Raw genomic sequence first — 57,671 nt, 5'->3', positions numbered from 1 at the left:
TTTCGCTGCGACCGAGCTGCTCGAACAGTTCGCCGTTAACCGGGCCGAGCTGCTCGTGCTGTCCGAGGACGCTCGCACCCGCCTGCTTAAGGCGGCCGGCGAGGTCTCGCGCCCTGATGCGATCCTGCGCCGCCAGATGGTGAAGGCGACCAAGCGCAAGAAGCGGGTCGAAAAGACGATGCGCGTGCACGAAGCGGAGTCGCAGTTGCAGGAAACCGGCATTCGCCGCCTGCGTCGTCAGACGGTGTTCACCACGCCCAACTATCTGCTGCCGGCGACGGACGAGCAGACCACGGTCGAGATCGAGCCCGACTTCCGCGAAGCGCTGGAGGCGCAGCACTGCTACGTGTGCAAGCGCAACTTCACCGTGCTGCACCACTTCTACGATCAGCTCTGCCCCCCGTGCGCCGAGTTCAACTACCGCAAGCGCGGCGAGTTGGCCGACCTCACCGGACGCACGGCGCTCCTCACCGGCGGCCGCGTGAAGATCGGCTATCAGGCCGGTATCAAGCTGCTCCGCGCGGGCGCGCATCTCATCGTGACCACGCGCTTCCCGCGTGACTCCGCAGCGCGCTACGCCGCCGAGCCCGACTTCGATCAGTGGGCGCATCGTCTCGAGATCTTCGGGCTCGACCTTCGCCACACGCCGAGCGTCGAAGCGTTCTGTCATCACCTGATGGAAACGCACAACCGCCTCGACTTCATCGTGAACAATGCCTGTCAGACGGTGCGTCGTCCGCCCGACTTTTACAGGCACATGATGGAGGGCGAGACGGCCGCGCTCAGCAGCATGCCCGAGCAGGTGCGAAAGCTGCTCGGCGCGTATGAAGGCGTGCGTGGCTATCACATGCTGCCCGGCTCCACCGATGCGGAAGACGGTGAGATGCTCACGCCGAAAACGTTGCCGCGGGCCTTGGCCGAGGTGGCAGGTATCACGCACGCCGCCGAGCTGTCGCAGGTCGCGCTGTTGCCCGAAGAGCACACCGATCGCGAGCACCTCTTCCCCGAGGGCAAGCTCGATCAGGACATGCAACAGGTCGACTTGCGTGACCGCAATTCGTGGCGGTTGCTGATGCATGAAGTGCCGAGCGTGGAACTGCTGGAGGTGCAGCTGGTGAACGCGATCGCGCCGTTCCTGCTCAATGCGCGACTCAAGCCGCTCATGTTGCGCACGCCGGAACGTGACAAGCACATCGTGAACGTGTCGGCGGTGGAAGGACAGTTCTATCGCAAATTCAAGACAACGCGGCACCCGCATACGAACATGGCCAAGGCCGCGCTCAACATGATGACGCGCACCTCGGCCGCCGACTACGAACACGACGGCATCCACATGAACGCGGTCGATACCGGATGGGTGACGGACGAGGATCCGGTGCACATCGCGGAGAAGAAGGTGGCCGAGCATCGCTTCCATCCGCCGCTCGACATCGTGGACGGTGCGGCGCGCATCGTCGATCCGATCATCGACGGCATCAACACCGGCGAACACGTGTGGGGCAAGTTCCTCAAGGACTACGCGCCCACGGACTGGTAGCCAAACCGGGCTCGCCGTGGACCGCATCAAGGCGAGGGTCGCGCGGCTCGGAGGACCAGCAGAAGAAACAACAGAAACAAAAACAAACTGGGTCGCGCGAAGCTCGCGAACGCAGTGGCTTTTGTTGTTGCTGTTTACAAGGAAAGCCCGCGCAGATACTCGAAGTTCGCCTTGGCACTCGCCAGCTCATCGGCGGCGCCTTCCTGCTCCACAAAACACGGCTTCTTGGCCAAGTCTGGCACAGCCGCAAGGAACGCCCGCAGATCGAACGTGCCGGTACTGAGCTCCGTGTCTTTGGTGTGGTCGGCCACGACGTTCTTCAGGTGGAACGACCCGATGCGGTCCTTGTAGCGACTCAGGTAGTCCATGGGATCGCCGCCGCCCATCAACATGTTGCCGACATCGAGCTGGAAGCGCACGAACTTGGGCTCGGTGCGCTTGAGGAACAGCTCAAGCGGAAACTCGCCCTCGATCTTGCGCTGGTGTTCCGGCTCGTTGTGGAACGCGAGCCAGATGCCGGCACGGCGCGCCTCTTCGCCAGCCACGTTGAACCGGTCGGCCCAGATCTTCCATGCATTGATGGATCGCTTCGTTTCACTGGGAAGGCTGGGCACCACCAAGTACTGGTGTCCAAGCAGCTTCGCGGTGCGCAGACTCTCCGACCACTCACTGAGGATCGTTTCGGGGGCGATGTGGGCCGAGGTGGCGGTGAGCCCCTCGGCCTTGAGTGTCGCCTTCACTTGGCTTGGCGAGCGATCGAAATTCTTGAAGCTCCACAGCAGCTCCACATCGGTGTAGCCGATGGCGCGGATCGCGGCCAGCGTCTTCTCCGGGTTTTCCTTCATCGCCTTCCGCACCGCGTACAGCTCGAGACCAATGCGATCCAGACGGCTGGCGGACGGCACACGGGCACTGGCCCCGGCGGCACAGGAAGACAGCAGCGCGCCACCGCCGAGGGCACCAGTGCCTAGCGCGGCGAGAAACGAGCGACGGGGGATCGGGTTCGTCATCTCTTGAGGTTACCGGTGAAATGCTGAACGCGCGACCGTGGGGGCGCGTAAACTTTGCGAGAGTCTCTCCCACCTCCGGAGTCGAGCATGTTTGTGATGTCCCCCCGCCGGGTTGCGTTTCATCTGGCAACCGTCCTGGTCGTATCGGCGCCGGCGATTGTACAGGCGCAGAATTCCAACGCCGGTTGGGATGCGCAGCAGATCCTGCGCACCGAATCGTTCGTGAAGCCCCCCGACAATCTCGTGCGGATGATCACGACCCCCCGCGTCGATATCTCGTTCACGAATGCGAGCCCTGATCGTCGCTGGTTCCTGCGCGCCTCCGGCAGTGACCGCGGCGACATCAAGGCCTACGGCGCGCCGCACATCTGGCTTGGTGGCGTCCAGGTCGACACGCGGGCCAATCGCGCGCGGTCGCTGACCACCAGCAATCGCACCGGCCTCACACTCGTGGACCCGAAGACCGGTACCGCACACGCCATCAGCGTGCCCGCCGGAGCGTCGATGTCGTCGCCGGTGTGGTCGCCGCGCGGAACACAGGTGGCGTACATCGCCAACTTCCCAACCGGTTCGTACGCGTACCTGGCCGATGTCGCGAACGGCAAGTCAGTGCCGCTGTCGCGTCGCGCACTGCTGGCCACGCTGGTGACCACCATCGAGTTCACGGCCGACGGCCGCTTTATCGTGGCCGTGCTGGTGCCAGAGAATCGCGGCTCGGTTCCGGAGCACGGCGCAGGCGGCATCGAAGACGGACCGCAGGTGCGGCTCACCGACGCGCGCGCGGTTCCGCAGCCGGTACATTTCAGCCTGCTGCAAGATCCGCATGACAAAGCACTGCTGACATTCTACACCAAGGGGCAGCTGGCGCTCATCGATGTGAACAGCAAAGCCGTGCGTACGATTGGCGCACCGGCCACGATTCGCGAGATCGATGTGGCCCCCGACGGTGCCCTCGTGCGCGTGACGCGCATGACGGAGCCGTACTCGTATCTCGTGCCCGCGTCGAGCTTCGGTTCGGTTGACGAGTTGTGGGATGCGAGCGGCCGTGTGATCACGACGCTCGCCACGACGGCGCTGCGCGAAGGGGCACCGGCCGACAACGGTGATCCCACCGCCACCCCGGCCGCCGCCGGTGCAGCACGTCGCGGACCTGGCGCGGACAGTGCCAAGCGCAACATCCAGTGGAACCCCATCGGCACGGGACTGCTGTATGTGCAGACGGGTAAAGTCGTGCAGTGGCGCGCGCCCTTCGGCGTGAACGACACCACGGTAGTGCACCGCGGTAGCACACAGCTGTCGACGGTGCTGTACAGCAGCGACAGCAGCACTATGTTCGTCACCGACAGCGGGTCGACGATCGCGATACGCGTCAAGGACACGTCTAAGCGCTACAACCTCGGTCGTACGGTGTCTTTACCGGCTGCGATTGCGCGCGTCGGTGGTGGTGGCGGAGCCGGCCGCAGTGCCGTGGACTCCACGCAGGGCACGGTGCTGCTCCGCACCGGTGCCGGCGGACGCCGCTACGTGCTGCTGGCCAACGACGGCAAGTCGATCGCGATCTCCGGGACCCGCGCGTATGGGGCCAAGTGGTCCACGCAGGCGCCGCGTCCTTGGGTCGACAAGCTCGATATCGAATCGAAGACCCGCACGCGCGTCATGGATAGCCCAGCGAACATGTACGAAGAGTTCGTCGCGCCGCTCGACGACGACCTGTCGCAATTCATCGTGACGCGCGAGTCGAACACGACCATCGCCGACGCTTGGCTGCGCACCGCCGGCAGCAACGATGCCAAGAAACTCACCAAAAATCTCGACGTGGCCCCCGAAGTTACCGGCGCGCCGTTCAAGCGACTCGAAGTCACACGCCCGCGCGACGGCACGAAGTTCTGGGTCGAAGTCACGGTGCCGCGCGACTGGAAGCCGGGCACGAAGCTTCCCGGGGTGATCTGGTTCTATCCGCGCGAGTTCAGCAGCGAGCAAGATTACGAGCGGTCACGCTATAGCACCAACATCAACAAGTTCCCTGAAGTCCCGTCAGCCCGTCCGGCCACCGCCACCAAACTGTGGGTCAGTCAGGGCTACGCGTTCATCGAACCCGATATCCCGATCTTCGGTGACGTGGGCAAGATGAACGACAACTACACGCGCGACTTGAAGGAAAACCTCGATGCCGTGCTCGACGCGGTCGTCGAAGCCGGCTTCGTGGATCGCGACAAGATGGGCATCGGCGGTCACAGCTACGGCGCGTTCAGCACGGTCAACGCCCTCACGCTCATGCCAAACTTCAAAGCGGGTATCGCCGGCGACGGCATGTACAACCGCACGCTCACGCCCTTCGGCTTCCAGGGCGAGCGTCGTAATTTCTATCAGGCACAGGACACTTACCTCGATATGTCGCCGTTCCTGCGGGCCGACAAGATCTCCGGCGCGCTCCTCATGTATCACGCGATCGAAGATCAGAATCAGGGCACCGATCCGATCAGCTCTCGTCGGATGTTCATGGCACTGCAGGGGCTCGGCAAGCAGGCCGCGTTGTACATGTATCCGTACGAAGATCACAGTGTGGCCACATACGCCAGCGACCTCGACCTGTGGGCGCGTTGGGTGGCGTGGATGGACACCTATGTGAAGAATCCGAAGCCAACGCAGGCCAAAGCGGCGCTCGTTCCGTAAGTTTCGGTGGTGACGCCGCCACCGACTCCGCCCTACTTCGCCAGCGCCGACGACTTCCGGCGCTGGCTCGAAACCCACCACGACTCGCATCGCGAGCTCGTGGTGGGTTTTCATAAGGTGGGCACCGACTCGCCCTCGATGACGTGGACGGAATCGGTGCGGGAAGCGCTCTGCTTTGGCTGGATAGACGGCGTGCGTCGTCGCGTGGACGAGGCGCGCTATTCCATTCGCTTCACACCGCGCAAAACGGGCAGTATCTGGAGCGCCGTGAACCTGAAGCACGTAGAGTCGCTGCTCGCCGACGGCCGGATGCACGCCGCTGGACAGGCGGCCTACGAGGCCCGTACGGATGCCAAATCGAAGGTGTACGCGTTCGAGCAGGCCGAGGTCACGTTTTCGAGCCAAGACCGCGCACAGTTCGCCGCCACGCCACACGCGCTCGCGTTTTTCGAACGACAACCGCCCTCATATCGAAAGACGGCCACGTGGTGGGTGATCAGCGCCAAGCAGCCTGCCACACGCGCTCGACGCCTGTCGCAGCTGATCGCCTGCTCGGGAAATCAGGAGCGGCTACCGCAGTACACGCGCTAACGTCAGGCTCTTGAGAAGCCCCGCTTGCGCAATTGTTTAGTCTTGCCTAATTTTTTGTTATGCCAAGGCAATATCTAAATATTCGTGTACTCGTGACCTCCGCCCTCTCGACGACGGCCCTTTCAGCATCGGCGCTGGTCGCGCAGCGCGCCCCCGCCGACAGCGCGAAGCGCGATACCACCGCCCGCGCGCTCCCCACCCTGCAGGTTACCGCGACGGCCGTCGCCACCGAGGCCCGCCGTATCGCCCAGCCCACGGCCCTGTTGAGCGGTGCCGATCTCCGACGCGCGAATTCCGCCTCGCTCGGCGAAACGCTCCAGCAGATTCCCGGCATTCGGTCGCTCTCCATGACCACGGGCATCGGCAAACCCGTGATCCGCGGGCTCACCAACAATCGCGTGGTCACGCTCGCCAACGGCCAGCGCACGGAAACTCAGCAATGGGGACACGACCATTCCCCCAACGTCGAATCAGCCGACGCCGAACGCCTCGAGGTCGTGAAAGGACCGGCCAGCGTGTTATACGGCTCCGACGCGCTGGGCGGCGTCGTGAACGTGGTGCGCCGCCCGCTTCCGATCGCCCAACACGGTGAGCGCGTGGCGCGCGGCCGCCTCGCCACCGCCTGGAACAGCGCCGCGCATTCGCCGTCGCTCACGCTGGTGGGTGAGGGCGCGAGCCAGGTAGGTGCCGGCTCGCTCGGCTGGCGACTCAGCGGCACCGGTCGTCGCGCCCTCGACCTGCGCACGCCGGGCGGCATCGTGTCAAACACCGGCAACATCACCGGCTACACCGAAGGCGCACTGGGCTGGCAGGGTGCGCGCGTCGATGTCACCGGCACCGGCTCGCTGCGCGATGAGCGCATTCAGGTGGCCGATAATCCGATCACCTCACCCAACTACACCGGCCGCCAGCAAATCCGCACGCTGCGCGGCACGATAGACGCCAACGTGCGTCGCGGCGGACAGCGCGTGCAGTTACAGGCCGGTATCGAGCAAAACCGGCGAGCGGAATTCGGCGATGAGCGCACGCAGGATGTTGCCCTCGGCCTACTGTCGCGCACTGCCTCGGGGTTCGCGCACTGGCACCACAGGCCGATTTTCGGTGCTACCGGTGTGTTTGGCCTCGCCGCACAACACACGCGCTTCACCACCTTCGGTAACGAAACGCTGATCCCCGACAACAGCGCGCGCTCGTTGGGCGTGTACGCGCTCGAGCAGCGCACCGTCGGCGACTTCGCCCTGTCGGCTGGTGCGCGCCATGATTGGCGCACCCTATCCACGCCTGGCAACCGCGTGCTCGGCCTCCAGTCAACCGCGCGTGCGTTCACCGCCACTACGGGCACGCTCGGCGCGGTGTATCGACCCACCGCGCCGTTATCCGTGGCCGTGAACGTGGCGCGCGGATTCCGCTCGCCGAGCGCGTCCGACTTGTTCGCCAACGGCTTTCATGAAGGAACGCGTGCCTTCGAAATCGGTCGCGCCGATTTGCGCGTAGAGTCGAGCGTGAACGTCGACGCCGCTCTCCGACTACGGACCGCACGCGTAACCGGTGAACTTACCGGCTACGTGAATCGCATTCGCGATTACATCTACCTCACACCCGTCGGCATGCCCGGTCGCGCGCTCGATTCGTTGCAGATCGAACAGGGCAACGCCCGACTGGTCGGCGCGGAATTGGGAGCCACGGTATCGCTCACACGCACGCTGTCGCTGCAGACCACCGCCGACATGGTCCACGCCACGAACACCAGCGACGACACCGCCCTGCCCTTCGTGCCGCCGCCACGCGCCGTGCTCACCATGCGCTGGGACGAGCGAGCACCGGGCCGACATGCTTCGCTCTCGAGCGAGTGGAATGCCAAACAGCTGCGCACGTTTCGCGACGACTTCGCACCGGCGGCATGGCACGTGGTGTCGGCGTCGGCCGGCTTGAGCCGTCTCACACCGCGTGGTCTCGTCCATGTCGACCTGAGCGTGCGGAATCTGTTCGACACGCGCTACCGGGACTTCATGTCGCGCTACAAGCACTTCGCGGACGCGGCGGGACGCGCCTTCGTGTTGCGCGTCTCGGCTGATTTGTAAGGAGCCCGACGTGGATCGTGGTGCGGATTCGCTGCGTTCGGTGATACGGCGCTTGGATCGGTGACGAACATGCGGGGTGGGCGCGCAGGCTCACTGCCGCGTCGCCGCCTGTGCATCCGCAAGCACATCACCCATCCGGAGCAGCGGCGCTAACTACGAACTTTCAAGAGCACCGCCGACACCACCTGCGCGTTCACATGGCAGGTCCCAACCGTCACGCGCACACCCGACGTATTGAAGTTCTGGTAGCCGGTGAGCCGCACTTCCACGCTGTACGTGCCCGCACGCTCGTACGCCGCCGCGCGCGAATCGGGACCCGTGAGCGTCAACGAGTCCACATACGCGCCGTCCCGCACCACACCGCGCGCATTGGCGGCCAGCGGCGCCATGGTCTCGGCGTCTTTGATCGTCACCGTGATGCCGGCGCGAGCGGACGCATCGCACACGATCGGATCGGTCGACGAGCTCGAGCAGGCTCCAAGGGTGAAGAGCGCCATGAGGGCGAAGGGAACGGCACCGGCCACGGAAAGAGTCGAAAAGGGTCGCGTCATGGCTGTATCATATCGCCGTCTCGCCATTTCGGTTCCGCATGTCAGTTCGGCATTCCACGCCCTGCACCTTGTCAGCTGCCGTCCGCGCAGCAGCTTCTGACTATGCTGACTTCCCGTTCCCTCGCCCTCGTCGCCACGGTCCTCCTGGCGACCGCCGCCCGCTCCGGCCGCGCACAAACAGCGCCCGCCTGGGCGGCGCGCCTCGATAGCGCGGCCCGTGCCGCCGTCGTGAGTTCCAACGCGCCTGGAGCGACCGTGGCCGTGGTGGTCGACGGCAAGCTCGCCTATGCGCAGGGCTATGGCGTGGCGAACGTCGAGACCCAACAGCGCATGACGGCGGATATGCTGCTGCGCGTCGGGTCGGTGACCAAGATGTTCGCCGGCACGATGTTGGCGGAGCTCGCCGAGCAGAAGCGCATCGATATGGCGCAGCCGATCGGCGAGATCGTCCCATCGCTCAAGGGGAAGCGGGTTGGCGCCGTGACCACCCAGCAGCTCATGACGCACAGCGCCGGATGGCTCGACAACGCCGTGGCCTACGGCCGTATGGGTGAGGGCGCACTCGGCGAAGTGATGCGCGAGGTCAGCGATACCATGTTCTACACGGAGCCGGGACGCACGTTTTCATACTCGAACCCTGGCATCTCGATGGCTGGCTACGTGGGCGAAGTGGCTGGCAAACAACGCTTCGCGGCGCTGGTGGAATCACTCGTGATGCGACCAGCCGGTATGCGCCTCAGCACATTCAAGCCGCTTGAAGCGCTCACCTATCCGATCGCGCTGGGCCACCAGCCCGGCGCGGGTGGCATGCAGATTGTGCGACCGATGACGGAGAACACCGCGCAGTGGGCCGCCGGCTTTCTCTTCGCCTCCGCCCCGGAGCTGGCGCGATTCACGATCGCGCTAATGAACGGCGGCATGATCGACGGCGCGCAAGCCTTCTCGCCCGGTGCCGTTCGGCGGGTCACGACCGGCTATGTCGCGCATCCGGGAGGCTCAGGTCTCGACTCGGCGATGTACGGCTACGGAGTGGTCGTTGGTCGTTCCGGCAAGGATCGTGTGTGGACGCACGGGGGGGCGATCAACGGCTACAACGCGCGGATCACGATGCTCCCTGACCGAAAGGCGGCGGTGATCGTGCTCGTGAACGGCCCAGGCTCTGGGATCGACGCGATTGAGTCGGCGGCGCTGCAAATGGCGACCGGATACGTCACGCAAAACGTCGCGCCACCCGCGCCGAGGGAGGCGAATGCTGCCGAACGCGCCGCGCTGGTGGGACGCTATGCGCAGGGTCGGAACGTGCTCGAAGTGCTCGAGCAGGACGGCCTGCTGAAGGTAAAGCAGGGCGTCGCCGTGATGCCGGCGAAGCTCGTGGGCGCGCGGGAGCTGGTGGTCACGCCACCGCAGGGATCCCCGCGGCACCTCTACGTGCGGTCGGAGAACGGCCGAGCCTCATACCTCTACTCCGGCTCGCGAGCCTTCGCCCGGCAGTAGCGCGCGGCAGTAGCGCGCGGCAGTAGCGCGCGGCGCGGCTTGCGCGGGTCGGCCAACACGCCGCGGCTTACGCCGGGTGCATGTAGGCCGAAAAGAGCGAGACCATGTCCGGCGGGATGCGGGCAATGCGTCCCGTGTCACGCGCAATCAGTGTCCACAGCGACCGTCCCCGGGCCAGCACGTGATCGTCGGCGGTCCGCACGATTTCGGTGTGCCGTTCGAAGCGGCGCGAATCGACCGCACCGATCCAAGTGCGCGCCACGATCGCGTCGCCGAACACCGCCTCCCTTCGGTAGTCGATTTCATGGCGCGTGGCGACCCAGCCGTACACCTCCTTCATCCCGTCGGAGGCGCTGGCGTTCCAGTGGGCCAGCGCGACATCGAAGATCCAGCGCAGATACACCACGTTGTTCACGTGGTCATTGTCGTCGATGTCCGCCGGCAGCACCGTGATCGGAATATCGAAGACCTGCAGGCCATGTTTGGCGAACGACATGTAGGGAGAGGGGTTGAGGTCCTTGGAGTAGGAGCGGAAGTTAGCACGATGCGATTCTCATCGGGACGAGCCCTCCGCGACCAACACGCCCATGCCGTGACCTTTTTCGGCATGTCCGGCGTCGGCAAGACGTCCCTCGCCGGGCTGCTGCAGAAGCGCGACTGGTTCCAGTACTCCGTCGACTACCGCATTGGCACGCGATACATGGACGAACACATCGTCGACAACTTCAAGCGGGAAGCGATGCGCAATCCCTTCCTGCGCCAGTTGCTGCGCTCGGACTCGATCTACATCCGCTCCAATATCTCGTTCGAGAATCTGAGTCCGCTATCCACCTATCTTGGTACACCGGGCGATTCAGTCCGCGGCGGCCTGTCGTTCGGCGAGTACCGGCGGCGTCAGGCCCAACATCGCGTGGCCGAAATCCGGGCGCTGCTCGACGTGCCCGAGTTCATCGAGCGCGCGAAGCATATTTATGGCTATTCGCATTTCGTCTGTGACGCCGGTGGCAGCCTGTGCGAGGTAGTCGATCCGCACGATGGGCAGGATCCTGTGCTGCGCTGTCTCGCCGATCACACGATGCTCGTGTACATTCGCGGCACGCCGGAACACACGCGCATGCTGGTGGATCGCTTCCGTGCGCACCCGAAGCCGATGTACTACAACCCGACGTTTCTCGACGCGAAGTGGGCCGAGTACAAGACGCTTCGCGAGATCGTGCACGACACACAGGTCGATCCTGACGACTTCGCGGTCTGGGGATTCGAGCAACTGCTCGCCCACCGCATCCCGCTTTATGAGGCGATCGCCAAACGCTATGGCTACGTGATCGAGATGAACGATGTGCCCGACGTGCGCACCGAGGCCGACCTGCTCGATCTCCTGGCCCGCACCATCGATGCTCAGGTGACCGCGTGAGCGCGCCGGTCGCGCCGGTCCCGGGCGCCCCGAAGTCAGCCGGCAGCCGTCTGCGCAACATCGTGGGCGGATCGGTCGGCAACCTGGTGGAGTGGTACGACTGGTATGTGTACTCCGCCTTCTCCCTGTACTTCGCGAAGAGTTTCTTTCCGCCCGCGAATCAAACCGTGCAGCTGTTGAATGCAGCGGCGGTGTTCGCGGTCGGCTTTCTCATGAGGCCGGCCGGCGGTTGGCTGATGGGTCGCTATGCCGACAAGCACGGACGTCGCGCCGCGCTCACCTTGTCGGTGCTGCTGATGTGCGGTGGATCGTTGTTGATTGCCGTGACGCCGAGCTACGCCAGGATCGGCGTGATCGCGCCCACCATGCTGGTGCTGGCGCGCCTGCTGCAGGGACTCAGCGTGGGCGGAGAATACGGTGCGAGTGCCACCTACCTCAGCGAGATGGCAGGCAAGACGCATCGCGGCTTCTGGTCGAGTTTTCAGTACGTCACGCTCATCATGGGTCAGTTGTTGGCGCTGGCGATGCTGCTGCTGCTGCAGCGCACGCTGACCCCCGCCGACCTCGAATCGTGGGGCTGGCGCATTCCGTTCATCGTCGGCGCGGCCTTAGCCGTCGTTGCCGTCGCCATGCGACGCGGCCTCGAGGAGACGTCCGCCTTCGAAAAGGATCGCGCGTCGCGACCGCCGCAGAGTGCGGCGGCAACCGCGCGCGGTCTCATGGCCCATCCGCGGGCCGTGCTGACCGTGGTCGGTCTCACCGCCGGCGGTACCGTCGCCTTCTATACCTTCACGACGTATGCTCAGAAGTTTCTGGTAAACACCGCCGGCTTCAGCAAAAGCGACGCGACCTACATCAACGCCATCTCGCTCTTGGTGTACATGATGCTGCAACCGGTGGTCGGCGCGCTCTCCGACCGCATTGGTCGTCGACCGGTGCTCACCGCGTTCGGCGTACTCGGCACCCTCGGTACGATCCCGCTGCTCACCGCGCTCGAAGGCGCCCGCACGATTCCGCAGGCGCTCACGCTGCTCATTATCGCGCTCGTGGCGGTGAGCGGGTACACCGCCATCAACGCCGTCGTGAAGGCGGAGCTGTTCCCCACCAGTATCCGCGCCCTCGGCGTTGGCTTCCCGTACGCGGTGGCCGTGTCGGTGTTTGGGGGAACGGCGGAATACTTTGCCCTGTGGTTCAAGAACATGGGGCACGAGCGCTGGTTTTACTGGTACGTCACCGGCTGCATTCTGGCGTCACTGGTCGTCTATGCGACCATGCCGGAAACGCGCGACAACACGCATATGGACGAGTAAGGCACGGCCCCCATCAGCGACTACGGACGCCACACCACGTCCGTACTCGCGTTGCCCACCTTATCGATTGCGTTGATCACGACACCGTCGGTACCGGTCGACGGCACGTCAGCCGTGAGCGCGGCTACCCGCTGCAGTCGCTGCGACCAAGTCCCATTGGTGCGCCAGCGAATCAGATACCACGCCAGCGGCTCACTCGTGACCGGTGTAATCGACACGCGCAGTACGGCGCCCAGCGACGTCACGGTCACGGCGGGCGCCGGCGGGGCGACGGCGTCCAGCCACGCGGTGGCGGGCGGCAGGGCGCGCGCCGCAAACACACCAGCAGCAAGCCCCGATCGCAGGCCGCCGCGATCGTTCAGCACCACCGTCGTGTTGTACAACACGGAGCCAGTTGAGCCACCCGCGGACGCGTTCTGCGCCCTCGTGAGCTGCACCTGCGCCGGAATCTCGGCCGCAGCATAGGCGCTCGAACTGCCGTCGCTCACGCGATAAGCGGCCAGCCCGGGCCACAGATGCCGACGCATGGTGTTCTGTTGTCCCCACCACGACAGCAGCGCGCCGAAGCTCTGTCCGGTTGAGGCGATCGACCAGTAGAGCTGTGGCGCGAAGTAGTCCACCCACCCGCGCTGCAGCCACGTGCGCGAGTCGGCGTAGATCGATGCATACGCGTCGAGCCCCACAATGCCCGCCGGACTCCCCGGACGCCAGATGCCGAACGGGCTGATGCCCACCCGCGCCGTTGGGGACACCACGTGCGCCTCACGATACAACCGCTCCACGAAACGGTTCACATTGTCGCGACGCCAGTCGGCGCGAGCCAGCAATCCGCCACTCCGCTGATACGTTGCGAACGTGGCGCTGTCGGGAAAGTCGAGTCCCGCACATCTCGAGTCGGGATAGGGATAGAAAAAATCATCGAGATGAACGGCGTCGACATCGTAACGCCGCAGCACATCGGTGATCACGGCGACCGCTTGATCCTGCACCGCCGCCTCGCCGGGATCGAACCACAACTGCGTGCAGTACTTTCGCGTGAGGTCAGGGCGACGCACCGCGAAATGCGTACTCGCCAAGCGCAGCGTATCGCTCAGATTCGCCGCCCGGAAGGGGTTGAACCAAGCGTGCACTTCGATGCCACGCAGGCGCGCCTGCGTGATCGCGTACGCCAGCGGATCATATCCGGGGTCGACGCCCTGGGTGCCGGTCAGTGAACGCGACCACGGCTCGAGGGTCGAGGAGAAGAGCGCGTCGCCAGCCGCGCGAACCTGGAGCACGATGGCATTCAGCCCGGCCTGATCCGCCGCATCGAGGATGAGGGAAAATTCGGACTGCTGTTGCGCAGCCGAGAGCCCGCTGCGAGAAGGCCAGTCGATGTTCGCAACCGTCGCAATCCAGAGCCCGCGGAATTCGCGCGCCACTGCCGGCACGGTGAATGCGACCGGCGGCGGTGGGGGCGGGGTCACGGGCGCTGTCGGCGCGTCGGTCGTGGCGCACGCGCCGAGCAGCACCGCGGACCAGGCCGCGGTGAAAAAACGTGGAGTAGCCTTGATCCATTGCATAGCGTAGCTTCGCCCAATGGACGGCATTCCGGAAGCATCGGCAACGCGATTCCGACCGTCGCCGACCCCCCTGACAAGGTTTGTCATGTCTCTTGCGCCGTGTTCTCTGCACCGGTGTGCGATCGCGCTCGCCGGTGTGGTCCTTGCCAGCACTCCGCTGCGTGCACAGTCCGCACCGAACTTGGCCGTGGCGCGCGCCCGCACGCCGCTGCGCCATGGATTCGCGATCGATCGACTCGCGCGCATCGATTCGATGCTCGATGCCGCCGTGGCGCAAGAAGAGATCGGCGGCGCCGTGGCGCTGGTTTTGCGCGACGATCAGGTGGTCTATGAGCGCGCCGTGGGCTGGAGTGATCGCGAGACGCAGCGACGCATGACGCCCGACGCGGTGTTCCGAATCGCGTCACAGAGTAAAGCGCTCACGAGCACCGCCGTGCTCATGCTGCTCGAGGAGGGACGGCTCACGCTGGACACACCGGCCAGCCGCTTCCTGCCGTCGTTCGTACGCACGACCGTGGCCACGCGGACCGACAGCGGGGTGGCAATCGTGCCAGCCAAACGCGCCATCACGATTCGCGATCTACTCACGCACACCGCCGGTATCTCCTACGGCACAGATGCATCGGTACGCGCCCGCTACGACGCGCAGGGCCTCGGCCCCGCCGCCGGCTGGGGATGGTACACCGCCGACAAGTCGGAGCCCGTGTGCACCACCATGGACACACTCGGTGCGCTGCCATTTGTTGCGCAGCCGGGCGAGGCGTGGGTGTACGGCTACAATACCGACATCCTCGGATGCATCGTCGAACGCGCCTCAGGTATGTCACTCGACGCCTTTCTACGGAGCCGCATCACGCAGCCGCTCGGCATGCGCGACACGCATTTCTTTCTACCGGTCGACCAGCGTAATCGACTGGTCACGGTCTACGCCAAAGACTCAAGTCGCGTGCGCCGAGCCCCTGATGGCGCACGCGGCCAGGGGCACTACATCGATGGTCCGCGCATCAGCTTCGCTGGCGGCGCAGGCCTCGTGTCCACCGCCCGCGATTACGCGCGCTTCCTGCAGATGCTCACCCACCGCGGACGTTGGAATGGCCAACAGTATCTCGCGCCGCATACGGTGGCGCTGATGACCAGCAACCAAGTGGGCACACTGCACGGCACCACCACCGGTTTCGGACTCGGCTTCGAAACCACTGAGCGCTACGGCGCCACCGGGGCGTCGTCGGTGGGCACGTTCGGATGGGGTGGTGCTTACGGCTCGAACTACAAAGTGGATCCAGCCGAAGGACTCGTCATCGTGTTCATGATCAACCAGTTACCCACCGGAACCGACGTGGTCGCACGGTTCCAGTCCATGTTGTACGGCGCGCTTATCGATGCGCGGGCGCACCGCTAGCACATCGGATCAGCCGCCAGCCGGCTGATCCAGCAGATGGCGCACACGCCGTGACAATTCCTGAATGTCGAACGGCTTGGTGAGCAGTTCCACCCCATCGGGTACGACGCCATGCCGCGTTATCGTGCCCTCCGGATAGCCGGACAAGTACAACACGCGCGTGGTCAGCGACTCCGCGAGATACTCCCGCGCTAACGACACACCGGTCATGCCGGGCATGACCACATCGGTCACCAGCAGATCCACCGGCCGGCCCAATTCGCGGCCAAGGCGCAGCGCTTCAATGCCACCCGGCGCCTCCAGCACGTGATAGCCGCGTCGGCGCAGCGTCGCCGCCGTGACGCGTCGCACCGGCTCATCATCGTCGACCACCATCAGTGTTTCATGACCGTCGGCGGCCGGCTTTTCCGGTATCACCGCGGGATCGGCGGCGCCTTCGGCCACGGGGAGCACGATCTTCACCACGGTGCCCTGTCCCACCACCGAACTGATCGACATGGTGCCGCCTGCCTGGGTCACGATTCCATAACTGGTAGCGAGGCCAAGGCCCGAGCCCTTGCCGGCGTCCTTGGTAGTGAAGAACGGCTCCAGCGCCCGACGGCGTGTCTCTTCCGTCATGCCCGCGCCGGTATCGCTGATCTCGAACACGACGACGGCGCCGATCGGGGCATTGGGCACGGCCATCGTCGCCTCGTGGCTCGTGCGCACTCCGCATCGAATCAAGAGCACACCGCCGTCCGGCATGGCGTCACTCGCATTGACCGCGAGATTCATCAGGACCTGATCGAACAGTGCCGGATCCAAGCGCACGCGGCCGACGTTGCCCGCGACATCGAGTTGAAGCGTGATCCGCTCGCGCAGGAGTCGACGAATAAGGGGAACGGCGCGTTCGATGATCGCGGTGACCTCCACGGTACGAGGAGCCATCACATGACGGCGCGCAAAGCCCAACAACTGCCGGCTGAGCGCCGCACCGGATTCGGCGGCCGCGCGAATCTGTCCCGCGCTGATGGCCACGTCGCCGCCCGGTTCCGCATCGAACTGCAGCAAACTCGCTTCGCCGATGATCGTGGTAAGCACGTTGTTGAAGTCGTGCGCGATCCCACCGGCGAGTTGTCCGACGCTCTCGATCCGCTGCACCTGGCGTAGCTCATCTTCCAAACGACGACGGTCGGTCACATCGACGAACACGCCGTTCCAGATCGTTTCGCCGGTTGCCATGCGCTGCGGAAGTGCGTGCCCGCTCAGCCAGCGCCAACACCCGTCTTTCTGTCGATCGATGACGCGGAAATCATACACCCACGGTGTAAGATCGCGCTGCGAGCGGGCGATGGATTCGAGCACGCCAGGCCAGTCGTCGGGATGCACGCGGCTCCAGGCTAATTGGGGCGATCGCATGATCGACTCCACGTCCGCTCCGATCGCGCGCTCGGCGAGTCGACTGATGTACGGAAACGATTCTTCGCCAGCGGCCGTGCGAACGTACTGGTAGACGATGCCCGGCATCACCGATGTGATCTGCTCGAGCCGTTGATCGCGAGCCCTCAGCTCACGTTCCGCTACGATCACGTCCGTAATATCGGTGACGCTGAACACGATCGCTTCGATTGCTCCCTTGGCATCGAACAGCGGTGCGCCGTTGATCGACAGCACTTTGCGTCTCCCGTCAGGCCATGCGATGCCGTGACGCACGTCGAACACCGGCTCGCCGCTGCGACGCACCTGCGCGAACGGCTGGCGATCGTCCGGGAATGGGCCGCCGTCGACATCGGTGTGGTGCCATTCGGGGGCATCGAAGCGACGCCCCTGCACCTCGCTCACCCGCAGACCGAGCACGTCCTCCGCGCGTGCATTCGCGAAAATAATGGCCCCGGCAATGTCCACCACGATGACGCCGGCGATACTGGTGGCGAGAATGCCCTCCAGGAGATCGCGTTCAGCGCGTTGCTGCACCTGGAATCCCTGCGTCGACGCGTGGAGCTCGCGCACGCGCGCCAGCGCACCGGCGAGTCGCGATTCGCGCTCCAGCGCACGCAGCTTGCCGTTGCGCAGCCGCCCCCCGTAGAACGCCACGACCAACACCAAGATGAAATACACCGCCAGACGGTACCCATCCGGGCCCAGCATGATGGCCTGCGCATACTCGGCGTCAAGCAACGTCAGCGTGGCCGCACCCCACCCCGCCACCAACAGTGGTCCCACGCCACCCAGCGCCAGCAGCGCCATGGTCAGGCCCGCCAGGAAGGGGAACACCAAGCCGAACCTGTGATAGGCGATCAACACCAGCGCCGCGCCGATCACCGCCGCCAGTACGGCCAGCGCATACCATCGCCCTCGGACGCGCGAGCTGGTCATCGACTCGCGCAGCGCCGCCGCGGCGGTCAAATGCTCTGCCGTTGACCCTAAGACTTCACCGATCGGAGTGGTGTCGGAATCGATTGCCTTCGGAGCGGGAGACTGCATCTGTGGAGAGTACGTCCTGTGACCCGTGGCAGCCAGTGCACGCCAAAGCACATCGACCGAGAAATCTGCCAGCGCCGGCTAGTGCGCGCGGCCCTCGCAGACGACAATTTCCGCCATGCAGATCGGGATTGACCTGGGCGGCACCAAGATCGAAGCCATCGCGCTCGACGCGACGGGCGGTGAGCTCGCGCGCCTGCGCGTCGCGACCCCTCGTGCCTACACCGATACGATCACCGCCATCAGTACGCTAGTTGCCCAGCTCGAAGTGGCCACGGGACAGCGCGGCACCGTCGGCGTCGGCATTCCTGGTGCGGTGGAACCGCTCACGGGCCTCGTCAAGAACGCGAACTCCGTCTGGCTGATCGGTCAGCCACTTGGTGCCGACCTCGCAGTACGTCTGCGGCGCGAGGTCCGGCTCGACAACGACGCGAACTGCTTCGCCCTCTCAGAGGCGAGCGATGGCGCGGCGGCCGGCGCTGAGGTGGTCTTTGGGGTCATTATGGGCACCGGCGTTGGCGGCGGCATCATCGTGCGCGGGCGCGGTCTCGCGGGGCGCAACCTCATTGCCGGCGAGTGGGGACATAATCCGCTGCCGTGGCCGCGCCACGACGAGTTGCCCGGCCCGGCCTGCTACTGCGGCAAGCACGGATGCATCGAGAGCTGGATTTCGGGTCCGGCGGTCGCGGCCGATCACCGGCGCGTCACCGGTCAGTCACTCCCCACGCCCGACATCATGGCGGCGGCCGAGTTGGGAGATGTCGCCGCGCTCGCCACGCGCTCGCGAATGATGAGTCGAACGGCGCGCGGTCTCGCAACCGTAATCAACCTGCTCGATCCCGACGTCATCGTACTCGGTGGCGGATTGTCGAATGTCCCTCGGATCGCCGACGATATCGCGGCGCAGCTCCCGGCGTGGGTGTTTTCCCAGCGCGTACACACGTTGGTTGTGCGCAATCGTCACGGCGATTCGAGCGGCGTTCGCGGAGCGGCCTGGCTGTGGCCCGCGTCGTAGGGGCGCTGTTCTGTTTGCTGGTCCTGGCCGGCGCCCTGTGGGCGACGCGCCGATACGCGCACGGGTTCGCGCGGCGGGCCGGACGACGCACCGTGATGCACGCGCGCGTGCGGATCGACCGCTACAAGCTCACGCGAAAGGCCTACGTGATCGACGCGCTGCTCGCCGACGAGGCGATCGCCGCAGCCGTTCGCGCGCACAGCGAGGACAGCGGGACGACTGAGGCCGAGACGTGGGACCGCGTACGTCGCTATCTCGACGAGATCGTGCCGTTTTTCAACATTCTCGCTTACTACCGGCTCGGCTACTGGGTAAGTCGTGCCGTGCTCAGTCTGTTCTACAAAGTGTCGGTGGAGTACGAACGGCCCGACCCGTTCCGTGGCGTGCCGCGCAACTCGGTCGTGATCTATCTCATGAATCATCGTTCCAACGCCGACTACGTGCTGGTCGCGTACGTGATGATGGGGGCGGTGTCGATCTCGTACGCCGTCGGCGAATGGGCGCGCGCATTCCCGCTCGAAGTGCTGTTCAAAAGCTTCGGGTCGTACTTCATCCGTCGACGCTATCGCGAGCCGTTGTATCACGCGGTTTTGCAGTCGTACGTGCAATTGATCACGCGCAACAGTGTCACGCAGGGGATCTTCCCCGAAGGCGGTCTCACCCGCGACGGCGCATTACGCCCCGCCAAGATTGGCCTGCTCGACTATGCGCTGGGTGTCGCGCGCGATCCCGACGTGCGATCGCGCATGTACGTGGTGCCGGTGGGCATCAACTACGACCGCGTGATCGAAGATCGAACGTTGCTGCGTGAGCTCGAGACCCGGAGTCAGGTGCCGACCCGCGACCGCGTCGCGCAGGCCGCCAACGTGGGACGTTTTGTGCTCTGGAACCTCGGTCGACTGGTCACCCGACGATGGCGCCGGTATGGTCGTGCGGCGGTCACCATCGGGTCGCCCATATCCGTGGATAGCTGGCTCACCGGCCTCGAGGCCGAGGGGGTGTCACTGTTCGACGCGCCGCGGGCCGACCGGCTGCCGCTCGTGCAGCACTTTTGTGATGCCGTCCTGAAGCGGATCGGCGCCATTATTCCCGTCACGCCCGTGCCGTTAGCCTGTGCGGCCTTGCAGAGCTTCGACGTCGACTTTGTGTCGCGGGAAGCGCTCCTGGAGCGCATGTCGGCCATGCGCGACGTCCTTGCGGAGTTCAACGCACGCGTCCTGCAGGCCGACCGGGACATCGAAGCGACCTTCGATCGAGCGTACCGGATGTTACGGATGCGTCGCGTGATCGCCCGGATCGGCACCGGGTTCCTGATCCTGCCCAACGGGCGGCCGCTGATCACGTATTACGCCAACAGCATCGTCCACCTGCTGGGGCCCTTTGGCGAGGGAATGCGGGCCCGGGACGCGCTGCCGTTGCATGACTGGGAGCGGGACGCGCTTGTCCGCGGTCCGGCCCCGGGATAGCATACGAGTGTTCGCAGGTGGCCTATCGTATAACGGCTATTACCCCGGCCTTTGAAGCCGGAGATCTTGGTTCGATTCCAAGTGGGCCTATCGAAAGTCGATAAGACGAAGGGCGAGGGAGCGGTGTGCTGCTCCCTCGCCCTTCGTCTTTCCAGTCAGACCGCCTCAGAACTCAACACCGATAGCGCACGCCCAGCTGCATCTGGTACCGGTTCCCAGCCTTGAATGTCCGTACCCGTCACACGGCCACCGGCAATGGACGACGACGTGATGATGCCGCCGGTACCGGCGCGCGAACGAGTCGGCGCAAGAATCGCCAGATCGGCGAACGAGCGGTCCTGGATGGGAAGCTGCCGGATCTCCTGTTCGGTCACCACCGTGCTGCCGCCCACGCGCTTCGCCCGCTTGCTCTCGCGGTCGGCGCGTACATCGATCGCGGCCAGCTCGGTCGCGGCAGGATCCAATGCGAGATCAAGCGCTACGCGATCGCCCAGATTCAGCATCAACCCACTGCGTTGAGCGGGGCGGAATCCGAGCTGGCGAACAGTGACCGTGTACGGTCCGCCGATCGGAAGCTGCGCGAAGACATACCGACCGCGGGCGTCGGTCTGCCGAGTTTGCTGGGTACCCGTGGCTTGGTTGCGCGCGGTCACGGTCGCGCCCACGACCGCCGCGCCTGAGGACGCCCGCACCTGTCCGGCCACGAACCCCTCCGTGCCTTGGGCGCCGGCGCCGAGATGGGGGAAGCCGCCTATGACGATCGAGAGTAACGTCCACACGATGCGGCAGACACCAGGAATTCGCGTAATCCGTCAGGGGATGAGAGGGGGCATCGCCAGCTTGGCGACGAGCCGTACAATTCGACCCAGCGGTGACCGTCTGACGACAACGCGACCACGGTTCGGTCACGGCGCGATGCCAAATCTCCCTACGGGCTGAGCCATACCCACTCCCTGTAAGCGTCTGGACTGGCTATGTTATAAGGCTGTCCCGGGACGGAGACACCGCGCCTCAACGAGGTACCGGTGACACTCCGCCCCATTTGTACTGGTTCTGCGCAAACACCCTTCACGCAGGTCGAGACCTCCGGATGACTCCGTCTTTGGACGCACCGTCCCCGTCACCGCGCGGCTTCAAGATCCTCTCCGGCACGGCCAATCAGCCGCTCGCGGAAGAGGTGGCGAAGACGCTCGGCACCGAGCTGTGCAAGGTGACCTGCACGCGTTTCGCTGACGGCGAGGTGTTCGTGCGTATCGACGAGAATATCCGCGGTGCGGACGTGTTCGTGCTGCAACCCACGAATCCGCCGGGCGAAAATGTGCTCGAGCTTTTACTGCTGATCGACGCCGCGCGCCGTGCCTCGGCCGCCCGCGTGACCGCGGTGCTGCCCTACACCGGATACGCCCGGCAGGACCGCAAGGATCAGCCGCGGGTCGCCATTGGCGCCAAACTCATGGCCAACCTCATCGAGACCGCCGGTGCCGATCGGGTCCTCGGTCTCGATTTCCATGCGCACCAGTTGCAGGGCTTCTTCGACGTCCCCGTCGATCATTTGTACGCCGCCCCGGTGTTCACGAACTATTTCCGCAAGAAGGGGCTCAAGGACCTGTGCGTCGTGGCCCCCGACGTGGGATCGGCCAAGATGGCGCGCGGCTTTGCCAAGCGTCTCGACGCCACCTTCGCCATCATCGACAAGCGACGTCCCAAGGCCAATGTGGCCGAAGTGATGAACGTCGTCGGTGAAGTCGAAGGCCGCGATTGTCTTATCCCCGACGACATGATCGACACGGCCGGCACGGTGTCCGAAGCCGCCCGTGCCCTGAAGAATCTCGGTGCGAACGACATTTACGTGTGCGCCACGCACGCGCTGTTCAGCGGCCCCGCCGTGGAACGGTTGACGAACGCACCGATCAAGGAAGTCGTGGTCACCGACTCCATCAACCTCCCGCCCGAGCGTCGGTTTCCGTCGCTGCATGTACTGTCGGTGGGCGAGTTGCTGGCGAAGGCGATCCGATTCACGCATGCCGACCAGTCGGTAAGCGTACTGTTTGAATAACAGCAGAGTAGGGAGTAGGGAGTAGGGGGTACCCCGTACTCCCCACTCCCTACTCCCTACTCTGCTGTTATCCAATGGCCGGGCCGACCATTTCCGGTTACTCCCGAACCACTTTTCTCAGAGGTCGTTTCAATGTCTACCGCTTCTCTCTCGGCGTCCGTTCGCACCGAAACCGGCAAGGGCGCCGCTCGCAAGATTCGTCAGGCCGGCAGTATCCCGGCCGTGATCTACGGCCACGGCCGCGATCCGCAGTCGCTCACGATCAACGCGCGCGACACCGACAAGCTGCTCAAGAGCATCGCGATCAGCAGCACCGTGATCGAGCTCGCCATCGATGGCAAGAGCGCCCGCACGCTCATTCGCGAAGTGCAGCGCCATCCGTTCAAGCGCACCATCACGCACATCGACTTTCAGGAGCTCGTGGTTGGCGAGACGGTGTCGGTGCAGATCCCGATCGTGTACGTCGGCGTGCCTGAAGGCGTGCGTCTCGAAGGCGGCCTGCTCGACCAGATCATGCACCAGCTGCATGTCGAAGTCGATCCGTCGGCGATCCCGAACCACATCGATGTCGACGTGTCGGCGCTGAAGATCGGCAACACGCTGCACGTGTCCGATCTCGTGCTCCCCGCCGGCGTCAAGGTGCTCGACGAAGCGGGATCGACGGTCTGCATCGTGCAGGTGCCGAAGGTGGCCGTGGAGCCGGTGGTTGATGGCGCCGCCGAGCCGGAAGTCATCCGCGCGAAGCCCAAGGCCGACGAGAAGTAAGCTCGGCCTTCGCTCGTCTTCGTTCGATCGTACGGGGCGCGGAGTCCGTTCAGCATGGTTACCCCACGCTGGCGCATTCCGCGCCCCGCCCGTTTACCCCTGCGCATGAAAGTCATCGTCGGACTCGGCAATCCCGGCCGAGAATACGAACACACGCGACACAACGTGGGCTGGTGGCTGGTCGACCACCTCGCCCGGCACTGGCATTTTGATCCCTGGCGAAAAGATGGCGACGCCGTCACCACGCAAGGACTCGTCGGCGGCAAAAAAATCAAGCTCGTCAAGCCGCAGACGTTCATGAACCTCAGCGGCGCGGCGCTGCGCCCGTATCTCAAGCGAGAAGGCTGGACGGCGGCCGACGATCTCATGGTCATCGTCGACGAAGTGGCCGTACCCGCCGGCGAATATCGCTTGCGCGCCGCCGGAAGCCCCGGTGGACACAATGGGCTCAAAAGTATCGAAGCCCACCTCAAGTCGCCCACCTATCCGCGACTGCGCATCGGCATCAAGCCGGTCGATGACCGCCGGCCGATCGGTGACTTGGCCGACTTCGTACTGCACACCATGCCGCGCGACGAGCGCGAACTGGTGGAAGCGCTCTACTCGCGCATGGTCACCGCGCTCGAGCTGTGGATCGCCGACGGCACCGAGAAGGCCGTGAGCACCATGGGACGGTAAGCGCTCAGCGCCTGGCGCTGATGTGTTGTTTCGTCCACAGGACGACCACCGCGCACTGATTACCCGCCGTCTGAAAGCGCGCCGGCGCCTGCATCTCGTTGTTGAAGATCTCGACCGCGGCGATTTCGTCCTTCGGCAATCGGGCAATCAGGTTGTCGGGAGTATTCGGCTCACGCACGGCGTTCACCCACAGCGATGCCATGCAGTCACCGCGACCACGGATCACGAAGTCCCCCGGGGCGCGCCCCACCTGCGTCCGAATGCCGGGCAACAAGTCGAGCGCCTGACGGGTGCGGTCGTACTTCGCGAAATGCGTCGAGTCCACGAACCGTCCAAGCCCCGACACTTTCCGCTCGTCGAGCTCCGTGGCATCCCGCGACTTGATGCGCGTGGAGCGGATGGTCACCTGCTCCACCAGCGTGCCTTTCTCAACCAAAACCTCCAATCCGGTTACACCCCTTTCGAGCACGTCGAGCTGCTTGGCCACCGTCACGTAGCCGATCTTTCGTGCCGACACCATGCGGCTGCCGGTCGGCACATCGCTGATCGTGAAGCGGCCATTGGGCCCCGACAGGATTTCCGTTTTGAAGCCGCCGAAAGTGACCGTAGCAGCCGGCACCGAGGCGCCGTTTTCGTCGACCACCCGACCCTGCACGGTGGCCGTGGAGGCCGGACCGGCGGTCGCGCCGAGTAGCAGATCCACCCGACGCAGCGAGGCGGCGTCGGCACCCACCAGCACGTTGTCCGTGCGGAACTGCGACGACGACGCAACCAGCGCCGCCGGACCGAATTCCTGCACGCCGCAGAAGATGTAGCTGCCCAGCGAGTCGCTGCGCACCGTCATTGTTTCGAACGTCGGCGTGGTGTCGAGCAAACTCTTGACCGCCTGCCACTGCAGCACGAGTCCAACGCCTGCGACGCGCGTCGTGGCATCGGCCGCCATGGTGGACCCGAAGAGAATGCCACCCATACCGTTGGCGGGTCGACGCTGTCCCAGGCAAAGCCGCGTCCAGGCCGTGTTCATGCCCGGCGTGGCGACGATAGGACGTTCCCACGCACCGTCACCGGCCGGACGAGTGGCGATTAACTCACCAAGTCCGAGTCGGTCGGCTCGTTCGTGAAAGGCGACGAGACGCATGACGCGCTGCGCGCTGTAGATCGTGAAGCGCCCCAGCGAGTCGCTGGCCGCCGACTCACCGCCGGGTTCCGCCGTGATCAGCGCGCCCGCCATCGGACGGAACGCCAGACTGTCGTAGGCGAGTCCGCGAATCGTGTCGGGGCGTTGCGATCCGGGCGCGATCTGCGCGCTCACCGACGGCCCGACCCAAAGCCCCGCCAGCACGAATGACGACACCGTCACCGACTGCCAGAATCCACCACGTATCACGCGCTATCCCCGAAGAAAGGTCTTGGTCCGACTGAACCTACACCCGTCATCATACACCGGCCGACCGGAATCGACCGAACGCTGCGCCGGCCGCTGAACGGCAGCAGCGAAAGCCAGATCAATAGCCAGAACAACGACACCACGAATTTCACGGGCAAGGCACGGAATGAGATAAAAAGCGCAGCACGGTGGATCTTGTCCGTGTTGCTTGATTGTGATCGGTGGTATCCGTGGTCTAGCGGTTGCCGTTTTTTCGCAGAACGCGCAACGTTCATCCATGCTACCCCAATCTCCGGCTCGCAGCCTACTCCTCGCCAGTTTCGTGATCGCCGCCACCGCCTGTGGCACGAGCGACAAAACCACGGCGGCATCGGCATCAACCGCCATCCTCGGCGCCGTCGAAGTGATCCCCAGCCCGGCACCGCCCGGCAGCAAAATGCCGTTCGTGATCGCCGACGACAGCGGTGCCGCCTACGTGTCGTGGACGGAACAACGCGCCGACTCGTCGTTCGCGATTCGGCTCGCGAAGTGGAACGGCACCACGTGGGATTCGTCGCGCACCATCGCCGCCGACCGTCCGTTTTTCGTGAACTGGGCCGACTTCCCCGCCATCACGAAACTGGGCAATGGCGACCTCGCCGCGCACTGGCTGGAGCGCGAAGGCACCGGTACCTACGCCTACGGGATTCGCTCGGTTCGCTCGAATGATGACGGACGGAGTTGGAGTGCGCCGGTCACGCCACACACCGACGGTCTGGAAGCCGAGCATGGGTTCGTGTCGTTGTGGGCCGACGGCGGTCGCAACGTCGGCCTCGTCTGGCTCGATGGACGCAAAAGCGCCATGAAAGACTCTACGCGCGAAATGACCGTTCGCACCGCCGTGGTCCGCGATGACGGGACCCTCGCCAAGGAGACGGTGCTCGACGCGCGCACCTGCGATTGCTGCCAGACGTCGAGTGCCAAGGGATCGCTGGGTCGGGTGATCGTGTACCGGGATCGCTCCGACAAGGACATCCGCGACATCGCCATCGTGCGCGAACTGGTCAGTGGCTGGAGTCCGCCGGTGCTGGTGCATGCTGACGACTGGTACTACCCTGGCTGCCCCGTGAACGGGCCGCAGGTGGCCGCCAGCGGAAAAACGGTGGTCGTCGCCTGGTACACCGCTGCCCACGACACCGCACGCGTGCTGGTGGCCACCTCGACCGACGGCGGGGCCACCTTTGGCGCGCCGGTACGGATCGATGAAGGAGATCCGATTGGCCGCGTCTCGATAGTACTCGACAGTCGGGCCGAGCCGATTGTGGCGTGGCTCGAACAACGCACGACGGATGAAGCCGAGGTCCTGGTGCGTCGCGTGACTGGTGCAACGGTCGGTGAAACCCGCAGTCTGGCCCGTACGTCGGGAGCACGGCAAAGCGGCTTTCCGCGACTCGCGGTGCTGCGAGATACGCTGTTGGCAACCTGGACGACCACGAAGCCCTCACCGCAGGTCCACGTGGCGCGACTTCCTCTTTCTTCGAGTGCTCGATGAGGTCAGCTGTGTTCACGACCGTCCATCACACGCTTCGCCTCGGTGGCCTGTTGGCGATCGGGACGCTGGTGTCGGTATCCGGGGCCACCCTATCCGAGGCGCAGGACACGCCCAAGCCGCAGCCCGTGGCCGCTACCGCGGCTCCCGTGGCACCACTTCCGCTCAAACTGGCGCCGCGCCCTACCAAGAGCGCGATCACGGCCGACGACCTCATGACGCGGCTGTACATCTTCGCCGACGACTCGCTGATGGGCCGTGATGCCGGCACCGAAGGCAGCTTCAAGGCCACCGAGCTGCTGGCACGCGACGCCAAACGACTTGGCCTTCAGCCGGCCGGCGACAGTGGCACGTTTTTCCAGACGCTGCCGCTCAAGAGCAAGAAGGTCGATCCGCTATCCGCGTTTATCGCGGGCGGTGCATCGCTCGAACTCGGCAAGGAGTGGGGCTTCAAGGGCGGCAGCACGATGACCTTCAACGACACGCCGGTCGTGTTCGGCGGCGTGATGGGCGAGGCCTCGTTGCTTTCGGCCGACTTGGTGGCGGGAAAGTTGGTGGTGCTCACCGTGCCCCTGTCGGCCATTCAGCAGTCGGTGGAAGGTGACGTTGCTGTGCCCGCCGGCGCCGCGGGCATTGTGCTGGTGGTGCCGCAGCAGGCAGCGGGCATCTTTGGCTACGTGCTGCGCCCCAGCGTGTTCGTGGATGATCCGGCCTTCGGTGGTCCGCGCCTGTTCGTCGCCTCCGGCGCGATCGCAAAGTTATTCACGTCGCCGCTCAGTGATCTGAAGGCCGGTACCCTTGGCGCAACCGTGACCGTGAAAGCGATCCTCGACGTGACCCCGTCGCCGTTCCCGGCACGCAACGTCATCGCGATCTTGCCGGGGAGCGATCCCAAGCTCAAGAACCAGTACGTCGCCGTGGGCGCGCACAGCGATCACGTGGGCCGGTCGCGTCGCGCGGTCGATCACGACTCGGTGTTGGTGTTCAACCGGATCGTGCGTCCCGGTGGCGCCGAGAATGACGACAAGATGGGGAATGCGGAACAGTTTGCACGGATCAACGCTGAGCTGGCGGAGATGCGAAAGTCGAGTCCCACCCGTCTCGATTCGATTTTCAACGGCGCCGACGACGACGGCTCGGGCTCAGTGGCGGTTCAGGAGATCGCTGAACTGCTGTCCACCATGAAGACCAAGCCCAAGCGCTCCACGCTGTTCGTGTGGCACGTTGGTGAGGAGAAGGGATTGTGGGGCTCGAAGTTCTTCACCGAGCACACGACCGTTTCACGTGACTCGATCGTCGCGCAGCTGAACATCGACATGGTCGGCCGTGGCTCCGCCACCGATCTCACCGGCGTGTCCAAGGAAGGTCAGGAGCTGCGCGGCGGCCCCGACTATCTGCAGCTGGTCGGTTCGCGACGCTTGTCCACCGAACTCGGTGATCTCGTCGAGAGCGTGAACACCACGAAAAAGCACAACTTGAAGTTCGACTACGGCATGGATGCCAACGACCATCCCATGAACATCTACTGCCGCAGCGATCACTACGAGTATGCCAGATGGGGCGTCCCGGTGACGTTTTTCACGACCGGCGGCCACTCGGCGTATCACCAGCTCACCGACGAGCCGCAGTACATCGACTATCCGCACATGGAACGGGTAGCGAAGCTGATTGCCGATGTGGCGATCGACCTCGGGAACCGAGCCGGGCGTCCGGTGGTGAACCAGCCCAAACTCGACCCGCGGGGGGTCTGCAAGCAGTAGTCAGACGTGGCCCTGTGGCGTATCCTTTGTGGTTATTCCACCTCCCGGTGACCCAGGGCACGAGTCCGGTCATCCCAATCCCCTCCAGCCACACCGACATGTTCGACCAACTCCCGCTGCTGTCGTTGGGCGCGGGCGTCGTCGGCCTCATCGCGACGTTCCTGACCTTCGGCGGTATTCGCCGTCTCTCCCCCGGTACGCCGGCCATGCAGGAACTGGCCGGCGAAATCCACGTCGGCGCGATGGCCTTCCTGCGCGCCGAATACGTAGTCCTCCTGCCCTTCCTGCTCATCGTCGCCGGCCTGCTGGGCTGGGCGATCGGTGTGAAGACGGCCATCGCCTACATCATCGGCGGCCTGCTCTCGGTGGCCAGCGGCTGGATCGGCATGCAGGGCGCCACATCCGCCAACGTCCGTACGGCCGAAGCCGCACGTTCCAGCGGCCAGGCGGCCGCGCTCCGTGTTGCGTTCAGCGGCGGGTCCATCATGGGCCTTGCGGTCGCGTCGCTCGGGCTCGCCGGCATCGCCATCGTGTTTGCGTTCCTCGCCAAGGGCGAGATGACGAACGATGCCAAGATGTTCTCCGAAATCATCTCCGGCTTCGCGATGGGCGCCTCGTCGATCGCGCTGTTCGCGCGCGTTGGCGGCGGCATCTACACGAAGGCGGCCGACGTTGGCGCCGACCTCGTGGGTAAGGTCGAAGCGGGGATTCCGGAAGACGATCCGCGCAATCCGGCCACCATTGCCGACAACGTCGGTGACAACGTGGGAGACGTGGCCGGACTAGGCGCCGACATTTTCGAGAGCTACGTGGGCGGCATTGTGGCCACGATCGCCCTCGCGGCCACCAGCACGCTGATTCCCGAAGCAACGCGCGTGAGCGCAATGCTGCTCCCGGTGGCGTATACAGCGGCCGGACTCGTGGCGTCGCTGATCGGCATTTTCGCCATGCGCATTCTCGCCAAGGGAGATCCGGCCAACGCGTTGCGCCTGGTCACGTTCATTGCGGCAGGCCTGTTCCTTGTGTTCGCGTATTTCATCACGGCGATCGTACCGCTCGGGATGACGATGGCTGACGGTACCGCGCTGCCGGCGCTCGGACCGTTCTTCGCGGTGATTGCCGGAACAGTATCGGGCATTTCGATTGGTCTCGTCACCGAGTACTACACGGCGGCGGGCCCGGTGCGACGCATCGCTGAAGCCTCACAGACGGGTCCGGCCACGAATATCATCGCCGGCCTCGCCGTCGGGATGGAAAGCTGTATCGTGCCGGTGCTGCTGATCTGCGGAGCGATCTGGGTGTCGTTCACGTCGGCCGGCCTGTACGGCATCGCGATCGCTTCGGTCGGCATGCTCGCCACCGTTGGTGTCACGATGTCGGTGGACGCGTATGGTCCGATTTCGGACAACGCTGGTGGTATCGCCGAGATGAGCCATCTCGGTCCGGAAGTCCGCAAGATCACCGACGGCCTCGACGCCCTCGGCAACACCACGGCCGCGATCGGCAAGGGCTTCGCCATCGGGTCGGCGGCCCTCACGGCGTTGGCATTGTTCTCCGCCTATGCCTCGGCCGTGAACCTGACGACGCTCAACCTGATCGACCCGATGGTCGTGATCGGCATGTTCGTGGGCGGCGTGGTGCCGTTTTACGTCGGCGCCGCGACGATGACCGCCGTGGGTCGGGCGGCGCAGGGCATGGTGGAAGAAGTCCGTCGTCAGTTCCGCGAGATCCCGGGTCTGCTCGAAGGCAAGCCAGGCGTGAAGCCCGACTCGGCGCGGTGCGTCGAGATCTCGACCAAGGCCGCCATCCGCGAAATGATCGCCCCGGGCCTCGTGGCCATTTTGCTGCCCGTTCTCGTGGGCAAGTTCCTCGGCGTCACGGCGCTGGGCGGCCTGCTGGCCGGTGCGACGGTGACGGGCGTCATGATGGCGTTGTTCATGGCCAACGCCGGTGGCGCGTGGGACAACGCCAAAAAGATGATCGAAGGCGGCATCCTGGGCGGTAAGGGCTCCGATCCGCACAAAGCCGCCGTCGTGGGTGACACCGTGGGCGATCCGTTCAAGGATACCAGTGGACCCGCGATGAACATTCTCATCAAGCTCATGAGCGTGGTGAGTTTGGTGCTGGCGCCGTGGTTTTTGAGGTAACTGCGAAGTAGGGAGTAGGGAGTAGGGAGTACGGGGTACGGAGACATTGTCTTCGTACCCCGCTTCATTTTGTCGGGCGCCGTGTGGACGCCTCGTGCTGCGCACGTACGCTTCTCGGGAGCGCGATCAGCATACGGCGGATGGCGATCGTCTCAGCAGCAAGCGTGTCGTGTACGTTCGGCGCGATCACGCCGAGCCGCTTCGCGAATGACAGATGGCTTTGCGACTCCGATGCTGACGCGACGGCGATTTGCAGGTACCTCGCCAACTGAGGGCGCGTCCCCGATCGACAGCCTTCCGCGATCGACGCGTGAATGGACGCTGAGCTTCGTGCGAGCTGGGACTGGACGTCCCGATACGCGCGCACGCCTTCGACTCGCAGTGCGGCGCGCACGTCCACGGCGTAGTCGAGCGCCCGACAGTACACCAGCAGTCGTTCGGGATCCTGAATCGAGTAGTTATCCACCCCGCCAATGTGCGCCCGCCAGGGCCGCATGCCGCACCATTCCATCGCCCCCCACTACATTTCACCGCGGATGGAGCGCCCCGCGTCTCCCTACCCCCCACTCCGTACTCCCTACTTCGCTTTTATAACGTGCTCCAACTCGGCATCGTCGGCCTCCCCAACGTCGGCAAATCCACGCTCTTCAACGCCCTGACCTCGGCCAAGGCTGAAGCGGCGAACTACCCCTTCTGCACGGTCGATCCGAACGTCGGCATGGTGGAAGTGCCCGACGCGCGTCTGGCGAAACTTGCCGAGATTGTGCAGCCCAAGCGCACGCTGCCGGCGGCGGTGCAGTTCGTCGATATCGCCGGGCTCGTGAAGGGCGCGTCGCAGGGCGAAGGGTTGGGAAACAAGTTTCTGCAGAACATTCGCGAGACCGACGCGATCGTGCACGTGATTCGGTGCTTCGCCGACGACGATGTGACACACGTCATGGGTTCGCCGGATCCGGCGCGCGATAAGGAAACGATCGAGCTGGAACTCGCCCTGTCCGACCTCGCGGTCGTAGAAAAGCGTTTCGACAAGGTGAAGCGGGCGGCGAAGGCGAACGACAAGGATGCGCTCGCGGAAATGCCGGCGTTGGAAGCGGCCTTCGCGGCACTCTCCGAAGGCATGCCACTGCTTCGCGCGGGGTTGTCGACCGAACATCTGCACTCGCTGGCGGGGCTCCAACTGCTCACCGCCAAACCGGTGCTTTACGCAGCCAACGTCACCGACGCCGAGTTGGCGGGTGACGAAGGGCCGTATCTGAAGGCGTTGCGCGCGGCCGTGGCAGCCACTGGTGAACATGCGGAGATCGTGGCCTTCTCGGCGAAGATCGAAGCCGAACTCTCGGAGCTTCCGCCAGAGGAGCGCAGTGAGTTTCTGGCGTCGCTCGGCATCGAAACGGCGGGCCTCGATCGACTGATTCAAGGCGGCTACCACCTGCTCGGCCTGCAGACGTATTTCACCGCTGGTGAGCAGGAAGTGCGCGCCTGGACGATTCATCGCGGGGACACGGCGCCGAAAGCGGCGGCCGTCATTCACACCGATTTCGAGAAGGGCTTCATTCGCTCGGAAACCGTGTCGTATCAGGACTTTATCACCCACGGTGGATGGAAGAACGCGCGGGAGAAGGGGGCGGTGCGTTCGGAAGGGAAGGAGTACGTCGTGCAGGACGGCGATGTACTGCTGTTCCGCTTCAACGTCTAGCCGACCCTTTTCGCCCGACATGGGTAGCAGGTCGCCATGAGGATCGTATCGATACGCACGGCGCTGGTCGCCGCGGTGGTGCTCGCGGGCGGTACGTTCCCGCTCGCGGCCCAAGCCCCGGACACAGCGGAGAGTCGCGTGGAACAACGACTCCCAGCCGGGGCGCTGTCTGTGCCATTCAAGGTGGGCGAACGGCTCGATTACGAAGTGCGCTTCGGCTCGCTCAAAGTCGGCAACGGTAGTATGGAAGTGCGAGAAATCGCCGAGGTTCGCGGTCGTGCAGTCTGGCATACGATCTTCAAAATCAACGGCGGCATTCCGCTGTATCGCGTGAATGACGTGTATGAGTCGTGGTTCGACGTGCGCACGCTGAATTCGCTGCGCTACCACCAGGATGTCGACGAAGGGAGCTACGAGCGCAGGCGTCGCTTCGAGATTTTCCCCGAGCGCGGTATGTTCAAGGAGAACGATCGTCCGGAAGAACCGACCGTGGCGAGCCCGCTCGATGACGGTTCGTTCCTGTATTTTGTGCGCACATTGCCGCTCGAAGTCGGCAAGTCGTACGAGTACGCGCGCTACTTCAAGGCGGCGGGAAATCCGGTGCGAATTCGCGTCGTGCGCCGCGAAACAATCACCGTGCCCGGCGGGACGTTCAAGACCGTGGTGCTGCAGCCCACGTTTCAGACCAAGGGCATCTTCAGCAAGAACGGCAAGGCTGAAGTGTGGATTACCGACGACGATCGCCGCATGATGGTGCAGATGAAGTCGAAGCTCAGCTTCGGGTCTCTCAACCTCTATCTGCGCGGCGCGAGCGGCACGAAGTAGCGGCTCACGGCGTCAGGGCGCCGCGCGGCTGGCATCAATCGTCGAAGAACTGTTCGCTGCGGTGCTCGTCGGCGCGCACCAACGGAGTCGCACACTGTGCGTCATCGTGGCGGGTGGCGTTGACCCACGTCTTCACCTGATACGCGTGCAACGTGCCGTCGTACGGCCGGAGCAGACTCGCCGCGTCGGCGGGCGACGTGTCGGGGTCGAGCCAGGCATCCACGTTGCTGAGTGGCAGAAGGACGGGCATGCGATGGTGAATCGGCGCCATCGTCGCATTTGCCTCGGTCGTGATGATGCAGCAGGTGAGCACCGGGTCGGCAATGGGGTCGTGCTTGGGCTGCCACCGATCCCACAGCGCGGCCATCAGAAACGGCTCCTCGTCAGGAAGGCGGATGCACCACGGCTGCTTCCCTTGGTGACCAGGCACCACCTGCCATTCGTAGAATAGGTCGGCCGGCATGAGCCCGCGCTGGTGCTTGAACGCCGCTCGGAAGGCAGGCTTCGCGGCAATGCCGTCCGCGCGGGCATTCGCGAGTTTGTGGCCGATGCCTGGGTCGTCAGCCCAGAACGGGATCAGTCCCCACTTGGCCATGCCGACCTCGCGCACTTCGCTTGCCTGCATCACCAGCGGCACCACTTGTGACGGCGCCACGTTGTAGCGGGGAGCGAGTGCGGGAAAATTGACGCCCAGAGGGAGCGTCCCGAGTCGCGCGGGGTTGCCGAAGCCGTATCTGCCACACATATGCACCCAATGTAGGGCAGGCTTCCCTTCCCTTCCATCCCCAGTCGGGCTAGGCTTAACGGCTCATCTGGAACTGATCACCGTTCCTCTGACCCTCCTCCCGCGGATCGGCACTTCGGGGGGCACCTTAGACCACAGGGAGGATTGCCGAGTGGCAAAGCTCAAAATCCGCCGCAACCCTACGCGGCGTTACGAAGCCGTGTATATCATCGATAGTGCAATCGAAGATGCGGCCATTCTGGAAAAGTTGGACAAGCTGCAGAGCCTGTTGAATCTCGCCGCACCGGCTGAGATCGAGCATTGGGGCCGTCGCCAGCTCGCGTACAAGATTGGCCGCCACGACACCGGCTACTACGCGATCGCCCGGTTTGAAACGGCTCCGGCCGTGCTTCCCGAGTTCGAGCGTGCGCTCAAGCTCGATGAAGGGATCATCCGCTATCTCATCTCGCTGGCCGAGCATGAGCTGGGTGCCCCGAAGCTCAGCGATGAAGAGCTCGCTTCGCGCCGTCGCGCGGGCGATGACGACGACGACGACGAGGATTAAACCATGCGCCGCCAAAAGAAGCCCTGCCCTATCACGGAAGCGGGCATCCGCTACGTCGATTACAAAGATGACCGTCTGTTGGCCCGTTTCATCACGGACTACGGCAAGATTTTGCCGAGCCGCCTGAGCGGTGTCGACGCGCGTCACCAGCGTCAGCTCTCGAAGGCCGTGAAGAAGGCGCGCTTCCTCGCGCTCCTTCCGTATGTGAAAGGACAGACGGGCTGAGTATGACCGGAGCGGTCGCGTCGGAGCTCGCCGCGACCGCTCCGCAGGAGCGTGGGTGGCGGTGGTTCGTGCTGGCGCTGGTGCTGATGGTGCTCGTCACCGCGGCGCCGGCGTGGCCCGCGTCACTGTCGCTCTTCGCCGGCGCGATCCGGCTGCTGCTGCCAGTCGAACAGTTTGCCCTGCTCGTCCTCGTCGTGATCGCGTCGTGCGCGATCGTGGGCTGGTGGTCAGGGGGTCGGCTCGTGTTGGCCCTGCTCTGGGTGGCAGGAGCCGGATACGTGATCTGGAAGGTGCCCCTCCCGTTCTCGGGATACGGTGCCTTCGGGCGGGGATGGGCGCTTACGCTGGGCGCGTCATTCGGACTTGTCTGTCTGGCGTCGCCCAGAAAGTCGCTTCTCACGCGGGCGCTGGGATCGATCGGGTTCGCGGCCTTCATTACGGTTACCGGATTCACGACCCGCACCAGTGGTGGCAGTATGTTGTTCGATGGTCCGGCGCAGATGCTCACCCGGGAGTATCAGCGCCGACTCGGTGAGTCGTTGCAAAGCTGGCGCAGTCGGTCGGACACGGAGTCGTGGCGCGCGTTCGCGCAGCGATTCCCCGAGGCCGCCGATCGCGCCACACGGATGGAAAACCTGCTGGTCGCACTGGCGGAACCGCTTTCCGGAGCGGGGTCGACGCGAGGACTGGTCCCCGGTCCACTGGTGTCGATGGCGCCGGCGTTGTTGGCGCTCGAATCGCTGTTGGCGTTGGCGCTGGGGTGGGCCGCGTATCACCGCCTCTCGAGGGTGCGCATTGGTCGGCCGCTGGGTGCGCTGCGCGACCTGCGCTTCAACGATCAGTTGGTCTGGGGGTTGGTCGTCGGTGTCACGGTGCTGCTGCTCCCGACGCTGGCTGAGTGGCGTACGGTTGGTGCCAATTTGTTTTGTTTTTTCGGGTCGCTGTACGCCCTTCGAGGCGCCGGCGTGCTCACGTGGTGGATCCCCGACCGACTCGCCGTTCCGGCATTGCTCGCGTTGGTGGTGCTGGTCCCGATCCTCGGTCCAATCTGGGTCGTGGTCGCCATGCTGGCGGTCACCTTCAGCTTGGGGCTAGGTGACACCTGGCGTGACTTCCGAGCCGGCGCGCAACCGCGCCGTTCGTCGCCACGCTGATTTCACACACCTTTATCGCAGGACCCGGAGCTCCCATGGAAGTCATCCTTCGTAACGCCGTCGATAAGCTCGGACATCCTGGTGACATCGTCTCCGTGTCCGCCGGCTTCGCCCGAAACTTCCTCATTCCCCGTGGCTTCGCCTTCGAAGCCACGACGGGCAATCGCAAGCGCATCGCGCTGGAAAAGGGCCGTCTCGAGGCGCTCGAGTCGGAGCGCGTCGCCGCCGCCCAGACCGTCGCCGATAAGCTGGCCGAGGTCTCCGTGACCTTCGCGGCGCGCGTTGGAGAAGAAGGCAAGCTGTTCGGTTCTGTCACCACGGCCGACATCGCCCACCAGCTGGAAGCGCAGGGCTTCCACATCGAGAAGCGTCAGATCGAACTCAACGAGCCGATCAAGACCCTCGGCGTGTATCGCGTCGGCATTCGCCTGCACGCCGATGTGAAGCCTGAAATTAAAGTCTGGATCATCAAGCAGTAATCGGCATCACCTTGCCGGCATTGGGGGAGTCCGGACTCGGACTCCCCCTTTTTTGCCCCTGTCCGAGTCGCCGTCCACCGCGCAACCTTCATTCACCCGATGGGGTACCGCATACAGACTGCGGCTTTCCATCACTCGAATTCTCCCGACTCCATACATGGCAGATCGTCCGCCAAGCCCCGGCGAATCCATTGCTCGCATCGCCGCTGCCCTCGCCAATGACATGAAGGCCAACGATATCCTCGTCCTCGATTTACGCGGAGTGACGGATATGACCGACTTCTTTGTTATTGCCAGTGGGACATCCGACACGCATGTCCGCGCCGTAGCAGAACACATCCAGGCAGGGTTGAAGGACGGTGGCGTGTCTACCACTATGACCGAAGGCCTCACGCAAGGACGGTGGGCGCTGCTCGACTATGCGCACACGGTCATCCACGTTTTTCATCCGACGTTGCGTCAGTACTATCAGCTGGAACGGCTGTGGGGAGACGCAACGCCGGTACCTCTGAATCTCGAAGCCACGCAGGGAGCCCGGTAAATGCCGCAGGCGCAGCGCTGGACACGATGGGGAGCCGCTCTGGTTTTCGCGATCATCTCGATCGCCTCGCCGCTCCACGCCCAGTACTTTGGGCAGAATCAGGTCCAGTATGATCGACTGCGCTGGCGCGTCATTGAAACCGAGCACTTCCAGGTTCACTATTATCCCGAAATCGCCGACGTCGCGCCCGATGCCGCGCGCATGGCCGAACGGTCGTACGCGCGGCTGTCACGCCTCATGGCCCACCAGTTCCGCGAGAAGAAGCCGGTCCTGATTTTCGGCTCGTCAGGCGATTTTGCGCAGAGCAACGTCTTCGGCGATCTCGGCGAAGGCACCGGCGGTGTCACCGACCCGCTGCGTCAGCGCATGGCGCAGTTCTTCAGCGGCGACTGGGCCAGCTTCGAACACGTGCTCCAGCATGAAATGGTGCACGTGTTCCAGTTCGACATTTTCTCGCGCGGTCGTGCCGGCGCTGGTCTGCAGAACCTGGCGATGGTGAATCCACCGCTCTGGTTCATGGAAGGACTCGCCGAGTACTTCTCGATCGGCCCCAACCACCCGTGGACCGATGCGTGGGTGCGCGACGCCGTCACGAACAACGCGCTCCCCACCATCTCGCAGATGACGGAGCGCCCGGACAAGTACTTTCCATATCGCTACGGGTTGTCGGTGTGGCAGTACGTCGGCGCGCGCTGGGGTGACGAGGTTATCGGCGAAATCATGAACGCCGTGCCCAGCCTCGGCATCGATCGCGCCTTCCGCCGCGAAATCGGCTTGTCGCTCGACGACCTCAGCGCCGAGTGGAAGCAAGCGATGCAGAACAAGTTTCTGCCCACCGTCGCCGAACTCCAGCGCCCGCGCAGCTTCGCCGAGCCCCTGCTCTCGCAGAAGCGCTCCGGCAGCATTGCCAGCCTGTTCGTGGCGCCGGCGCTCTCCAACGACGGCAAGTACATCACGTACATCGCGTACGGCAGCTTTCTGCGCGGGGAAGTGTTCCCCGAGATGTACTTGGCCAACGGAGAAACGGGCAAGCGTATCGCGCGCCTCGTGAAGACGACCACGAATCCCGACTTCGAACAGCTGCGCTATGTCTATTCGCAGCCCTCGTTCTCGCCCGACGCGAAGTTGCTCGCCTTCACCGGACAGAGCGGCGGACGCGACGTGCTGTACGTGATGGACGTGCAATCGCGGAAGATCCTGAAGAAGTTCGATTTCGAACTTGACCAGGTGCTCAGTCCGAGCTTCTCGCCCGATGGGCGTCGCATCGTGTTCAGCGGCATGCGCCACGGCTCCAGCGATCTGTACATCGCGTCGCTCGATGCCGACGGCTACACCCAGATCACGAAGGATCCGTTCGGAGATCTGCAACCGCAATGGTCGCCCGATGGACGCACGATCGCCTTCACGAGCGATCGCGGAGAGGACACCGATCTCGACATCCTGAAAATTGGGCAGTGGAAGCTGTCGCTGCTCGATCTCGAGACGCAGAAGGTCACGATCGTTGACGGACAGGGCGGACGCAGTCTCAATCCGCAGTGGGCGCCCGACGGCAAGTCGCTAGCCTACATCACCGATCGCACCGGTATCGCCAACATCTTCCTGTACGATCTCGAGTCGAAGCAGCACTACCAACTCACGAACGTCCTGGGTGCTGTCACGGCCGTGGCCGAACAGTCGCCGGCAATAACCTGGGCACGCGGCGCTGACGTGCTGGCCTTCGTGTATTACGAGAAGACCGACCACGCGATCTGGAAAATCAAGAATCCGCGGGCACTCAAGAAAGAACCGTATCGCGAGCCGGTGGTGGTGGCGCAGGGCGGCACGCCCGGCAAGCCGCCTACCGGGCCGACCACGCCCGTGAAGGTAGATCCCACGGCGCATTTGAACCGCGCCACGCTCGGCGACACCGCGGCTGCCCGTCAGTCGTTCTACCGGCCGACGGTCGGAGTGGCGGCGCGGGCGTCGGACGATCTGCCGGCGTCGGTCGCTTCACGTATGTCCGAAACGGTGAGCGTGCGCGCGTTGATGGACAGTTTCGACTTCAATCTTCCCGACTCCACCAAGTTCCGCGATTACCGCTACAAGGCGCGTCTCACGCCGGAGTACGTGGCGCAGCCGTCCATTGGGTATCAGCAGGGTGGGTTCGGCCAAGGGACGTTCGGCGGGACCACGGTGGTGCTCAGTGATCTGCTCGGCGACCGGCGTCTCGCGCTCTCCGGCGCGATCAATGGGCAGCTCAGCGACGCGCAAGTGTTCGTGGGCTACACCAGTCTCGGACGCCGCCTGCAGTACACCACCGGTGTGATTCAACAGCCGATCTACCTGCTGTCGAATTACATCCAGCAAGATCTCGGCAACGACAAGTTCTCGGAATCGCAGGAGATCACGCGGCTCGTTGTGCGGCAAGTGTTCGCGGCCGGCCTCTATCCGCTCAACCGCTTCACGCGGTTCGAACTGGGGGCGCGTTTCCAGAACATCGACCAGCAGGTGTTCCCCTTCACCCGTCTGGTGGATTATCAGCAGGGGTTCGCTACCGGTTTCGAGCGCGGTCCGACCCGTAACGTCGCGTCGGCCAATACGATCTCGCCGTATCTGGCGTTCGTCACCGACAATACGCTCTTCGGATACACGGGGCCGATCTCCGGACGCCGTCTGCGTCTCGAGGTGGAACCGAGCGTTGGCACCTGGAAGTGGACGGAGTATCTGGCGGACATTCGCGGCTATTATCCGATCCTCTTCAACTACGTCACGTTCGCCACGCGATTCACCGCCAACATGTCGGTGGGTCGCGACGAGCTGCGCTTTCCGAAGTGGATCGGTCGTCCCGATTTCATCCGCGGGTACAACCGCGAGAACCTGGGCTCGATCACGTGCACCGGTCTGCCCACGGACGACGGCACGTCGTGTAATTCCGTCGAGCTGATTGGTAGCCGGGTGGCCTTCGCGAACGCGGAACTACGCTTCCCGATCATCCGGAGCTTCGGCGGCGGTCGCCTGCCCATCGGACTCCCCCCCATCGACGGCCTGTTCTTCTATGACGCCGGCGTGGCCTGGTCGAAGGGCCAGCAGGTCGTGGCCAGTCGCCCCGAGGGGTACGACTTCTCCCGCCAGCGGGCGTTGCTGCAGAGCTACGGCTTTGGCGTTCGGTTCAACCTCTTCAACATCGCCATCGTGCGCTGGGACTGGGCGGTACCGATCAGCCGGCCCGGCACGAAGGGCTTTGGGACCTGGTTCTTCGGCGCCAGCTATTGAGTCGGTGGCCCCGTTTGAACGGGGATTGAGAACAAGGGGGGACGATGGGGGATTTCCCCTACCGTCCCCCCTCCCTGCTCCCGCCTTTGACAGGTACTTTTCGCCCGTGCGCACGCTCATCGCGTCGGCGCTCGTGCTCCTCGCGTGCGGTGTTGCCGGCGGCTGCGCCGATCGCTCGTCTCGCCCTTCCGGAGCCGACGCCACTCCCAGTATTCCCGGTGGACCGGACCCGATCGTGTTGCGCGTTTCGCGCGACGGCGGTGTCATGAGCGCTACCCGGTATCCAGATCTCGATTCCACGCTGTGGCGATCGAGTGCCCGCGTCCCTGCCCTCGATCGGATCATCGCGTTCGGCGCCGAAGACGGGTATCTCGCCGCTGTGGATACGAGCGGGGCTCCGGTTCGCATCGATATCCGCCTCGGCACGGTGACAACCTCGCGCACGGACGACGTCGCGGTGGCCTCGTCCGCCGATGGTGGTGCGATCTACGCCCTCACCACCGATGGCGAGATCACGCGCTACACGCCGAGCGGAGGCGACTGGCGCTTCAAACCCGCGCTCCCGGCGCATGCCCTCTATGCGCAGGCCGACGGCTCGTTGATCGTGGCCGGCGCCAAGGGCGATCGCGCGATCGTGTGGCGCGTGCGTCCTCCAGGCCATGACGTCACCGACAGTCTGTCGTTCGACATCGGCGGCAACGAGACCACGTTGCGCAAGTCGCTTGGCGCCACCGCTGGCGCGGTCGGTGATCGCCTGTTCTTCGGCGGCAACGAAGAAGTGATCGCGGTGCGCACGCGCGATCTCGCGAAGGCGCTCGAAGTCGATATCGGTGACCCGGTGACGGCGATTGCCGCCACGCCAAGTGGTGACCGTCTTTTTGTGGCGATCGAAAACGAAGCGCTGCTGCGCGTCGTTGATCGGTTCGAGGAAGGCGTGAAGGGCAAGATTACCTTGCCCGGTGTGCCGCGTGCGTTGCGCATGGATCCGCTGGGTCGCGTGCTGCTGGCGCGCGGTGGCGCCGATTCCGTGTACGTCATCAGTCTCGGCAGCGACGCCGTGATCGGCGTGGTCCGCAGTGAGTGGCGTGGCGATTTGCCGCTCGTCTTGCCCGACGGCGCGATCGCGACCACGCGTGGCGACGATGTGGTGTTTGCGCATCCGTCGTCGCTGGCCGACATGAAGACGGTCGAAGGTGGCGCGCGTCAGTTCTGGTATACCCTGCGCTGGAACGGTTTCCGTCCGCGCGCGGCCGGGCTCGATCAGCCGGTACAATTTCGCACCAGTGCGCCGCGCGACTCCGTGGACTACGCCGATAGCGCCGCCGCGCGAGATATTGTCCGTGATACCGCGCGACGTGACACAGCGACCAGCGCAGTCTTCACGGTATCGTTTGCCGCGGTTCTCAACGAGAAGCAGGCGCGTCAAGTCGCGTCGCGCATTCGTGTAGACGGGGAGACGCCGCGTATAACGACGTCCGATCGTGCAGGGAAAACCTTGTATCGCGTCGTGCTCGGTCCGTACCCGACTCGTGCCGACGCGGAACGCGTCGGCAAGTCGTCGGGGCAGAGTTTTTGGATCTTCGAGGGGGCTCCGTGACGTCGCTCAGTCTGACCGAATCGTGGGAGATGGAGGGTCGCCGCTTGTCGCCCCTGCTCGACGGCATCTGCTCCGTGGTCATCGCGGCGACCGATTCCGCCTTGGCGACGTCGATCGCGCTTGGCGTCGCGCGAGCGCAGGGGCAGCGCCGGCGCGTGGCCGTCGCCGACTTGATCGGCGAGGCGCCGGCGATCGAAGCGCTGCTCACCGGCGATGATCCGCACGGCATCTCCGACAGCTTCCTGTACGGCGTGTCGCTCAACAAGATCGCGCGCCCGATGAACGGTGCCGACAACGTGTTCCTCATGCCGAGCGGCACGGAGGCGGTGGCGCACGACGCGGTGTATGCGAACGAACGGTGGCGTCGTCTCGCCGCGGGCTTTCATCAGGTGGGTGCGTTGCTCGTCGTCGTCGCCAATCCGGCCACCCCGGGCTTCGCCGACTTGTGCGCGTACGTCGGCGCCCTGATGCCGGTCGGTGACACGGTCTTCCCCGCGCCCCCGGGTGTGCCGCTCATTGCACCGCCCGCGCCGCCCCAGCCCGAACCGCCGCCGCGAACGCCGCGGCCCAACGCCGCGCGCGCACGCGCCGCGGCCGCCCAAGACGAGGCCAGCCGCCGCCGTCGCTTCTTCGCGATCGTAGCCGTGATCGGTGCGATCGCGGTTGCCGTTGGCGCCTCCTGGCCGCAGCTGCTCGCGCGCCTTCCGGAACCGGTTGCGGAACTGATCACCGGCCGGCAGCGTGGACCCGACAGCACGGCCGTCGTGGTTCCACCAACGCCGATGGACACCTCGGTGCGTGGCGACAGTGCGAAGCGCGACTCGCTGCTTCGCGATTCCACTGGCACCATCCGGCCGACAGCGGATAGCATCCATCCCGCGGGTCCACCACTCACGGTGGAGAACGTGGCCGACTCAGCATCCGCCTCCCGCTACGCCGTGTACTTCGCGACGGCCAACACGCGCGCCGCCGCTATGCCCGATGCCCGCGTGCGGGCACTCGATGCGGTCGCGTTGTCACCCGTGGCCGAGGGCAGCGAGCAGTGGTTCCGCGTCACGGTGGGCGCGTCGGCCACGCGCGCGCAGGCCGAGTCGTTGCTGACCAAGCTGCGCACACAACGGATCGTCGGATCGGGAAGCATCGTGTCGGTGCCGTATGCGCTGCGACTTGCGCGCAACGTGAGCCCCACGTTGATCCCCACGCGACTCGCCGAGCTGGCGAATCGTGGCATCATCGCGTACGCGCTCCTGCAGCCTGATGGCAGCGCGCATGTGTATACCGGCGCTTTTGAATCGCCGACGCAGGCGACCCCGCTTGCGGATTCTTTGCGCGCCCTGCGCGTCGCGCCTGTGTTGGTTTATCGAACTGGGAGAGCGTTCTAGTGCGTTTGACGAAGCTCGAAGTCCATGGCTTCAAAGCCTTTGCCGATCACTTGGAGTTTGTGTTCGAAAAAGGAGTGACGGCCATCGTCGGTCCCAATGGGAGCGGCAAGTCGAATGTATCCGACGCCGTCCGGTGGGTGCTGGGCGAGCAGCGCGCGCGCGCGATGCGCGGCGCGAAAATGGAGGATGTCATCTTCCATGGTTCGTCGTCACGCAAGGCCGTGAACATGGCCGAAGTCTCGCTGCACTTCGATAACACCGACGGCGAGCTGCCCGTTCCGTTCAAGGAAGTCGTGATCACGCGGCGTCTGATGCGCTCGGGCGAGAGCGACTATCTCCTGAACCGTGCGCCGTGCCGTCTGCGCGACATTCAGGACTTGGTGCGTGGCACGGGCCTCGGTGCTGATTCCGGCGTGGTGATCGAAAGCCGGATGATCGATGCCCTGCTCTCCGACCGCCCCGATGAGCGTCGTGAGCTGTTCGAGGAAGCGGCCGGTGTCGGACTGTATCGCGATCGCCGTCGGAGCGCCGAACGCCGTCTCGAAGAGACGACGGTCGACCTCGCGCGCCTCGACGATTTGATCAACGAAGTGCAGAGCCAAGTGCGGTCGCTGGCACGTCAGCGTCGTCGCGCCGAACGGCATGCCGAATTGATGGCGCGTCGGTTCCAGGTCGAGATTTCGCTGGCCACCCGCGAGATGGCGGCGTGGCGCGAGGAGCTCTCCGCACTCGACGGCCGTCTTGAAGCGTTGCAGCAGGACGTCCCGGGTGGTGAAGAGGCGATCGCGCAGGCGGAAATGCTGCGTGAGCAAGCACATGGCGCACGTTCTGCAGCCGAGGCCAGCCGACTCGAACTGGCACGCCTCTCCACCGAGCAGCGCGACAAGACCCAGAAGCTCGAGCGCGAGCTTGCAGTCAGCGAGGAGCGTCAGCGTAGCACGACCCTGCGCAAACTGCGTGCGGAGGAAGAACGGAAGGAGAATGAAGCGTTCGGTCGTCGCCTGCGCGAAGACCGTGAACGCGCGGTGGGCGATCGCACCACGCTCGAACAGGAACTGGCCGACGCCGGTGAAGCGCTTCACGAGCGTCTCGCGGTGGAGCAGACCACGCGCGAGGCGGTGCAGCAGTCGCGCGCCGTGCTCGAACAGCTCGAGCGGCAGGTGCGCGAGCATCGTGATCAGGCGCGTCGCATCGAACTCGATCGTGACGGCGCGGCGCGCGAGCATATCGAAACACAGCAGCGCCGCGAAGCGCTCGAGATCGAGCGTCAGCAGCTGGCTGATGCACTCGACGTCACCGAGCGTGAATTGATCGCCGCGCGCGAGCAGGTGCAGCTCACGCAGGCGAATGCGCAGGATGCGCTGCATGCGCTCGAGGGCGCGCGCTTGGCGGCCGCCACGGCGCGTACCGCCGATGCCGAATCACGCAGTGCGCTGGCCGGCGCGGTGCAGTCGCGCACGGCGCTCGAAGGCCGCTTGAGCGCGCTGGCGGCGCTCGAGCGTGAGCGCGTGGGCCTCGCCCCGTCGGCCGCGAAGCTCTTGAAGGTGCGCGAGCGCTTCGGAGAGGGATCGGTGCTCGGCCCACTCACCGACTTCCTCACCGCCGATGGCGATGCCGCGAAACTGGTGGAGCGCTACCTCGGTGCCACCATGCACGCGATCGTCGTCCGCGATGCCGATGCGGCGGCCGCCGTGCGTCGATGGCATGCCGATACGCAGCCCGGTCCGCTGCTGCTGCTTCCACTCGATGTCGTCACGGATCTCGGTGCCGACGCCGATGCGCTCGCGGGCAGTGTGCAGTCGTCCGGCGCCGCGGCGCGCTGGGTACGCGCGTTGCTGGGCAAGGTGCGCGCGATCGACGGCGGTGAGGCGTTCATTGATGAGCGGGGCGCGGTGTTCCTGCCCGGTACGGCCACGGGCCCCGGCCCGCTGCAGCGCCGGGCCGAGATCACGCGACTCGAGTCGGATCTCGCCGCCGCCGACGCGCGTCGCGACGAGTGCCTGATGGCCGCCGAAGCGGCGCGCCTGGCGCTGGGAGAGGCGGAGCGTGCGCAGCAGGCGGCCATGGAAACGTCGAACCGCGCGCAGCAGGACTCGCGTCGCGCAACCGATGTGCAGCAGGAAGTCGAGCGCCGTCGTGAACGCGCCGAACGTGAGCTCCAGCAGTCAAGCGCCTTGGCCGAACGGCTGATCTCGCGTCTCGAGGAGCTCGACTCGCGCACGACGCAACTAGCGCAGCAGGCCGAGGCGCTGCACGCGCGCGCCGGCGAAGCCGACGCCGACATCACCGACGCGCGTGAAGCGATGTCGGTGGCCGAACGCGATCAGGAGCAAGCACGCGAAGCACGGGCCACGTGGCAGGTTGCCCAGGCGCAGGCGCAAGCGCGTCTCTCGGTCGCGATCGATCGCGAGAAGCGATTGAATGAAGAGGACTCCACCGCCGCGGCACGTCTCGAGTCGCTGGCGCGTGAGCTCACGAATCTCTCGGAAGCCGACCAGACTCTGGCGCAGCAGCTCGATGGATGGCGCGCGGAACTGGAGACCGAGCAGAAGACGCTCGCCGACGCCGACGCGCGACTGGCCGGCGCCGAGCATGCGGTGGCCGCCGCCACCAGTGCACTCGACGCCGCCGAGCGCCTGCTCGATGAAGCGCGTCGTCGTGCCTCGGCATTGGGTGAGCAGCTGCACGGAGCGCAGCTGCGTCACACCGAACTCTCGGGCCGTCGTGAAGCGATTCGGCAGCGTCTTGAAACCGAATGGCGTCGGACCCTCGAGGATCTGCTGTCCGGATTTGAAGAACTCGATCTCGAGACGGATGCGTTGCGTACCGAAGCGCAGCAGCTGCGCGAGTCACTTGATGAGCTGGGGCCGGTCAATCCGCTGGCGATCGAGGAACACGAGGAAGAGCAGCGTCGGCTCGAGTTTTTGACCGGACAGCGAAACGACCTCGTGGCCGCCAAGCAGTCACTGCATCAAGCCATCCGCGAAATCGACGGCACGGCGCGCGAGCTCTTCCTGGCCACGTTCTCGCAGGTCCGCGAAAACTTCCGTCAGATTTTCCTGCGGATGTTCGGCGGTGGCGAGTGCGATCTTCGTCTCGAGAATCCCGATGCGCCGCTCGATTGCGACATCGAAATACATGCGTCGCCGCGTGGCAAAAAGACGCAGCGCATCCACTTGCTCTCCAGCGGTGAACGGGCGCTTGTGGCGTTGTCGCTGCTGTTCGGCATCTTCCTCACCAAGCCGAGCCCCTTCTGCCTCATGGACGAAGTCGACGCGCCGCTCGACGACCAGAATATCGGCCGTTTCGTGAAGATGTTGAACGACTTCAAGTCGCGCACGCAGTTCATCGTGATCACGCACAACCCGCGCACGACGTCGGAAGCTGCCGATGCGGTGTACGGCGTGACCATGCAGGAACCGGGCGTGTCGTCGATTGTGAGCGTGCGCCTGCGCGGGGGTCAGCAGGTCGACGAAACGATCGTGCCGGACGATGCTATTGCCGGCGACATCGGTGGCGAGACCGGCTCCGAGTCCTCGGCCGCGAATTCCACCGAGGACTCCACCGAGGACTCGGCCGCCGAACCGACGCCGGCGTGATTTCGATCGCGCGGCGGCGTTGGTTGAACGCCGCAGGGGTGTGCTGCGGTGCAGCGTTCATGGTCATGCCCCGACTCCTGTCAGGGCAGACCGCCGTGGTGGATGGCCCGACCGCCGTCGCGTTGCCGACCTTGACGCCGTCCCTTGTGGTGCGCGCGCTGGGGTTTGCGGATCAGCGTCCGCTGCGCGTGCGTGTCCAGATCGCCACGTCGGTGGACTTCGGGGCGGCATCGCTCGCCGTCGACTCGACGTTCTCGACATCGGACACGACCATCGCCGTGCAGATCACGCGCGCCCTTCCCAGTGAGGCCACGGTGTACTGGCGTGCCACTGTGCAGGGCGCGTCGGGCACGATAGCCGTGTCGCCCATCACGGGTCCGCGTACGGTACCCGCGTGGCTCACGCTCATTGCTCCGAATCCAGCGGGCGAGGGCTTGGACGTGCGTCGTCCACTGTTCGTGTGGAAGAGCGCGCGCATTACGCCCGCCGCCGGGCCGTGGCGCTACGCGCTCGAAGTCACATTGGTCAGTAATGGACGTCCCGAACTCGGTGCCGCCGGCCTGAGTGACACCACGTTCCGCGTGCCGACCAACCTGCAGGCGAATACGTCGTATCGGTGGAACGTGCGCGCCACACTCCCCAACGGCGACTTCGTGCGCGTGGCCAGTCCGGGGTCGTTTCTGATCACGGATCCGGCGCTGCCCACCACGACAATTTTGTATCAGAACTTCCCGAATCCATTTCCGTCGGCCACTTCATTCAGCACCTGTTTCTGGTTCGACATTGGAGAGCCCGGTGGTACGGTATCGCTCGACCTGCTCGACCTTCGCGGCAACGTGGTCCGCACGATCGTGCCGGCCCTTGACGGCGTGAGCCAGTTTACGGCAGGTCGTTACGGTCGTGGCGCGCCGGGAGCCGGCAGCAATTGTGACAACCGCTTCGTGTGGGACGGCACGGCCAGCGATGGCCGAACCGTCGCCCCAGGTGTGTACGTGGCGCGCTTCCGCAGTGGCACCAGCGCACCGACCTTCCGCCGCATCCTGTTCAAAGGGCGCTGATCATGTGCTCAACTCCGAGTGGCTCGTGAAGCTCACGACCATTGGCACCGGCACCGCCGCGCCGCACGGTGCGCGCGTGAGCGCGGCGCATCTGGTGGAATCCGGCCACGGATCGGGCGCCGTCCGTCTCCTCCTCGATTGCGGCAGCGGCGCGGTGCATCGCATGGCGTCGCTTGGCGTCGACTGGCCCGCTATCACCCACGTTGCCATCACCCACTTCCACGCCGACCACATCGCCGATTTGCCCATGCTGCTCATGGGCTGGCGGTGGGGTCAGCTGCCGCCACGCAGCGCACCGGTCACGCTCTATGGGCCGCCAGGTACCGGCGCCCTGATTGAACGCATGGCGGGTGTGTATGGCGCCTGGATGCTGGCCCCGGGGTTCCCTTGCACCGTTAGAGAACTCCTCCCCGACGAGATCGTGCGCGTGGGCGAACACGTCACCCTCAGCGCGCACCCGGTTCCACATACGGCTGAGAGCGTAGCATATTCCGTGTGTGACGGGGAGCGTCGTCTCGTGTATACCGGCGATACCGGGGTGAGCGAGGCGCTCGGGGCGTGGTCGACGGGCTGTGACCTGCTGTTGGCCGAGTGCTCACTGCCCGAGTCGATGGTCGTTCGCGAGCACCTTACACCGCGTCAGGCCGGGCAGCTCGCCGCGCACGCGGCGGCGTATCGTCTCGTGCTCACACATTTCTATCCGCCGGTGGAAGCCGTAGACATTCTCGGCGAAGTGGCGGAGTGTTTCACCGGTCCGACGGTCCTCGCGACCGACGGCTGGTCCATCGAATTCTGAGGACGTGACATGCTGGTCGTAATGCAGCCCAACGCGAGCGCCGCTGACATCGACACGGTCTGCGACGAGATCGTGCGACAGGGCTTCAAGCCCCTCCCCATGCCGGGCGCGGTGCGCACGGCAATCGGACTCCTGGGCGACGACGCACAGGTGGATTGGTCGTACATCGAGGGGCTCCCCGGCGTGGCGAACGTCCTCATCGTGCAGAAGCCGTATCGTCAGGCCGCGCGCGAATGGAAGAACGAAAACACGATCGTCGAGATTGCACCGGGCGTGCGCGTAGGCGGCAGCGATGTCGTGGTATTCGCGGGTCCGTGCTCGGTGGAGAGTGAAGCGCAGATCCTCGCGTCGGCGCATGCCGTGCGCAACGCCGGCGCGCATGCCCTCCGCGGGGGCGCCTTCAAGCCACGCTCATCGCCGTACGCGTTCCAGGGACTCGGCCTCGAGGGACTCAAGCTGCTCGCCCTCGCACGCAATGAAACGGGACTCGCGATCGTGACGGAAGCGATGGACGAGCGTGGCGCCGACATGGTGGCCGAGTACGCCGACTGCATTCAAATCGGCGCGCGCAACATGCAGAACTATTCGCTGTTGCGGCATGTGGGCAAACTCGGCAAGCCGGTGCTGCTCAAGCGCGGCATGGCGGCCACGATCAACGATCTGCTGCTCAGCGCCGAGTATGTACTGTCGGAAGGCAACCCGAACGTGATTCTCTGCGAACGCGGTGTGCGCACGTTCGACAGCGCCACGCGCAATCTGTTCGATCTGACGGCGATCCCAGTGGTCCAGAAACTGTCGCACTTGCCGATCATGGCCGACCCAAGCCACGGCACGGGACTGCGCGACAAAGTCACGCCGATGGCGCGTGCCGCCGTCGCGGCTGGTGCCGATGGCATTCTCGTGGAAGTGCACCCCACACCCGACAAGGCGCTTTCCGACGGCGCGCAGTCGCTCTATCCGGAGCAGTTCACCGAACTCGTGCGTCAGCTGCGCCTGATCGCGGGAGCGATCGACCGTGAGCTCGCACCGACTCCGCCGCTGCCCGCCGCGCAGGGCTAAGCGCGGCGAGCGCGGCCCCACAATGGTGATCCACCGCACAGTACGAGGTTCGGCCGGTGTCCGACCGGGGCACCTGCTCTACCCACGCGTGTAGTCACTCTTATGACCATCATGAATCGAATTCCACCGCACCGTCGCACGAGCACGATCGCGAGCGCCTTTGCGGTGGCGCTTCTCAGTGCCGTTCCGTCGTGGGCGCCGCTGTCAGCGCAGAGTATCGCCGACGCCGAAGCGGCCTATGCGCGCGTCGCCAAGTCTTGGTCCACCACGCGCACATTGCAGGCAACCTTCGACCAGAAGATCACGAACCCGATTCTCGGTCGCACCGCTGCGTCGCGAGGCGTCTTCGTGCAGGAGCGGCCGAATCGCGTGTCGATCACGTTCACCGAACCGGCCGGCGATCGTATCGTGGGCGATGGAAAGAGTCTGTGGGTCTATCTCCCCAGCAGCACCCCGGGACAGGTGCTGAAGCTGCCGGCCGATGCCGACGGCGCGATCGTGGCCGATCTGCTCGGTCAGCTGCTCGACACACCGCGACGTGCGTTCACGATCTCCGGCGGCGAAAGCATGCCGATTGACGGGCGCAGCACGCGCCGTGTGCAGCTGGTGCCGAAGAGCGCGAGTTCGGTGCCCTTCAGCAAGGCCGTGCTCTGGCTCGACGACAAGGACGCGCGTCCGGTGCGCGTCCAAGTGCTCGACGCGCAGGGGGTCGATCGCACCATAACGCTCACCAGCTGGGTGCCGGACGCCGTGCTGCCGAAGGATTCGTTCAAGTTCGTCACGCCCAAGGGGGTGAAGGTCTCGACCAAAATCCCCGGCAGCGTTTAGCGAATCGCTGCGGGCACTTCGACCGCGCGCTTCTCGAGTCTCGAGAACACATCACGCGGGCTGCGGGCGCCCTGCAGCAGCTCCATGGCGCGCTGCAGGGCACTGTCGTCCTGTGTGCGGCGCATGAAGTCGGCGTCGGCACCGAAGGCCACGCGCGTCATCTCGTAGCCTAGCGACCGGGAAATCCACGGCGACGCGCTGTCGAACACGGAGCGTGGCGGCGCCACACCACGGCTGACCAGATCCGCATACAGGGCATCCAGCATCGCCGGCGTGACCGGATCACCCGGGCCATTCATCCGGCCCTTCTGCGCCTGCGCCTGTTTGGCCACCGCGTCGCGATACGCCCCGGCGTTCTTACCCATCGCTCGCGCCAGCGACTGAACCTGCGTCGGCGTCGTGGTATCGCCCGTGATCACGTCCGGCGTGATGCCACCGCCGCCGAAGACGGTACGACCGGCATCGGTGCGAAAGCGCGGTCGGATCGTATCAGGCAGCGACACTTCAGCGCTGTCGTCGGACTCGTCATCGCGGTCCCGCGGCGCTGGACGGTTGATGCTCCGCCCCACCGGCGTGTACCAACGGGCCGTGGTCAGTCGCAGCGCTCCGCCGCTCGATAACGGATACACATTCTGCGCACTGCCCTTTCCGAACGAGGTCACACCAAGCACAATCGCGCGATCGTGATCCTGCAACGCGCCCGCCACGATCTCCGAGGCGCTCGCGCTGGCGCGGTCTACGAGCACCGCCAGCGGTAACGTGGGCCAGCGTTGCGGAACACTGTCGGTGAAGACCTGCGGTTGCGAGCCCGGACGCGCGCGCAACTGCACAATGCTCTGCCCGCGATCGAGGAACAGCTCGGCCACCGCCACACCCTGTTCCAGCAGTCCACCAGGATTGCCGCGCAGATCCATCACCAGCGAACGCGCGCCGAGTTTTACCACAGAATCCACCGCTGCACTGAGCTCGGTCGCGGTCTGCGCGCTGAACACATTCACATCCACGTAGCCCACGCCGTTCGGCAGCAACTGCACGCGCTGCACGGCACGCAGATGCACCTTGTCGCGCGTGAGCGTGAAGTTCACGCGCGAATCGCCTCGTTCCACCGTGAACGTGACACTCGATCCCGGCGCGCCGCGCATTGCCTTCGACGTTTCGTCGCGCGACCATCCACGCGTTGACTCCTTCCCCACAATCACGATGCGGTCGCCGACCAATACGCCGGCGCGCTCCGACGGACCACCCACGATCGGCTCGATGACTACCGGCCAGCCGTCGCGGATGTCGATCTGCAAACCGACTCCGGCATACGTGCCGCTGATCTGTTCGTTCAATCGGCGCAGTCGGTCTTCGGCCAGATACGTCGTGTACGGATCCTTCAGCTCGCGCAACAATCCGGCCACGGCCTTTTCATAGATCGCGCTGCCATCGAGCGAGTCGACGTACTTCTGCGCCACGGCGGCCACCACCTGATCGAACAGCCGCGCGCCACCGAGCGGCGCACGCGCCTGACGAGTGCCGGCCGTGAGATCACGACCGGCCCACCATCCACCCAGCGACAACAGCGCCACGAACAGCCCGGCCGCCGCGATCGAGCGTGACCGTTTACGGGAGCTGCGCGGCGTATCCGGCAGCGGTTCAGCCACGAGACACCTGTCCTGCAGACAACGAACGCTCCACCTGCACCTCGGAAAATCGATGAGGCCATTTCGTGGCCAGTGCCGCCAGACAGCGCCCCGTGACCACATCGGCGTCGCCGGCAGCGTCGACGGCAACAACCGGACCGATCTCGGGATGCTGCGCCTGCCACGCCGGCTGCAACGCCTCGTCGAACGCGACGCGCACCCGACGATGGAACGCATCCCCTTCGCGCTCCATGCGATCGACGCTGCCGCGCGCGTGCATACGCACCATCGATTCATCGAGCGGCAACGACAACAGCAGCGTGAGGTCGGGCGCCAATCCGCCGGTGGCGAATGCATTCACCGCCTGCAGCGCCGATACCGACAACGCGCGCCCACGACCCTGATACGCGTAGGTCGACAGCAGGAACCGGTCCACCAGCACCACCGCGCCTCGCTGCATCGCAGGGCCGATGACGTCGCGCACCAACTGCGCACGTGACGCGGCGAACAGCAGCGCCTCAGTTTCCGGCGTCAGTGCCGACGTCGGATCGAGCAGCACGGCCCGCAGCGCGTCACCGGCCGGCGTTCCACCGGGTTCACGCAACGCCACCACATCATGACCCGACGCCGCAAGCCGCTCGGTCACCCGACGCCACTGCGTCGTCTTGCCGACCCCCTCGCCGCCTTCCAGCACGATGAAGCAACCGCGAGCGACTCCCGACATGGCGGACGGGTCAGCCAAGGATGATGGAGCTGGTGGCACCAGCGCGGATGCCATCGGCAATCCACTGATTCACGCGCAGCATGAGCTTATCGAAATTGTCCTGCGCCGAAATCGCGGCTTGATAGGCGCTGTTCACTTGGACCTGCTGCAGCAGCGTATCGAGCTGCTGCTCCATTTCGTTCGTCGGCTCCTCGCCACGATCGATCATCGCCTGCGCGTCCTGACGGATCTTTTCCATCTGCCGCAGCACCGTGGTCGCGTCGCGATCGGCGTTCAACGCCTCGCTGCTGCGCTTCACGGCTTTGTACTCGTCGCTTTGACCGATCGTGCGGCCAAGGTCCTTCGCCTTGCTTTCGAGCATAGAGATCGGCCTCCTCGGCCGAGTAGAAGCAATGAAGTGAGATTTACGCCGGAACGTGCTGTGCCAGCAGAACGCGCTCTCTGCCGGTGAGATCGCGTACAACCTGCACCTGTTGATACCCACGGGTCGTTGCCAGGGTCGCGATCTGCTGCGCACGTCGGGCATCCACCTCAAAAACCACCCAGCCGAACGGCTCCAATAATTCATGTGCGCCCGCCAGGATCGCCTCGTAGCGGGCCATGCCGTGATCGGCCGCGAACAGGGCAACCGTGGGCTCCCAGTCCCGCACGCTGCGAGGGAGGGCAGCCGCTTCGCTGTACGCAATGTAGGGCGGGTTGGACACAATCACACGGGCCAGCACACCTCGCAGCGGGGCCAGATCGGCCCCCTGACGAAACTCCACCGGCGCCGCCGTGGGTTGCGCAAGGGCAATCTGTGCCGCGTTCGTCGTGGCCACGGTCAGCGCGTCGTCGGAAAGATCCGTCGCAATGACCCGCTCGAATCGGCCCTCCGTGGCCAGGCTCAGGGCGATCGCCCCGGACCCGGTCCCGATATCGACGGCAACACCGCCCGGGCTGCCGGCGGTGCTTCGAAGCGCCTCCCCCACCACGATCTCCGTTTCCGGACGCGGAATGAGCACCCGCCGGTCCACCTGCAGGACCAGATCGCGAAAGGGAGCCGTACCCACGCAATACGCCATCGGTTCGCCGGTTGCCCGTCGACGTGCGGCCCGCTCGATCTTGACCGCGTGCTGGTCGGACACCGGCTGGTTGACCAGAAGCAGTCGGCCCAGTTCCCCTGGTGCGACATCCATCACGGCCGACAGCAGCCACCGGGCCTCGCGGACGACATCGATGGGCGCCCCGTTCGCACCGGCTTCCTCGACCAGCGCCGACGACACGGACAGCAGCCGCGCGGCGTCGTCCAGCACATCGCGCAGCAGCCTGCCGGTGTCACCCACTCAGGCTCTCTTCCGCGTTCGCCAACGCGATGGCGTCAAGGAACGGAGTCAGATCGCCGTCGAGTACACGGTCGATGTCGTACAGCGTGACGCCGACGCGGTGATCGGTGACCCGTCCCTGCGGGAAGTTGTAGGTGCGAATCTTGGCCGACCGGTCGCCGGTGGAGACCTGCGATTTGCGCATGCGCGACCGCTCCGCTTCCTGCTCGGACAACCGCAGGTCGAGCAAACGCGCGCGCAGCACTTCCATGCCCTTGGCCTTGTTCTGCAGCTGCGACTTCTGGTCCTGCTGCGACACCACCAAGCCGGTCGGGATATGCGTGATGCGCACCGCCGAGTCGGTGGTGTTCACGCTCTGCCCGCCCGGTCCCGACGAACGGAACACGTCGATGCGCAGATCCTTGTCTTCGATTTTCACGTCGACTTCTTCGGCTTCAGGCAGCACCGCCACCGTCGCGGCAGAGGTGTGAATGCGTCCCTGCGATTCCGTGGCCGGTACGCGCTGTACGCGGTGCACGCCGGACTCCCAGCGCAGCAAGCCGAACGCCCCGTCACCGATCACCTTGAACACGGCTTCCTTCACGCCGCCGAGCGTCCCGTCGGAGTACGAGATGCCCTCAATGCGCCATCCCTTCCGTTCGATGAAGCGCGTGTACATGCGCAGCAGGTCGGCGGCGAAGAGCGCCGCTTCATCCCCACCGGTGCCGGCGCGCAATTCGAAGATCGCCGGGCGATCGTCCAGTGGGTCCCGCGGAATGAGCAGCGGCAGCAGCGCCTTCTCCAGCGCCGTACATTCCAGCTCGAGACGCTCGACTTCGGCCTTGGCCTCGGCGGCGAAATCAGCGTCGTCTCCGTTGGCCATGTCACGGGCGTCCGTGAGCTCCGCCTCCGCCTTGGCGTAGCGGTTCACCTTGTGAACGACCTCAGCCAGACGATGGTGCTCGCGGCCAAGTGCAGCAAGCCGCGGCGCGTCCTTCACCGTTTCCGGATCGGCCAGCAGCTGCTCCACTTCGGTGGCACGACGCAACGCGTCGGCCATGCGGTCGCGAAGATGGGTCAGCATGTTGTGAGTGTGCTCGAGTTCGAAAGTCGTCGTGATGTCGGTCACGGCGAGGCACGTGACCTGCATCGTAGTCTTCTCGCGGGTCGGAAATATCGACCGAAGCGCGGACCTACATGGATGTCGCGGGTATCACTGAAAGATAACCGCGTTATGCGATCCAGAGCAGGTTCGGAGGCCTCGGCTGTCCGCTTGCCTCCTTCTTCCACCTTGGTACCTTCACGGGACACCCGCGAGGGCACCGGCCCCCCCGAGGTGACACACGATGGTTACATTCGGAACTACTCCTCTGCGATTCACGCCGCCCACCATGAGCGTTTCGCTCGATCGCATTACCGACTTTCTCACCACGGTCCCGCTGTTCCGCGAGCTCGAGCGATCTGCCGTGCGCGGATTCGCTGAGCTCACCCGTGAACAGCGGTTTGCCAAGGGGGCCATGATCGTCACCGAAGGCGACCCCGGCGACGCACTGTTCGTCGTACGCTCCGGTGAAGTCAAGGTCGTCCTCATCGGCGACGACGGCCGAGAAGTGATTCTCAACGTCCTCAATGTCGGCGATCACTTCGGTGAGCTGTCGCTGATCGACGGGCGACCGCGCTCGGCCCACGTGGTGGCCACCCAGCCGTCGAGTCTCCTGGTCCTGCGCCGCGCGGATTTTCGCCGCCAGGTGGAAACAAGCCCTCAGGTGGCTTGGGGACTCATGGTCGAGCTCTCGCGCCGTTTGCGTCAAGCCGATGGGACGATCGGCAGCTTGGTGCTACTCGACGTGCCGGGGCGTGTGGCAAAAGTGCTGCTGGAGCATGCCACGCCCGGTGAACCGGCCACGCTCGTGAAGCAGCTCACCCATCAGACCATCGCGCAGATGATCGGCGCCAGCCGTGAGACGGTGTCGCGGGCAATGGCCGAGTTCCAGGAGAAGGGACTGATTTCGGTGCAGCGTCGTGTGGTCACGATCGTGGATCGGGCAGCGCTCGAAGCGCGCGCGCGTCCGCGCGGCTGACGGCTCCACCGATCGCGCTGCCGATGCCGTCGGGGGTCTCGCCGCGGTTCCGAATACGCTTCTGGGGAACCAGGGGTACCTGTCCCAGTCCGGGACCGCGCACGGTGCGATACGGTGGCAATACACCGTGTGTGGAGGTGCGCGCGGCGGATGACGGCCTGCTGATACTCGACGCCGGTACCGGCATCCGTGCTTTGGGTGCGCAACTCATGAGCGACGGGGATGCGCGCACGGCGCACATTTTTCTGTCGCATCGGCACAGCGATCACGTGCTCGGACTATCGCATTTCGCGCCGCTGATTTCGCAAACGCGCGAAGTGCTGATCTGTTGCGGCGACGGCGAAACGGCGTCGCTCCAGTCGTTCGTGGATGCGCTACTGTCACCGCCGATGTTTCCGTATGTGGATGGCATCCGTAGCCGGCTTGGTGTGTGCGATTGGCAGCATTCCGCCGCCCGCCAGGTGGGCACGTCGGGCGTGCATCGATTCGCCGCGCAGCACCCCGGTGAAGCGGCCGTGCTGCGGATCGACGACGCGCAGGGGCCGGCCGTGGCCTATGCGCCGGACAACGAGCTGGCCTACGCCGATCAGTCGGAAGCCACGGTCAGGTGGCGCGCGCGACTCGCGGCGTTCCTGCGCGGCGTGCCGGTGTTGGTCCACGACGCCACCTATCGCGACGAAGAACTGCCCGCGCACGTCGGTTGGGGCCATTCGTCGTCGCTCGAGGCCACGCGCTTGGCGATCGAATGCGGCGCGGGGATGCTGGTGTTGTTTCACCATCATCCCGATCGCGACGATGAGGCGGTGGAGCGCATGGTCGAGGAGAGCCGCGCGATGGCGATGCAGGCGGGGAGTGCGTTGCGCGTGCTGGCGGCGTGGGAAGGGTTGGCGTTGTCGGTGTGAGATCTTGGAACTACTAGGAGCGCCAAGAGTGCACGGCGCTAAGAGTCAACAGCGCTAAGAGTAAAACGCGCGAAGAAGTAAGAAGCGCGAAATGCACTGCAGCGCCCTCGCCGTACACTCGAAACGCAATCAGCCGAGTCCCATGAGGATGCCGTAGTCCCTACGGTATACAGCCGATCAGTGAACAGAGTTTTGCGTGTGCTTTTTCTGACAGCGGCTCTATCCCTCTCTGCCAATATGAGTGAGACACCGATCCATCCCGAGTTTAGTGTACGAGGGTGATCGAGGCTGTTCCCATGTCGTCTGCTCTTTCCATGGCGCCGTTGCTCCAACAAGATACCGGGGTGTCACCGACCCGGACCCGTCGTCAGTTC

Annotated in this window: 47 protein-coding genes and 1 tRNA gene (1 of these 48 running past the window's edge); 34 read left to right on the top strand and 14 right to left on the bottom strand. The window is 64.9% G+C overall.

Annotated elements, in window-relative coordinates; all coding sequences use genetic code 11:
- Nucleotides 1-1,537, top strand: partial view of an SDR family NAD(P)-dependent oxidoreductase gene (locus ACLL97_RS12520; RefSeq protein WP_411280806.1) — the 3' portion only. Its footprint begins 53 nt before the window's first position; only the last 1,537 of its 1,590 coding nucleotides appear in the window; its start codon lies off the left edge, out of view; it ends in the stop codon at nt 1,535-1,537.
- Between the two features lie 134 nt (nt 1,538-1,671).
- Here ACLL97_RS12520 and ACLL97_RS12515 read toward each other — a convergent pair whose 3' ends face one another.
- Nucleotides 1,672-2,547 carry a sugar phosphate isomerase/epimerase family protein gene (locus tag ACLL97_RS12515; RefSeq protein ID WP_411280805.1) on the bottom strand — a complete coding sequence of 292 codons (876 nt, stop codon included), beginning with the start codon at nt 2,545-2,547 and terminating at the stop codon, nt 1,672-1,674.
- Nucleotides 2,548-2,634: 87 nt separating this feature from the next.
- Between ACLL97_RS12515 and ACLL97_RS12510 the strand changes: the two genes are divergently transcribed.
- From ACLL97_RS12510 to ACLL97_RS12500, 3 genes are all read left to right on the top strand, one after another.
- The gene (locus ACLL97_RS12510; protein WP_411280804.1) at nt 2,635-5,220 is read left to right on the top strand and encodes a S9 family peptidase; all 2,586 of its coding nucleotides are present in this window, start codon (nt 2,635-2,637) and stop codon (nt 5,218-5,220) included.
- Nucleotides 5,221-5,226: 6 nt separating this feature from the next.
- Complete coding sequence (locus tag ACLL97_RS12505; protein ID WP_411280803.1) at nt 5,227-5,811, top strand: YdeI/OmpD-associated family protein; 585 nt, start codon at nt 5,227-5,229, stop codon at nt 5,809-5,811.
- Nucleotides 5,812-5,903: 92 nt separating this feature from the next.
- Nucleotides 5,904-7,892 carry a TonB-dependent receptor gene (locus tag ACLL97_RS12500; RefSeq protein WP_411280802.1) on the top strand — a complete coding sequence of 663 codons (1,989 nt, stop codon included), beginning with the start codon at nt 5,904-5,906 and terminating at the stop codon, nt 7,890-7,892.
- A gap of 149 nt (nt 7,893-8,041) precedes the next feature.
- Here ACLL97_RS12500 and ACLL97_RS12495 read toward each other — a convergent pair whose 3' ends face one another.
- Entirely contained in the window at nt 8,042-8,443 is a 402-nt protein-coding gene (locus ACLL97_RS12495) for a hypothetical protein (RefSeq protein ID WP_411280801.1), read from the bottom strand.
- Between the two features lie 102 nt (nt 8,444-8,545).
- On the opposite strand from ACLL97_RS12495, the gene ACLL97_RS12490 reads away from it, so the two are divergent.
- Nucleotides 8,546-9,937 (top strand): serine hydrolase domain-containing protein, encoded by a 1,392-nt coding sequence (locus tag ACLL97_RS12490; protein ID WP_411280800.1) that lies wholly within the window; start codon nt 8,546-8,548, stop codon nt 9,935-9,937.
- A 67-nt stretch (nt 9,938-10,004) separates the two neighbouring features.
- On the opposite strand, the gene ACLL97_RS12485 is transcribed toward ACLL97_RS12490, so the two are convergent.
- Nucleotides 10,005-10,433 (bottom strand): acyl-CoA thioesterase, encoded by a 429-nt coding sequence (locus ACLL97_RS12485; RefSeq protein WP_411280799.1) that lies wholly within the window; start codon nt 10,431-10,433, stop codon nt 10,005-10,007.
- A gap of 48 nt (nt 10,434-10,481) precedes the next feature.
- Between ACLL97_RS12485 and ACLL97_RS12480 the strand changes: the two genes are divergently transcribed.
- Both ACLL97_RS12480 and ACLL97_RS12475 read left to right on the top strand, forming a co-directional pair.
- Nucleotides 10,482-11,351, top strand: a complete 870-nt coding sequence (locus tag ACLL97_RS12480) for an ATPase (protein ID WP_411280798.1) — start codon at nt 10,482-10,484, stop codon at nt 11,349-11,351.
- Nucleotides 11,348-12,661, top strand: coding sequence for an MFS transporter (locus tag ACLL97_RS12475; protein ID WP_411280797.1), 1,314 nt, complete (start codon nt 11,348-11,350; stop codon nt 12,659-12,661). Before ACLL97_RS12480 ends, ACLL97_RS12475 begins: the two co-directional genes overlap by 4 nt.
- 20 nt (nt 12,662-12,681) lie before the next feature.
- Here the strand turns inward: ACLL97_RS12475 and ACLL97_RS12470 are convergent, their stop codons facing one another.
- Nucleotides 12,682-14,223: a glycoside hydrolase family 10 protein gene (locus tag ACLL97_RS12470; RefSeq protein WP_411280796.1), complete on the bottom strand. Its 1,542-nt coding sequence runs from the start codon at nt 14,221-14,223 to the stop codon at nt 12,682-12,684.
- An 85-nt stretch (nt 14,224-14,308) separates the two neighbouring features.
- Between ACLL97_RS12470 and ACLL97_RS12465 the strand changes: the two genes are divergently transcribed.
- The gene (locus tag ACLL97_RS12465; protein WP_411280795.1) at nt 14,309-15,622 is read left to right on the top strand and encodes a serine hydrolase domain-containing protein; all 1,314 of its coding nucleotides are present in this window, start codon (nt 14,309-14,311) and stop codon (nt 15,620-15,622) included.
- A 9-nt stretch (nt 15,623-15,631) separates the two neighbouring features.
- Here the strand turns inward: ACLL97_RS12465 and ACLL97_RS12460 are convergent, their stop codons facing one another.
- A complete protein-coding gene (locus ACLL97_RS12460) occupies nt 15,632-18,085 on the bottom strand; it encodes a PAS domain S-box protein (RefSeq protein WP_411280794.1) in 2,454 nt (817 codons plus the stop codon).
- 115 nt (nt 18,086-18,200) lie between these two features.
- Here ACLL97_RS12460 and ACLL97_RS12455 point away from each other — a divergent pair, with 115 nt between their 5' ends.
- The 3 genes from ACLL97_RS12455 (at nt 18,201) to ACLL97_RS12445 (ending at nt 20,653) form a co-directional block, all read left to right on the top strand.
- Nucleotides 18,201-19,097 (top strand): ROK family protein, encoded by an 897-nt coding sequence (locus tag ACLL97_RS12455; protein ID WP_411280793.1) that lies wholly within the window; start codon nt 18,201-18,203, stop codon nt 19,095-19,097.
- Nucleotides 19,082-20,563, top strand: a complete 1,482-nt coding sequence (locus ACLL97_RS12450) for a 1-acyl-sn-glycerol-3-phosphate acyltransferase (protein WP_411280792.1) — start codon at nt 19,082-19,084, stop codon at nt 20,561-20,563. The genes ACLL97_RS12455 and ACLL97_RS12450 overlap by 16 nt, the downstream gene beginning before the upstream one ends.
- A 19-nt stretch (nt 20,564-20,582) precedes the next feature.
- Nucleotides 20,583-20,653: transfer RNA gene (locus ACLL97_RS12445), tRNA-Gln, on the top strand.
- Nucleotides 20,654-20,718: 65 nt separating this feature from the next.
- Here ACLL97_RS12445 and ACLL97_RS12440 read toward each other — a convergent pair.
- Nucleotides 20,719-21,342, bottom strand: coding sequence for a carboxypeptidase-like regulatory domain-containing protein (locus tag ACLL97_RS12440; RefSeq protein ID WP_411280791.1), 624 nt, complete (start codon nt 21,340-21,342; stop codon nt 20,719-20,721).
- A 311-nt stretch (nt 21,343-21,653) separates the two neighbouring features.
- Here ACLL97_RS12440 and ACLL97_RS12435 point away from each other — a divergent pair, with 311 nt between their 5' ends.
- The 3 genes from ACLL97_RS12435 (at nt 21,654) to pth (ending at nt 24,062) form a co-directional block, all read left to right on the top strand.
- Nucleotides 21,654-22,619, top strand: a complete 966-nt coding sequence (locus ACLL97_RS12435; protein WP_411280790.1) for a ribose-phosphate diphosphokinase — start codon at nt 21,654-21,656, stop codon at nt 22,617-22,619.
- Between the two features lie 132 nt (nt 22,620-22,751).
- A complete protein-coding gene (locus ACLL97_RS12430; RefSeq protein WP_411280789.1) occupies nt 22,752-23,384 on the top strand; it encodes a 50S ribosomal protein L25/general stress protein Ctc in 633 nt (210 codons plus the stop codon).
- A 105-nt stretch (nt 23,385-23,489) separates the two neighbouring features.
- Nucleotides 23,490-24,062 carry an aminoacyl-tRNA hydrolase gene (pth, locus tag ACLL97_RS12425; RefSeq protein ID WP_411280788.1) on the top strand — a complete coding sequence of 191 codons (573 nt, stop codon included), beginning with the start codon at nt 23,490-23,492 and terminating at the stop codon, nt 24,060-24,062.
- A 4-nt stretch (nt 24,063-24,066) separates the two neighbouring features.
- Here pth and ACLL97_RS12420 read toward each other — a convergent pair whose 3' ends face one another.
- Nucleotides 24,067-25,449 (bottom strand): carboxypeptidase-like regulatory domain-containing protein, encoded by a 1,383-nt coding sequence (locus ACLL97_RS12420; protein WP_411280787.1) that lies wholly within the window; start codon nt 25,447-25,449, stop codon nt 24,067-24,069.
- Between the two features lie 277 nt (nt 25,450-25,726).
- On the opposite strand from ACLL97_RS12420, the gene ACLL97_RS12415 reads away from it, so the two are divergent.
- The 3 genes from ACLL97_RS12415 to ACLL97_RS12405 all read left to right on the top strand — a co-directional run bounded on the left by ACLL97_RS12415 (nt 25,727) and on the right by ACLL97_RS12405 (nt 30,884).
- Entirely contained in the window at nt 25,727-26,980 is a 1,254-nt protein-coding gene (locus tag ACLL97_RS12415; RefSeq protein ID WP_411280786.1) for a sialidase family protein, read from the top strand.
- A complete protein-coding gene (locus tag ACLL97_RS12410) occupies nt 26,977-28,737 on the top strand; it encodes a M28 family metallopeptidase (RefSeq protein WP_411280785.1) in 1,761 nt (586 codons plus the stop codon). The genes ACLL97_RS12415 and ACLL97_RS12410 overlap by 4 nt, the downstream gene beginning before the upstream one ends.
- Before the next feature lie 98 nt (nt 28,738-28,835).
- Complete coding sequence (locus ACLL97_RS12405) at nt 28,836-30,884, top strand: sodium-translocating pyrophosphatase (protein WP_411280784.1); 2,049 nt, start codon at nt 28,836-28,838, stop codon at nt 30,882-30,884.
- A gap of 64 nt (nt 30,885-30,948) precedes the next feature.
- On the opposite strand, the gene ACLL97_RS12400 is transcribed toward ACLL97_RS12405, so the two are convergent.
- On the bottom strand, nt 30,949-31,380 hold the full coding sequence (locus tag ACLL97_RS12400) for a four helix bundle protein (protein ID WP_411280783.1): 432 nt from the start codon (nt 31,378-31,380) through the stop codon (nt 30,949-30,951).
- A 99-nt stretch (nt 31,381-31,479) separates the two neighbouring features.
- On the opposite strand from ACLL97_RS12400, the gene ychF reads away from it, so the two are divergent.
- Both ychF and ACLL97_RS12390 read left to right on the top strand, forming a co-directional pair.
- Nucleotides 31,480-32,580: a redox-regulated ATPase YchF gene (gene ychF / locus ACLL97_RS12395; RefSeq protein ID WP_411280782.1), complete on the top strand. Its 1,101-nt coding sequence runs from the start codon at nt 31,480-31,482 to the stop codon at nt 32,578-32,580.
- 36 nt (nt 32,581-32,616) lie between these two features.
- Nucleotides 32,617-33,405 (top strand): DUF3108 domain-containing protein, encoded by a 789-nt coding sequence (locus ACLL97_RS12390; protein WP_411280781.1) that lies wholly within the window; start codon nt 32,617-32,619, stop codon nt 33,403-33,405.
- 34 nt (nt 33,406-33,439) lie between these two features.
- Here the strand turns inward: ACLL97_RS12390 and ACLL97_RS12385 are convergent, their stop codons facing one another.
- Nucleotides 33,440-34,150, bottom strand: a complete 711-nt coding sequence (locus ACLL97_RS12385; protein WP_411280780.1) for an SOS response-associated peptidase — start codon at nt 34,148-34,150, stop codon at nt 33,440-33,442.
- Nucleotides 34,151-34,301: 151 nt separating this feature from the next.
- Here ACLL97_RS12385 and rpsF point away from each other — a divergent pair, with 151 nt between their 5' ends.
- The 13 genes from rpsF (at nt 34,302) to ACLL97_RS12320 (ending at nt 50,664) form a co-directional block, all read left to right on the top strand.
- Nucleotides 34,302-34,694 carry a 30S ribosomal protein S6 gene (gene rpsF, locus ACLL97_RS12380; protein WP_411280779.1) on the top strand — a complete coding sequence of 131 codons (393 nt, stop codon included), beginning with the start codon at nt 34,302-34,304 and terminating at the stop codon, nt 34,692-34,694.
- 3 nt (nt 34,695-34,697) lie between these two features.
- Nucleotides 34,698-34,919 carry a 30S ribosomal protein S18 gene (gene rpsR, locus ACLL97_RS12375; RefSeq protein ID WP_171224949.1) on the top strand — a complete coding sequence of 74 codons (222 nt, stop codon included), beginning with the start codon at nt 34,698-34,700 and terminating at the stop codon, nt 34,917-34,919.
- Nucleotides 34,920-34,921: 2 nt separating this feature from the next.
- A complete protein-coding gene (locus ACLL97_RS12370) occupies nt 34,922-36,073 on the top strand; it encodes a DUF2232 domain-containing protein (protein WP_411280778.1) in 1,152 nt (383 codons plus the stop codon).
- A 35-nt stretch (nt 36,074-36,108) separates the two neighbouring features.
- The gene (gene rplI / locus ACLL97_RS12365; RefSeq protein WP_171224951.1) at nt 36,109-36,552 is read left to right on the top strand and encodes a 50S ribosomal protein L9; all 444 of its coding nucleotides are present in this window, start codon (nt 36,109-36,111) and stop codon (nt 36,550-36,552) included.
- A 157-nt stretch (nt 36,553-36,709) separates the two neighbouring features.
- Nucleotides 36,710-37,093: a ribosome silencing factor gene (gene rsfS, locus ACLL97_RS12360; RefSeq protein ID WP_411280777.1), complete on the top strand. Its 384-nt coding sequence runs from the start codon at nt 36,710-36,712 to the stop codon at nt 37,091-37,093.
- Complete coding sequence (locus ACLL97_RS12355; RefSeq protein WP_411280776.1) at nt 37,094-40,345, top strand: hypothetical protein; 3,252 nt, start codon at nt 37,094-37,096, stop codon at nt 40,343-40,345.
- 106 nt (nt 40,346-40,451) lie between these two features.
- Entirely contained in the window at nt 40,452-41,942 is a 1,491-nt protein-coding gene (locus ACLL97_RS12350; protein ID WP_411280775.1) for an SPOR domain-containing protein, read from the top strand.
- The gene (locus tag ACLL97_RS12345; protein WP_411280774.1) at nt 41,939-43,324 is read left to right on the top strand and encodes an SPOR domain-containing protein; all 1,386 of its coding nucleotides are present in this window, start codon (nt 41,939-41,941) and stop codon (nt 43,322-43,324) included. The genes ACLL97_RS12350 and ACLL97_RS12345 overlap by 4 nt, the downstream gene beginning before the upstream one ends.
- Nucleotides 43,324-46,923 (top strand): chromosome segregation protein SMC, encoded by a 3,600-nt coding sequence (gene smc, locus ACLL97_RS12340; protein ID WP_411280773.1) that lies wholly within the window; start codon nt 43,324-43,326, stop codon nt 46,921-46,923. The genes ACLL97_RS12345 and smc overlap by 1 nt, the downstream gene beginning before the upstream one ends.
- A 65-nt stretch (nt 46,924-46,988) precedes the next feature.
- Complete coding sequence (locus ACLL97_RS12335; RefSeq protein WP_411280772.1) at nt 46,989-47,981, top strand: hypothetical protein; 993 nt, start codon at nt 46,989-46,991, stop codon at nt 47,979-47,981.
- A gap of 25 nt (nt 47,982-48,006) precedes the next feature.
- The gene (locus ACLL97_RS12330) at nt 48,007-48,777 is read left to right on the top strand and encodes an MBL fold metallo-hydrolase (RefSeq protein WP_411280771.1); all 771 of its coding nucleotides are present in this window, start codon (nt 48,007-48,009) and stop codon (nt 48,775-48,777) included.
- Nucleotides 48,778-48,786: 9 nt separating this feature from the next.
- On the top strand, nt 48,787-49,836 hold the full coding sequence (aroF, locus tag ACLL97_RS12325) for a 3-deoxy-7-phosphoheptulonate synthase (RefSeq protein WP_411280770.1): 1,050 nt from the start codon (nt 48,787-48,789) through the stop codon (nt 49,834-49,836).
- A 111-nt stretch (nt 49,837-49,947) separates the two neighbouring features.
- Nucleotides 49,948-50,664 (top strand): LolA family protein, encoded by a 717-nt coding sequence (locus ACLL97_RS12320; protein ID WP_411280769.1) that lies wholly within the window; start codon nt 49,948-49,950, stop codon nt 50,662-50,664.
- Here ACLL97_RS12320 and ACLL97_RS12315 read toward each other — a convergent pair.
- From ACLL97_RS12315 to prfA, 5 genes are read right to left on the bottom strand one after another with little or no spacing between them, the layout of a single operon-like run.
- Nucleotides 50,661-52,310 (bottom strand): S41 family peptidase, encoded by a 1,650-nt coding sequence (locus tag ACLL97_RS12315; RefSeq protein ID WP_411280768.1) that lies wholly within the window; start codon nt 52,308-52,310, stop codon nt 50,661-50,663. The genes ACLL97_RS12320 and ACLL97_RS12315 overlap by 4 nt on opposite strands.
- Nucleotides 52,303-53,013, bottom strand: a complete 711-nt coding sequence (gene tmk, locus ACLL97_RS12310; protein ID WP_411280767.1) for a dTMP kinase — start codon at nt 53,011-53,013, stop codon at nt 52,303-52,305. The genes ACLL97_RS12315 and tmk overlap by 8 nt, the downstream gene beginning before the upstream one ends.
- Nucleotides 53,014-53,023: 10 nt before the next feature.
- Nucleotides 53,024-53,374, bottom strand: coding sequence for a YlbF family regulator (locus ACLL97_RS12305; RefSeq protein WP_411280766.1), 351 nt, complete (start codon nt 53,372-53,374; stop codon nt 53,024-53,026).
- A 43-nt stretch (nt 53,375-53,417) separates the two neighbouring features.
- The gene (prmC, locus tag ACLL97_RS12300; protein WP_411280765.1) at nt 53,418-54,335 is read right to left on the bottom strand and encodes a peptide chain release factor N(5)-glutamine methyltransferase; all 918 of its coding nucleotides are present in this window, start codon (nt 54,333-54,335) and stop codon (nt 53,418-53,420) included.
- Nucleotides 54,328-55,398 carry a peptide chain release factor 1 gene (prfA, locus tag ACLL97_RS12295; protein WP_411280857.1) on the bottom strand — a complete coding sequence of 357 codons (1,071 nt, stop codon included), beginning with the start codon at nt 55,396-55,398 and terminating at the stop codon, nt 54,328-54,330. Before prfA ends, prmC begins: the two co-directional genes overlap by 8 nt.
- 307 nt (nt 55,399-55,705) lie before the next feature.
- Between prfA and ACLL97_RS12290 the strand changes: the two genes are divergently transcribed.
- Together ACLL97_RS12290 and ACLL97_RS12285 are read left to right on the top strand one after the other, a co-directional pair.
- The gene (locus tag ACLL97_RS12290) at nt 55,706-56,395 is read left to right on the top strand and encodes a Crp/Fnr family transcriptional regulator (RefSeq protein ID WP_411280764.1); all 690 of its coding nucleotides are present in this window, start codon (nt 55,706-55,708) and stop codon (nt 56,393-56,395) included.
- Nucleotides 56,396-56,499: 104 nt separating this feature from the next.
- A complete protein-coding gene (locus ACLL97_RS12285) occupies nt 56,500-57,297 on the top strand; it encodes an MBL fold metallo-hydrolase (protein WP_411280763.1) in 798 nt (265 codons plus the stop codon).
- Nucleotides 57,298-57,671: the final 374 nt, after the last annotated feature.

The organism is Gemmatimonas sp. (assembly GCF_046594945.1).
GTDB lineage: Bacteria > Gemmatimonadota > Gemmatimonadetes > Gemmatimonadales > Gemmatimonadaceae > Gemmatimonas.
This window is presented reverse-complemented; position numbering and strand designations above follow the sequence as displayed.

Coding starts and splice junctions, on each gene's coding strand:
- ACLL97_RS12515 (WP_411280805.1), bottom strand. CDS start 2,547: ATGACGAACCCGATCCCCCGTCGCTCGTTTCTCGCCGCGCTAGGCACT.
- ACLL97_RS12510 (WP_411280804.1), top strand. CDS start 2,635: ATGTTTGTGATGTCCCCCCGCCGGGTTGCGTTTCATCTGGCAACCGTC.
- ACLL97_RS12495 (WP_411280801.1), bottom strand. CDS start 8,443: ATGACGCGACCCTTTTCGACTCTTTCCGTGGCCGGTGCCGTTCCCTTC.
- ACLL97_RS12490 (WP_411280800.1), top strand. CDS start 8,546: ATGCTGACTTCCCGTTCCCTCGCCCTCGTCGCCACGGTCCTCCTGGCG.
- ACLL97_RS12485 (WP_411280799.1), bottom strand. CDS start 10,433: ATGTCGTTCGCCAAACATGGCCTGCAGGTCTTCGATATTCCGATCACG.
- ACLL97_RS12480 (WP_411280798.1), top strand. CDS start 10,482: ATGCGATTCTCATCGGGACGAGCCCTCCGCGACCAACACGCCCATGCC.
- ACLL97_RS12470 (WP_411280796.1), bottom strand. CDS start 14,223: ATGCAATGGATCAAGGCTACTCCACGTTTTTTCACCGCGGCCTGGTCC.
- ACLL97_RS12465 (WP_411280795.1), top strand. CDS start 14,309: ATGTCTCTTGCGCCGTGTTCTCTGCACCGGTGTGCGATCGCGCTCGCC.
- ACLL97_RS12460 (WP_411280794.1), bottom strand. CDS start 18,085: ATGCAGTCTCCCGCTCCGAAGGCAATCGATTCCGACACCACTCCGATC.
- ACLL97_RS12455 (WP_411280793.1), top strand. CDS start 18,201: ATGCAGATCGGGATTGACCTGGGCGGCACCAAGATCGAAGCCATCGCG.
- ACLL97_RS12435 (WP_411280790.1), top strand. CDS start 21,654: ATGACTCCGTCTTTGGACGCACCGTCCCCGTCACCGCGCGGCTTCAAG.
- ACLL97_RS12430 (WP_411280789.1), top strand. CDS start 22,752: ATGTCTACCGCTTCTCTCTCGGCGTCCGTTCGCACCGAAACCGGCAAG.
- pth (WP_411280788.1), top strand. CDS start 23,490: ATGAAAGTCATCGTCGGACTCGGCAATCCCGGCCGAGAATACGAACAC.
- ACLL97_RS12415 (WP_411280786.1), top strand. CDS start 25,727: ATGCTACCCCAATCTCCGGCTCGCAGCCTACTCCTCGCCAGTTTCGTG.
- ACLL97_RS12410 (WP_411280785.1), top strand. CDS start 26,977: ATGAGGTCAGCTGTGTTCACGACCGTCCATCACACGCTTCGCCTCGGT.
- ACLL97_RS12405 (WP_411280784.1), top strand. CDS start 28,836: ATGTTCGACCAACTCCCGCTGCTGTCGTTGGGCGCGGGCGTCGTCGGC.
- ACLL97_RS12400 (WP_411280783.1), bottom strand. CDS start 31,380: ATGCGGCCCTGGCGGGCGCACATTGGCGGGGTGGATAACTACTCGATT.
- ACLL97_RS12390 (WP_411280781.1), top strand. CDS start 32,617: ATGAGGATCGTATCGATACGCACGGCGCTGGTCGCCGCGGTGGTGCTC.
- ACLL97_RS12385 (WP_411280780.1), bottom strand. CDS start 34,150: ATGTGTGGCAGATACGGCTTCGGCAACCCCGCGCGACTCGGGACGCTC.
- rpsR (WP_171224949.1), top strand. CDS start 34,698: ATGCGCCGCCAAAAGAAGCCCTGCCCTATCACGGAAGCGGGCATCCGC.
- ACLL97_RS12370 (WP_411280778.1), top strand. CDS start 34,922: ATGACCGGAGCGGTCGCGTCGGAGCTCGCCGCGACCGCTCCGCAGGAG.
- rplI (WP_171224951.1), top strand. CDS start 36,109: ATGGAAGTCATCCTTCGTAACGCCGTCGATAAGCTCGGACATCCTGGT.
- rsfS (WP_411280777.1), top strand. CDS start 36,710: ATGGCAGATCGTCCGCCAAGCCCCGGCGAATCCATTGCTCGCATCGCC.
- ACLL97_RS12355 (WP_411280776.1), top strand. CDS start 37,094: ATGCCGCAGGCGCAGCGCTGGACACGATGGGGAGCCGCTCTGGTTTTC.
- ACLL97_RS12335 (WP_411280772.1), top strand. CDS start 46,989: ATGCCCCGACTCCTGTCAGGGCAGACCGCCGTGGTGGATGGCCCGACC.
- aroF (WP_411280770.1), top strand. CDS start 48,787: ATGCTGGTCGTAATGCAGCCCAACGCGAGCGCCGCTGACATCGACACG.
- ACLL97_RS12320 (WP_411280769.1), top strand. CDS start 49,948: ATGAATCGAATTCCACCGCACCGTCGCACGAGCACGATCGCGAGCGCC.
- tmk (WP_411280767.1), bottom strand. CDS start 53,013: ATGTCGGGAGTCGCTCGCGGTTGCTTCATCGTGCTGGAAGGCGGCGAG.
- ACLL97_RS12305 (WP_411280766.1), bottom strand. CDS start 53,374: ATGCTCGAAAGCAAGGCGAAGGACCTTGGCCGCACGATCGGTCAAAGC.
- prfA (WP_411280857.1), bottom strand. CDS start 55,398: ATGCTGACCCATCTTCGCGACCGCATGGCCGACGCGTTGCGTCGTGCC.
- ACLL97_RS12290 (WP_411280764.1), top strand. CDS start 55,706: ATGAGCGTTTCGCTCGATCGCATTACCGACTTTCTCACCACGGTCCCG.